Raw genomic sequence first — 49203 nt, 5'->3', positions numbered from 1 at the left:
TTCCTGCACGACCGTTTTTGTTTTTTATTTAAGAATTTTAAATTGATGGTTAATTGTAAACGGAGCAATTCGAATGATTCTGTAGAAACGATAGTAGTCGCTTTTGTGAGGGGATTCCAACACTATATAAACTAATTCAAGGAATCCCCGAGCAATGGCGATCGAAAGAACATTCGAATGCGTAGTTTTCTTTTAACCAAATCGAACTTAAAATTCTACTCTTCGTCGTCGTCAACCAACTTTCGCCGTAACCGCCCAGGTCGGATGAACAGAACCTGCACATACGCGATCACTAGCGCAGTGAAAGCCGGAACAACGAGGCCTTGAATCAGAAGCATAATGGCCGCTGGCAGCCAAGTGAGGAAGGCGACAACCGCCATCGCCCAGCGATCAACAAGCAGGAGGCTGCTTGTTCTCTCCGTCTCAGGCAGCGGATAAACATGGCGCCACACGGAGTAACGATGAGCATGCCGGAGGCCTGCAAGCTGTACGGCGATTAACTGCAGCAGTACGAGATACACCGCCGCAGCGCCCCATCCAGACAGCCAGCCGTCTTCAGCGAACCAATACAAAATTAATGCAAATAATACAACCAGCCGCAGCATGATGCCGCCAATCTCTGTTCGGACGAGTGATGCCGTGTACAAATATACATAAGTAAAACGATGCCGATTCGGAATAAACCGCAGGATCCACGCTAGATAAGCTCTGGAGGCTGAACGAGAAGGCATTGTAGGTACATCAATAAATAAGCCAAAGAACAAATAGTAGCTTCTTCTCGTTCGGGCTTCTTCTTCAATCAGCCTTTCCCATGGGTAAGAGTGCTTGTCCGGCAGCCTGTACAACACTACGAACAAAGCAATAAGCAGCAGCAAAAACAACGCCGCCTGCCATGGCAGACATGTCAGCAATACAGCCAGCGTGAGAGCATTTGCTGCCCAGCGAAGGAACCGGAGCAGCCGTCGAACACCTGACCAGGCCAGCTTTCTTTCCTGCCATCCTCCCCATAGGTTTAACGCCCGGATAACGGCCACAAACAGGAGTAAGACCCAGAAGCCCGCTTCACTATCCCCCTGCCGATAAATCGGCCAATAGAGCAGCAGAACAGCTGCACCCAGCAAGGAAGTTAGGATTGCCGAACGGCGGAAGGATCTCCGCATATAGCTTCCCATTTCTGCCTCCCGAGGCATATGAAAGACAAGATCGGGAGAAGTTAACCAAGTTCGGAGCGGACTCCAGCTTAAGACGGGAAACATCGCAAGGATCCCGACAAGTGTAATTGGAAAATGCTCCGGTAAATCGTGAATCAGCTTTATGTAACCAAACGCCGAAGACAACACGATAAACGACATAAATAACGGGAAGCCGCTTTGCGCCATATAGCCGAAGTAAGGAGTTACTTCTTTGCGGAATTCACCCGACCTCTTCAGCCATAACTTCTCTATTAGTGCCCCGCTCATTGCTCAGTAACCAGCTTGTAAAAGGCATCCTCCAGCGCGCCGCCCCGCGCTTCAACACCTGCAGCCTGGCATACTTCATCAAGCGTGCCATATGCAGCAACTCGGCCTTGATGCATGATAATGAAACGATCACAATAGGCCTCCACCGTTGCTAAGATATGAGAGCTCATCAAGATTGCCGAGCCTCTTTTCTTCACCTCAACCAGCCTCTCCAGCAAAGATCGGATACCAAGCGGGTCGAGTCCAAGAAACGGTTCATCAATCATATACAGCGGCGGCTCAGCAAGCAGTGCATTCATAATCATTACCTTCTGCTTCATCCCTTTAGATAAATGGGAAGCAAAAGCGGCACGTTTGGCCATCATCTGAAATTCGTTTAGAAGTTGATCCTGACGCACATCGAATTGAGGTTCCGCTACATTATAGGCCATGCCTGTTAAGCGCAAATGCTCTTCGACCGTCAGCTCATCAAATAATACTGGCGTTTCAGGCACATAGGCAAAAGCAGACCGGTACCGCTCTGCATTCTCCTCCAGCGTCACACCATCGACTTTCACAATTCCCTGATGCGGCTTCATTAAACCAAGGACATGCTTGATTGTTGTGCTTTTCCCTGCACCATTTAATCCGATCAAACCAACCATTTCCCCTGCCCGGACCTCAAAATTCACATCATGAAGAACAGGTCTTCGCGGACTGTAACCGCCAGTCAAGCCTGTAACTTGCAGAATAGGTTCGCTCATGTTAACCATCACCTTCAATTACAATAGATAAATTGCTTTTTATCTATCAAGCATACCGAATTACAGCGTTAATATCAAAAAAAACAGGCATTCCTTTCCACAAGGGAAAAGAATGCCCGTTTTATTTCAACTTATATAATCGTAATTCCTGCAATAACGCCATCTTTGCCTGTTATTTTAATGTCATGACCTGTTACAAGATCATCACGATCGCCTGCAATCAGTACATTGTCCGCAACATTATAGATCGTTACGATTGTTTGATTTCCGTCTTGCTTCGTAATGGAAATCGTGGACAGCTTGCCATTTGCATTATAAGTGATCGTATTGATTTTTCCTGTTACGTCAAACAGCTTAGATTCATCAACTACTTCTTTCGTTACTTCGATGAATACAATTTTATTCTGATAAGTGCGGACAAGAAGCTCGTCGCCGGCTTTCAGTGCGCTAACAGCTACTTTCTTGTCATCTCTGAAAATAAATACATTCGGATCCAGATTCAGTGTCAAATCTGTACCGTTTGTTTGAGCGATCGTAATTTGACCATTTGCTGCTGCTGCCTTCAGCTTACCTGTAATAGCTAGTCCATCATTATCCGGAATTTCGGAATCCGTACGGTCAAGCAGGGCTGCAAGCTCCGCTCTTGATACCGGTTGGTTCGGACGGAATGTTTTATCCGAGTAACCTGTAATAATACCTTTCTTGATAGCAAGTGCAACATAGCCAACAGATCCGGCAGGGATATTCTTCGCATCCTTAAAGTCCAGCTTCGTATTGCTGAGCGCTTTTGCTTCATCTTCCAATTTAAGCGCTTTAACGAGAATAGTTGCTGCCCACAGACGAGTTGCACTTTGCTGCGGTTTCACTTCGAAATCTGTTTCAGAGAACAGGTCATTTTCTACTGCGACAGCAACATAACCTACTGCCCAAGGATATTTCTTCTTAATTTGATCCGCGTCCTTGAAGTTCAGCTCCGTGTTCATTTCTGCTGTTGACTCGGCTTGTTCTCTAAGTCCCATCAGACGAACCGCAGCTACAATCGTTTCGATGCGGGAAATTTGCTGGTTCGGTTTAAACGTACCATCCTCATAACCAGTAAATACGCCTTTTGATGCCAGACGCATAATATATTCTGTCGCCCATTTCATATCTTCTTCATCGTTAAATTTCCATTTAACTTGAACTTCATGCTCTTCTTTGTTGTTATCACGGTCGTCGCCTTTTCCTCCGCCGTTACCGTTATGGCTGCCGTTTGCGAATGCTGACGATGCACCACCTGCAAGCATAAGCAATGCCATTGAGGATATTGCTGTTTTTTTCCATACCGTTCGTTTCGTCATAAAAAAGCCACTCTCCCTTAAACAATTTACGGAATTTTTTTTCCGTTTGTACCTTCGCCTATACGTTTCGTCGAGGGTTAATTGTTTTGGGAGGGTGGCTTATAAAATAATTTTCTAATTATTGGTTCTCTTTACTCTCACGTTTGGCTTTCAGCCATTTTGGAGCGCCCTTGTCTTTCTTGTCCCGAAGCCGTTCCTGCTTGCTTGGAGCTTGCTTTGCACGCGGCGCTGGCGCAGGTGCCGGTGTCTCGGTCTGTTTTGGTTTGGATTTCTTTTGTTCCTTCAAGAGCGACTCCCATTCCCTGCTGTTTTGCGGGGGAGCTGCTGCACGAGTGCTTACAGAAGCCTGCGGCTCAGCTTGTCTCCGTGGAGCTGGTCGTGTTGAGGCATCCGACTTGTCAGGGAGTTCACTAGGCAATACAAATTTCCCTTTATACATCGCCTTTTCCGGCAATTCGATATGCAGCGACTTACGGAATTTATCCATAATGAACCGCTCTTGCGGTGTAATGAGTGAAATTACCGTTCCTGTCCGGCCCATCCGGCCAGTACGGCCAGCACGGTGAACATAATGGTCCGCATCAATCGGTGGATCCAGATTAATTACGAGTGGAAGACCTTCAATATCAAGGCCCCTTGCTGCTACATCGGTTGCAATCAACAACTGACATCTGCCGTCTTTGAACCTTGTCAATGTCGCAGCACGACGCTGTTTATCCGCATCGCCATACAAAGTCTCAACCGTAAAGCCTTCATAGCTGAGCTTCGCTTCCCAGTTCGCAATATTTTCGGTCACGTTTAAGAATAACAGCGCAGATGCAGGCTTCAGCATACGTACGATTCTTCTTGCTACATCCGGTTTGTCCCGCTTATCACATACGACATAGAAGTTATCAATCGTCTCCGATACACGCTGCTCTGGCGCAATTTGAATACGAACAGGGTCCTTCATCCAGCGCTTCTCAAAACGTGACATCACATCGGGATAAGTCGCGGAGAAGAAGGCCATCTGGCGTTCTTGGCTCATCGCATACAGGATGGTCTCCACTTCGCGCGTAGATCCTAGCTCGAACACCTGATCCGCTTCATCAATGACGATATGACGGACCTCACTCAGCTTCAGCTTACGCAGCTTAAGCAGCTCATGGATTCGTCCTGGTGTACCTATTACAAGCTGCGGACGAAGTTTCAGCTTCTCGATCTGACGCTTCATCGCTGCGCCGCCGATTAACTGCTGAACACGCAAATCGAGCGGCTCCGCATAACTTTCGGCTACCCGTACGATTTGCATGGCTAGCTCTTGCGTCGGCGCTAAAATAATCGCTTGAATAGCGTTTGATGATGCGTTCAACTGCTGCAGCATCGGCAGCAAATAAGCAAGTGTCTTGCCTGAACCTGTTTGCGATCGTGCGGATACATCCCGCCCTTCCAGCAAAGTAGGTATCGCATCGGCTTGAATAGCCGATGGTACTTTTATACTATTTGCCTCAAGCTTCTCGCTTAACGCATTTGAAATTCCTAGTTCAATCCATGTTTTCTGACTCATATTGTTTCCTCTCTTATCGCACCGCTATTTTCGATTAAACCAACCGCCGAATATACGGTCGGCTATCCGCGGGAACAGCTGATATAGCTTAATACCGACAGCCGCTGTTTTTGGCAAATCTACCTCGGCTTTCCGGCGTTCCATCACTTTAATAATTTGATTAGCCACATAATCCGGCTTCATCATAAACCAGCTGACATTTTTCACATAAGTTCCTGACGGATCAGCTACGTCAAAGAACTCGGTCCGAATCGGGCCTGGATTTACTGCCGAGACCGTAACGCCCGTTCCGTTCATCTCCATGCGCAGAGAATTCGTAAAGCCCAGCACTGCATGCTTGGTCGCCGAATAACCCGTCGACTTCGAGGAACCGATCTTCCCGGCCATGGAAGCGATATTAACAATATGTCCGCTTCCCTGCTTCAGCATGTAAGGCAGCACCGCTTTCGTGCAGCGGACTACGCCCATATAGTTCGTATCCATCATCTGCTCGAAGCTCTCTACATCCGCTTCCACGAACGTCTCGAATTTTCCAAATCCCGCGTTATTCAATAAGACATCAATTCTGCCGTACTTCGCAACTATAGCATCAACCGTTTGCTCCACCTGCTTCATATCCGTTACATCCATTTGATACATGGGGCAAGCTGTTCCAATAGCAGCTGCATGCTTGCGAAGACGTTCCAGATTACGACCGGTCAAAATGGGGATTGCTCCAAGCTTGGCAAGTTGTTTGGCCGTGACGGCTCCAATTCCGCTGGAAGCCCCAGAAATAAGGACAATTTTCCCCTTAAGCACTTATCATCACCTGCATTCGCTTCTCTCAATCTCTATCTTTTCAGTGTACTTGATCAGCCCCCGATAAGCAAAAAAAAAGCTCCCGAAGGAGCTGCTTCTTATGCTACGATGCGACTAACACTTGAATATCAAATTCACCAATGCCGTCCATGATGAGTGGAACAGATAAAGCCTTACCAGACATTAAGCCTTGTACCGACTGAATAATTCTTGGTGGTGTGATATCGACAGTAACACCCTGATTGTACAGCATGGTGCTTGCGTTTCCGCTAATCATATTGCCAAGCTCAGATATCGCACTGCGGCCGATCTCGTCCAATTCAGAGATGATGAATCCACCCATCATGGCTGAGACCATCTTCAGAGCCACCTGCTCGCTTAACCCGAATACAATATCACCATTCATTTGTCCGTTAATCCCAATTTGAATCCAAATATGATTTTCTACCATTTCGATATTCTTCAGGCCTAACTTACCTGTGGAAGGCCGAATCTGGATCACCTGTTCAATGACGATCGTTGCGGCTTCAAGAAATGGATTAATGTATTCTGCCTTCATTAGCGGGACCGCTCCTTTTCGACAAAATTCGCGCGTGGTCTATTCTAATTTCCATTATACTGAAATATGTAGGACAAGTATACTAATATTGTTATTATTGAACCTTAAGACCTACGCAATTAGTCACTTTCTCATACTAATTTTGACAAAAAACGGAGGTTTTCGTGCATGCCGAACGTCTGGGCCCATCTTATTTTTGGTCAAAAAGTACTTGAAAGCCTTCAAGAAACCGACTTTGTACACTTGGAAAGGAATAATCGTCTATTTTATATGGGCTGCCAAGGTCCTGATTTTTTATTTTATCATCGTTTTCTTCCTTGGCAGGGCAAGTCAGCCATGATTCAGCTAGGCACGGAAATGCACAATAGGTGCTGCGGTCCCGTTATTATGAAGCTGCTTGATTCTATTCATGGGAAATTGGCTGATACCGAGAGCCCAGATCCTGCAGTTGTGTATTCACTTGGCTTCATTCTGCACCATGTCCTTGACCGGCATATGCATCCTTTCGTATTCAGCAAATCAGGCTTCCGCAAATGGGATCATCAGCGTTACGAGGTCATGATGGATACGTTGATTGCGAGGCAGCTATGGGGAGTTGAAACATGGAAGACGCCTGTCTGGAAAAAGATTGATATCGGAGGCCGGCTGCCTGATACAATCGTCCAGGCATTCCAGACCATTACAAGCGACTATTATAGCCAATTAGCACCGTTTATCCGTGCTCAGGATTGGAATAATGCCATTCGTGATATGACGCGTGCGCAACGTTTGTTCCATGATCCTACAGCCATTAAGCGTTCGATCACCTTTGGTCAAATTGAACCATTTGTTTTCCAGAAAGACGTACCCTACGATGTTCTTAATGAAGCGGAGCAGCCTTGGATCGATCCAACGGACAAGACGATCATCCATCAGGTAAGCGCTTGGACCTTATGGGATCGGGCTATGGAAGATGCGCTGACCGTTTTTCCAGCTGTCTTGGATTATTTAAGAAGTGGGGGTAGCCCTGACACCACCTCTCTTCGCAACACAGTAGTTGAGCATATAGGCAATATGTCATACGAAACCGGTTTGCCTTGCGATTCCGGTGTCACGATTCGATATGCGGAGCCAATCTGGCCTGATGGGATAAAGGAAGCACCCTGATTTAGACATGATCTGTCTGACAGGGCGCTTCGCTTCTAAATCTATTACATCGCTTGCTGCTTCGCCGATTTACGGTAGTGAAGACGAACAAGCCTCAACCTTTCATAAAGCACATCCATCTGTTTGTCCTTCACGCCATCCTCACCATATACACGTTGCAGAACAGGCTTCAAATAACGGTCACCAGCTTGGCGGAACGTTTCCCAGATTAATTGCTTCTCCGTATCCGGCATATCTGCAAGCTCTCTGGCTATAAGGGGTTCAAAATCATAACCTTCCGTCTCAAGCTGCTCGATCCGATCCATTATCTCACGGCGTGGCAGCTCCAGTTCCGACTGCAGCTGCTCCATCGAACCACCTTCAAAGACAAAGCTCAAGATCCGCTTCTTCTGCTGCTGACGGATCATATCATTCTTGTATCTGGCTTCCTTCTGCTTGTACATCCATTGAGTATAAGCCGTTGGGTCAAGCTTCTCAGCAACCCACTTGAGTGGGAAATCGGTTTCACGGCTGTGCAGCGCTGTAATCTCCAGCACTTCTTGTCCGTAAGAAGCATGCTTTTGCTCACCCCAGCCTGGAATTTGCAGCAACTCTTCCGCTGAATACGGAACAAAGCTGCTAATCATCCATAACATCCGGTTTGTTGCGATGAGATAGGCTGACCTTTTCTCTGTTAAAGCCTTTTTGCGCCGCCACTCACGTAGGGCTTCGAATAACTCCGCCTTTGTATGCAATTCGCCGTAACATTGCAGCATCGATAAGAAGCTTCCCGCTCCGCCCCGTTTCTCCTCCAGCATACCGTCTACCACGGGGGTATAGCCTTCGCCCATCTTTACCGCCACACCATGACGGAATCCGATCATCATCTCTTCCCATGAGGTACCTTCAAACCAGCTTACCGTCTCTTCCGAGCCTTCCGACCATAATACGGCCCAAATACCATCCCTCTCACAAATCGACAGCCTTGCACTCACAATGGCACCGTCATTCGAGGGTTTCTCAAATGTGTTCAAAAAAACGATTTGCACCCTGCCTTCACTCCTCTAATTTAAGTTTGGCTATTCACGCGAATGAACAAGAACGCAAAAAAAAGCACCCCTCCTGCAAAATTGCAAGAGAGGTGCTTCCTCACGGTCAGTTAATTCGATTAATTTCATGCTATCATAACCATCTCTTTCTTACAAGCGTTTTCTTAATGTATAATGTGTGGAAACGAGATGTGGAGGCTTTACAACATGCTGCTGCCTGATTATGATTTTATGTCCGATACAACGGAAGATACAGCTACTAGATTCGTCACCTTTATTACGCCAAGCTTGAAGCGGTTTGACCTGGCTATTATGTCTACTGCTAGATTTTATGGCAAGAAGCTTATCACCGACCTGCAAGCGGGACGAACTGCCATTATTGGACCGGATGACTTGGAGCAAGAAGGATATCTGGAATATACCTTTAAGCTGTCAGAGGAAGAGGCAGCCGAGCTCGCCCAGTTTTTATATTTTGTGGTCGGTACGGTGAATTTTACCGATTAATCAGGGGTACACTGAAGTGCGTAAGCTCAAACTTATGCCATTTCAGGAGGAGATTTCGGATGAATCAGTTTAGCAACGACGATCACAGCGAGTATTCAGATTTATCAACAGTGGAATCACAGCGAAATGATCTCTCGCATGAGGAGTTTCCAGACGGTTCCTACGGCTCCAGCATTACTGGACCAACCGGCAAAAGCAGACCTTGGCGTATCGATCAACGTTCGTCGAAGCCTTTCGGCTATGAGAACAGCTCCCTTCACGAAGACCTCGGCCGTGACTATCCAGGCGATGATGATTATGACGCACTCCCGGATGCAATGGATGAACCATAATAAGAAGCTTTAAACAAAGCCCCAGCCAAATGATTGGCTGGGGCTTTGTTTGTCCATTATGGTCTTTGAGGGAAAACACCTTGGAGTGAAATGATAAAATTGAGTGCTTGGTATGGCTGCATATTATTATGAGGCTGTGAGCCGCCAGCAACTCCAACGGCCATTGGATTCAATCTTACATCTGCTTTTTCTGAATAGTTTTGAACACCACCGCGCCCAGGGGCTCCTGCATTTGCCCAAATATCTCCTGAAGCCTCTAATTTATCAGATACGGTTTGTGCATTCGCAAGGTGATTATGAGCAGGAATCTCGTTAATGAGCAAAGTCTGATTCTGTTCGCCGCCTGTCTCACCTATGGATCTTGGTGTAAGCCCCGCTCCTTCTCCCCAATGCATTGGTGCTCTCCCCTGAAGATCTGGCAGTGCAAAAGTGTTCATGCCATCACCCCCGTAATTGACGCCAAGGAGAGAAAATAAAGCTGTATTTGAGCGAATAGACATAAGCTGTCCATTGCATAACGCCCAGCCATTTGGTGCATAGTTACCTGCAAATAATCGAATTTCTCCAATAAATGGATCCATATAACTCAGCCCTCTCTCCTAGTTTCTGGACGGATAAATCCCGTTTAGTGCAATACAGAAATTCAGTACCGTGTAAGGCTGCATATTGGAGTGTGGCTGGCTGCCGCCTGCAGGGGCAATTGCTTGAGGTGACATCACTGCATTGGGAGCTGGCGCAAATGGCTGTACACTTGGCGGTGTCCCCCATGTTTTCCCACCTGGTGCGGATGCTGTTGCATCTGAGCCTCCGACGGCTTGGTGCGTATGCTGAGGGATCTCATTAACCGTTAGAGTATGGGCTTCCTCGCCGCTTGTTTGTCCTAAAGTGACTGTATTCGATGGATGAACAGGAACCCGGCCCTGTAAATTTGGAAGAGCAAAATTATTAATACCATTACCGCCATATGTCACACCTAAAATAGAAAATAAAACCTGATTTGACTGTATCGGAAGGAGTTGTCCGTTACATTGCGCCCAACCCTTAGGAGCAAAGTTAAACGGGAACTGTCTGATCTCGCCAACAAATGGTTCTGCCATGATATTTCCTCCTCATCTTCTCCAAGTTTACTCTTGTGTCGGCCAAATGCCATTGAGTGCAATAATAAACGATAAGGCGGTATACGGCATCATATTGTTATGAGGCTGACTGCCGCCAGTTACTCCGATAGCTGCAGGATTTAATTGTGCATTTGGATCAGCGTCTGAATATTGATTTTTGGAGCTGGTTGCCCAAAATGCATTCTCGGGACTGCTGGAGGTTCCCTCAAGGCTCGAGCTATTTGGGATATGGGTATGTGCAGGCATTTGATTGTACGTTAATGTAACCGACTCATCACCTGCTTTTTGCCCCAGCACATATGTCATTCCGGATGCGGAGCTTCTACCCGCATGTACCGGTAATCTACCTTGAAGATCCGGTAGAGCGAAGGTTGATTGTCCGTCACCTCCATATGTTGTTCCGATCAAGGTGAACAAAACATCATACTCACTAATCGACAACAGCTGCCCGTTGCAGAACGCCCAGCCTACCGGTGCAAAAGTACCGCCAAACATGCGAATTTCCCCAACATATTGATCACTCATATTATTTTCTCCTCCCTCATATCTGGCTCCCAGGACATAGAGATGTAAGGGAAAGCTTCTCCAATGGCCTTGAAGCCAAGCCTTTCATACAGCAGCTTAGCCGGATTATTCCCTAGTACGCTCAGCTTCACCGGAATACCTGCCTGAGTCGCCTCTTGCTGCAAGCCCGTCATAGCTCCCGTTCCTAAACCCCTATTGCGGTAAGCCGTCAGCAAGGAAATATCAATCAGATGAATAGAATGGCTCCTAGACACGATCATCCGGCCAATCTTCTTCCCCTCATGCATAATCACCTGTGTTACGGCATTCGGGAACTGTATAGCGTATGATCTCGTTTGAAGATCAAACTGCATACGCAAGAAAGCTTTTGTTTCCCCGGCCGGCCACCCCCAGGCATCCATTTCTTCACGTCTTGAGTCCAAGTAAATCTCAAACAAAAAGCTGTCATCCTCAGGAATAGCAAACTCTAATACCAGCATCGCACCCCCATATTAAGTTAGTAAAATTTAGCAAAAATATAGTGCAATTCTACTATAGATTTAAGATGCGGATATTGTCAATTAATGTATGAAATACTAGGTTAACAAAAAAGTCCACCCCTGCCCAGAAGAGGGAGGAGTGGACTTACAACGGATTGTTGATCAGTTATTTACTCTGGAATGTAAGTTTCACTTTCATTCGATTCACGCGAAGCATCATGTGTTCTGGAGGCTTCTTCAACCGCTCCAAATGCCCATGAAGATGCAGGTACGTCCTTCCAGGTTGGAGACGCAACACCAGTCAATGGCCCACGGTCAAGAATGCGGTTAATAATGACGACTGCTTCTGCACGTGTAAGTGCCTGATCAGGACCGAACGAACCGTCAGTATACCCGGTCATAAAGCCCATTTCAGCAACAGCTGCGATTTGGGCAGTAGCCCAATGCCCGTTCGAATCGGTGAAGATATGATTCGCTGCTGCCGTGTCCAGCTTGAGCCATTTCACTAGAATGGAAGCCATCTCAGCTCGTGTAATAGAAGTATTAGGTTTAAAACTGTGATCTGGGTACCCATTTAGAATTCCCGCTCCCTGCCCCCACTTAATTGCAGCTGCCGCCCAATAGCCGTTCGAAACATCGGTAAAGGCAAATGGTGCAGTACTAGTCTGTATCGATCCAGACAATAGACGGTACAGCATCGTGCTCATTTCTGCTCGGGTTACTGCTTGATTAGGGCGGAAAGTTCCATCTAAGTAACCGGTAATATACGCATCATGATGGACGCTTCCTCCCTCTGCGGAAATGATGGTAAAGGTACTAAATTTGTTTACTTCAATCTTAATGCCGGTTGGATACCCTTTGTCATCGTAAACGATCTGACCACGCTGGAATACCTTCTCACCATCAGAATGCTCGATATATACCCCAAGGGTGGCTAGGAACAGCTTTCTTTGTGCTGGATCGCTTGGAATAACGTTAGGATCAAGAGGGAATGTCACTTGAACCGCAACTTTTGGCAGGTTCGTTTCAATTGTCATTGGCATGCCAATGACAATTACATTGCCTGACTTAACGATTTTACGTACAGCCTCAGCATTAATCGTTCTTTCTTTCACGACATCTTGGTCATCCTTCTTCCGGATCGGCACAATGTCGAAGAAAAACTCCTGACTGCCCTTCATCGCACTCAGAGCATTGGTGGACAGATAAAGCGTTGCGTTTTCCGTACGAATCTCGACATTAAGAGAGCTGTCTAGCAAATACTTAACGGCATTGACGGAAAGCTTAACTTTAACCAAATCTGCAGGATCGCCAGGAATATCATCTACGATAATTCTTATCGTTCCTTGATGAGCTCCAACTGCGCTTGCAACGGCCTGTTTGATTTTATCCTCGTTCATAATGACGGTATCCACTTTCTTGCCGCCAATGACTTCCCGCACAATATCAATTTGTACAATGACCTGAGGATGATCAGGATCTCCGACTTCTACTCTTACTTGGCGTACATTGCTGACACTGCTAGTCGGCTTATTGATCACTTTAACCGTACGAATAATTTCTACAGCCTGGTTGCCGGCCAGATCCACTGCGTTATAGTGCAAAATGTAAGTACCAATTGCAGCTGTATCTACTGTTCCAGTTACTGTTGCCAGATCTGCTGAAGGGTTAGAATCCTGCACTTTTGCATCTTGCTCAGTATAAGTATTGCCCAAGTAAACATTCACAGTATCATTACCATTCAGTACGATAACTGGAGCGGTCTTATCAATCTTCACATCCGCCGATACACTGTCGCTTGCATGATTAGCCGGATCGATAACTCTTGCGTAAAAGCTTGTCAGACCCTCTTGTGACACAACCACAGGAGCCGAATAACTGGTCCATGCTCCGCTGCTTCCCAGCTTGTACTCTATGCTGTTGTCCGGATCTGTGGTCACGGTTACCGTTACATCCTTGTTCGTCCAGCTTGTCTCACTAAGGGTAACTGAGAGGTTATTACTGATCTTGACGTTCTGAAGTGCTCCGATACTGTTAAGCGTCGTGCTGAAACCATTGCCAGCAGCATCAGTGATGACTGCTCCATTTAAGGCTAAGGCAGCCGAGTCCACGCTGATACCATCTGCATCCTGATCCTCCAGACGAACCGTATAACGGAACTTGAGCTCGCTTGACGTTACCGCCTCGAGGTATTCCGCTTGTACAACTGAAGAACCGATTTGCACTTGAATAGCAGGTGTTCCGCTTGTCGTATCAAGTAGGACCGGCTCACTGGTTTTTACGATAAAATCAAGATTCGCACCGGCATGATAAGTGCCATCAGCAGGAACGCTGACCAAGCTTACGACTGGTGCTGTTGTATCAACCAATACTGCGCTTGTATCCCCTGCGCCTGCCAGCGTAAGAATAGCGGAATTGCCAGCCTGATCAGCAATAGCAGCTCCGTTTAATGAGATGCTCGCAGCTAATTGAATGCCATTCGAATCTGTATCGCCGGCTTGTACCTCATACCGGAAAACAAGTGTATTTGTTCCCGAACCAGATACGTAATCGGCTTGAACCGTTTTCCCAGCAAGGGTCACGTCCAAACTCGGAGTTCCGCCCGTTACACTTACATTCTCACCGTAATGAACAGTAAATTGTAAGGTTGTCCCCGCTTTGTAAGCACCATTAGCTGGAACATCAACTTGACTAACCGTTGGCGATACCGCGTCTACCTTAATCGCAGAAGTGCTTCCTAAGCCGCTCAGTATGATTGCTGCGTTATTACCAGTCGCGTCCTTAAGAGCTCCGCCATTAAAAGCTAAAGTACCAACTTCGATACCATCCGAATCGTTGTCTCCATTTTGTACTGTATATCGGAACACAATTGTATCCGTCCCTGTACCGGAGACATAAGATGCGTTGACTGTTGAAGAGCCTATCGTCACCGATATAGAAGGTACACCCATTACCGTTATTGCTTCATCATAATGAAGGGTGACATTCAATTGCTGTCCTGCTGTATAAGTCGCGTTCACAGGTAAGTCCACACTTTCAATCGATGGAGCAATAGCATCAACCAGCACAGCACTTGTGCTGCCAACTGCAGCAAGAGTTAGATCAGCTGCATTGCCGGCAACATCTTGAAGGTTGCCGCCGTTAAGAGAAATCGCACTTCCAACTACAATCCCGTCCGTATCCAATTGGCCGCTCAGGATCGTATAACGGAATACTAATGTGTCTGTTCCCGATCCCGATACGTAGCCCGCCTGAACCGTTGTAGATCCAATCGTAACCGGAATGGACGGTGTTCCGGTCAAAGTGACCTTCTCATTAAAATGGACGGTAAAGTTAATAATCGAGCCTTCGTTATAGGACCCGTTAGATGGTACATCCACACTACTGACTGTTGGAGTTGTCGTATCGACCAGAACAGCACTTGTGCTGCCTGTGCCAACAAGAGATACCGCAGCAGCATTGTTTGCCGTATCCTGAAGCACTGCGCCATTCAAACTCAGCGAGCTGCCGACTTGAATGCCGTCAATATCATTGTCTCCAGCCTGCACTTCATAGCGGAAAAGAAGTGCATTCCTGCCCGAGCCAGATACATAAACAGCCTGATCTGTTGTGGTGCCAACAGTAATCGGAAGTGTTGGCGTTCCACCCGTTACCGTTATTTTTTCGCTGTAATGAACCGTAAACTCTAAATCATCTCCCGCTTTGTAAGTACCATTAGCAGGTACATCCACACTGCTAACAGTAGGAGCAGTCGTATCTACAAGAACAGCACTTGTGCTGCCTGCTGCAGTTAGTGAGAGGCTTGCGGCATTACCTGCCGCGTCATTTAAAGTACCACTATTTAAGCTAATAGAACCAAGTTCAATGCCATCCGTGTCGGTATCTCCTGCTTGAACCGTATAGCTGAATGTCAGATCATTCGTACCGGAACCGGATACATATACGGCATGTACCGTTGAAGAACCAATCGTGATTGCTGCATACGGAGATCCGGTTACAGCTACTTTTTCATTGTAGTGGATCGTGATCGCGAGTGCTGTACCTGCTTTATATATCCCATCTGCAGGAACATCAACACTTACAACCGAAGGGACCACGGCATCCACCAGCACCGCGTTAGTTGTACCAATACCTGTTAAGGACAAGCCCGCTGTATTGCCCGCCGCATCTTTCAGCGTACCGCCATTCAGTTCCAACGTGTTACCCGCTTCAATACCGTCCGAATCTTCTTGTCCGTTAAGAACCGTATAACGGAATACAAGAGCACTCGTTCCAGAGCCGGATACATAGGTTGCTTGCACCGTAGCTGAACCAATCGTGAGAGACAAGGAAGGCGTGCCCGTAACCGTTACGCTCTCATTATAATGAATGGTAAAACCAAGTGCCGATCCCATTTTGTAGCTTCCATCTGCCGGTACGTCTACAGTAGTCACTGCTGGGGCAGCTGTATCTACAAGAACGGCTGTAGTGCTTCCAACGCCAGCCAGCGTCAGCTTTGCTGCATTCCCGGATTCATCAAGAAGTGTGCTGCCATTCAATACAATTGCATTGCCTATAGCAATACCGTTGTTGTCATTGTCGCCAGCTTGAACGACATAACGGAATTCAAGCGTATCCGTTCCAGAGCCTGATAAATACGCCGCCTGTACCGTTGACGAACCAATTGTCACAGGTATGGAAGGTGTTCCACCGGCTATGACAACCTTTTTGCTATAATGAACCGTAAAATCCAATGGAGCCGCCGCTCCATAGGTTTGGTTTGCAGGTGCTGTTACGCTGCTCACTGAAGGAGCTAAAGTATCTACCAGCACTGATGCCGTGCTGCCAACACTATTTAAACTTAGATTGGCATTATTGCTTGCTGTATCTTTTATCGTTCCACCATTCAACGCGAGGCTTGCGGCAACTGTAATACCATCTGTATCAACGTCTCCTACCTGAATCATGTAGCTGAATAGGAGCGATTTTGTTCCCGAACCCGATACATAGGCTGCATGTACAGGTGTACTGCCTATCGTAATCTGTAAATAAGGTGTTCCGCCGGTAGTATTCACCGTTACATTCTCATTGTAATGAACAGTGAACGCCAAGTTCTCTCCTACCAAATAAGTGCCAGCTGTTGGCACGTCCACATTATTAATAGCAGGTGCTACAGCATCCACCAGTACAGCTGACGTACTTCCGATTCCTGCAAGCGTTAGACCTGCATTATTGAGTGCTCCATCTCGAATTGTTCCGCCATTCAGCGTCAGGCTTGAACCAACAGCGATCCCATCTGTATCGCTGTTACCTGCTTGTATGCTATAGCGAAACACGAGATTTTGTGTTCCTGAGCCTGATACATAGCTGGCCTGCACCAGTGTACTGCCGATTGTTACCGGTAGATGAGGTGTACCTGTTACGGTTACATTTTCGCTATAGTGTACCGTAAAATTAAGCTGATCTGCTGATTTGTAGGTACTGTCTGCAGGTACATCCACGGTACTGACTGTAGGCGCTATGGCATCCACCAGCACACCGGTTGTGCTAGCCGTATTGTTAAGCATTAGAGCCGCAGCATTGCCTGCAGTATCCGTCATCGTAGAACCGTTAAGACTAAGTGCACCCACCGTAATACCGTCTAAATCTCTCTGTCCATCTTGCAACGTGTAACTGAAAGCAAGAGAATTGGTTCCCGTACCGCCCGTATAAGTAGCTTGTACGGTTGTAACACCAATGACTAGCGAAATGCTTGGCGTGCCGCCCGAAACAGTTACAGGCTCGTTAAAATTAACCGCAAACGTCAAACTTTGTCCGCTACCATAAGTCTTATTAGTGGGTACGGTTACGGATGAAACCGTTGGAGCAACAGCGTCCACTTTTACATTGGTTAAAGCTCCAACAGAATTTAGTGTTAAAATACTGTCTTCACTACTTGTATTTCTAATCGTACCGCCGTTTAAAGTAATTGCACCGCCTAAAGCAACGCCATCTGTATCAAGTTGGCCGCTTGATACCGTGTAACGGAAAAGGAGTGCTTTAGATCCTGATCCCGATAGGAACGCAGCTTGTACGGGAGTTGAACCAATGGTGAGAGGCAAGGAAGGGGCACCTGTTACCGTAACATTGCGGTCAAAGTTCACCGTAAAGTCCAGATTTTGTCCGGCTTTATATGTAGCATTACTCGGAACTGATACCGAAGCTACCTTGGGGTTTGTAGCCGTAGTCACGTTTAAGGTTGGTGCATAATTCCCTGTTACTACGGAATTATTAGAAGCAATTACAATTTCATTATCTCCGACATTTTCATTGCCCTCCAATACGAGGGTCGCTTTTTTATCACCAGAAGTCAACTGACTGTTAATGTAGCTTGTAATGTCTATAGTAACATCTGTATCTTTTATCATATTGTCCAGTGCACTATATGTTCGAGAAAAAATAAGGCCAGTAGTGTTTGGAATGATAGTTGAATTTTCATTTACGTTAGTACTTGAAATGGTATCTTCCGCACCATAAACTTTGATGGCAATAGAACCGCCAATCGGATATTCCGTATCCAAAACCCGCAACTTTATACTGGCATTTGAAACGGTATCAGAGCTAGGGATAGAACTTAAATCAAATTGAAGGACAGTTTTCGCATTACCAAATTCAGCATCTGATCCAAACCAATTTCCAGAATCGTAACTTACATCACCTGTTGCATAACTCCCAGAAGGATCCACAAAATAATCAAAACTTACCGGAATAGATGGTAACGTTGCTGCATATCCCGTTTGTGCAGGCAGCAGCCTGAACACAATTAAGACCAACAGCACGGACATAACCGCCATTCCTATTTTTCGTAAAACACCTTTCATAATTCGCCTCCTGTAACTGTTTGTAATGACCTTTTCCCCGTACTGTTCGTCTTCCCCCTATTGATCGCAACTCTGCCGGATTTCACGCCAAAATCCTTCTTAAAACGCCTGCCCTTTATTAAGGGAAAGCTGACTCAAGAAGTTGCTTATTTTTAGCCATTGTAGGTCTCGGCTACTATTTCGACATTTCCTTCCAGTTTCCTCTCTCAACGGCAAAAACTTAGTATTTTTTGGTAAAAATAAAAAGCAGCTGCGAATGGCAGCTGCCTTGGGATTAAACGATCAATTTTAGTAATGAGGCCAGTCGATATTTTTCAAACACGACTTCTGCTTCAGTCGGAACACTCCATAAGCATTCCTCCAGGCTGCAAGCAACCGGAACTTCAATATTGATACGCGCAAGCGTACGGGACAGATGAAGCATTTCCAAATCGGCTTCGATCTTCGCTTTAATGCTTTTGGAGATACCATCTAAATTGCTAAGGATGCCATCGATCGATTCAAACTCTTGAAGAAGCTTCAAGGCTGTCTTTTCGCCGATCCCATTAACACCTGGATAGTTATCACTTGTGTCGCCAGTCAGGCCTTTCATCTCAACCACTTGGAAAGGATGGATACCTTTATCTTCTTTGAGGAAATCTAGATCGTAGACCGCATAATTGCCTCTGCCTTTTTTCATAATGACAACATGGATACGTTCTTCTACCAGCTGCAACATATCTTGATCACCTGTAAGGATGTAAACATGCGCCATTTGGCTTAGCTGTTTCGATACTGTACCGATGCAGTCATCTGCTTCGTAGCCTTCCAGTCCGATATTCGGAATGTTGAGCGCGGCAACGATATCTTTGACGAGCGAAAATTGTGGGATCAAATCTTCCGGAGCTTCCGGCCGATTTGCTTTATAATTAGTGTACATCTCGGTGCGGAATGTCTTGCTGCCCATATCCCAACAGCAAGCCACATGGGTCGGCTGGAACTGGTTCACAGCATCAAATAAGTATTGCAAAAAGCCATAAATCGCGTTCGTTGGCGTTCCATCAGCCAGCCGTCTAGCACTGTATTGCTGCGCGAAATAAGCTCTGAACAGCAAAGCCATCCCGTCCACAATCAGTATTTTATTTTCATTCATATAAGAAGCCATCCTCTACACATAATATAACTTTATTGTACAGTAGTTTTGGTGTTCATTGTAATGCAAAAGCTGGCATTATCGCTTAGTGGTTGCGGTCGCTCGCTGTGGTCACTGCGCAAGTGAATCTACTTTGAGAGAGTCGCTGTTTTCACTGCATAAGGGAATATTCTTTCGATCGCTGTTGTGTCCGGATTCTTTGAACAATCGGATCGTGGTCCGAATCCGGACACAAAGGCGAACGCTCCGCTTCTTCAAGAACATTCCCTTACTCCGCTCATGGCTCCCTCCTCAAGAGAACATTCACTCGCTCCGTTCTCCACTCCCACGCCACTAATGTCGCTGCCTTGCATTAAGATAAACCCAAACCCTGTCCTGGCATAGGGCCGTATACCATCACTCAATTCCCGAGTGATGACTAACTATTAAAGATCCATCACTCATATTCCAAGTGATGACATATAAAGAAAACTCCATCACTCGGGAATTGAGTGATGAGCCACTGTCCCTATAAGAATTGCTGCGCGAAGCGAAGCAAGCCAATACTCTGGAGAAGCCCTGCGTTCGCTTTTGTTCCCGAATTTCATCCGCTAAAGCGGATTATAATGAAGAAATTCGGGAACAATGGCGATCGGAAGAGTATTGGCTTGCGCAGTGAATGTGCCTAGCAACCAAGAAATTCTCCTATGCGTCTAGCAGCCACAAGCAACCTTGCTTCGTCTTCGACCAAAGCAATTCGCACAAAACCTTCGCCTTCGCTCCCAAACGCCTCGCCTGGAATAACGACTACGCCTGTTTGCGCCAGAAGCTCTTGAGCAAAAGCACGTGAAGTCCATGCCTCACCGCTGCTGCGTTTCGGAAGCTTCGCCCAAATGAACATTGTCGCTTTTGGCTTCTCGACAATCCAGCCGGCTGCTGCTAATGCCTCGATAAAAGAATCCCGCCGCTTCTCATATAATACGCCGGCTTTAGGCGGCGCAGAAGCAGACATGGCTTCCTGCAAAGCGATGACGCCCGCTTCCTGCACAGCGCCAAATACGCCATAATCGATATTTTCTTTCAACTCACGCAGCGCTCCAACTGCTTCTCGGTTGCCTGCGAGAAAGCCGATCCGACAGCCAGCCATATTGAAGCTTTTGGACAAGGAGTGGAATTCCACTGCCCCTTCAAGAGCACCTGGTACGACAAGGATACTTGGCGGCTCATGTCCGTCGAAGGCCATCTCCGAATACGCGGCATCATGCACGACCAGTACGCCGTATTCTTTGGCCTTCGCCAGTAAACGTTCGAAGAACGCCAAATCGACAACTGCCGATACCGGATTACCCGGATAGTTCAGTAAAATAAATTTTGCACGCTGCCACACATCATCCGGTACTGAATCCAGATCCGGAAGGAACTGATTTTCTTCCTTAAGCGGCAGCAAATACGGCTCTACACCAGCTAATGCTAATGCAGCCGTATAGATGGGATAACCAGGGTTAGGGACAATTACAACATCTCCCGGATTACATAGTGACATCGCTAGATGAGATAATCCGTCCTGCGATCCCATCAAGGAAACAAGCTCGTGATCAGGATCAAGCTTTACTCCAAAACGATAATCCATCCACGCAGCTGCCTGACCACGGAAAGCCGCACTGCCGTGCGTTCCTGGATAGGAATACGCATCTGTACGGAGTGCCGCTTCGCTAAGCGCTTTTCTTACCGCCTCCGTAGGCGGTTTATCCGGGCTGCCGATGCCAAGATTAATAATATCCCTGCCATTGCTGGCCGCTTGCTTTCTCCACTCTGCGACCTCGGCAAAGATAGACGAACCAAGCTGTGACAAACGATCAGAACGCCACGATTTTTTCATGCGCTCACCCATTCCATACTTGCTCGTATTGTTCTTCCTTATAGCCAACCGTCACTTTTTTGCCGTCTGTCACGATTGGCCGCTTAATCAGCATACCGCTTGAAGCTAGCAGCTCCAGCTGCTCTTCTTCACTCATCGCGCCAAGCTTGTCCTTCAGCCCAAGTGATTTGTACACATCACCCGATGTGTTGAAGAACTTTTTCAGCTCAAGTCCGCTGTTCTTCACCAGCACTTTTAATTCAGCAGCCGTTGGCGTTTCCTCTACGATATGTTTCAGTTCAAGCTCATTACCTTTCGCCTGCAGCGATTTAACTGCTGTACGGCATGTACCACATTTCGGATATTGATAAATAGTCAACTTGCTCATCTGTATTCATTCTACCTCCTATATACTGCTTACAAGCTTTTCAAGCTTCATTAAGAACCTGTTCTAACGCAACAAACTCCGGCGGCAAATCTGCCGTCCACTCCATCCATTGCTTCGTCATCGGATGAGTCAGTCCCAGTGTCTCCGCATGGAGTGCTTGCCGGCCAGCCGTGTTCTCCCAGAGCTGATTCCCACTAGTCTTTGGTCCGTACATTTGATCGCCAATAAGCGGACACCCGATATGCTTCATATGAACTCGGATCTGATGTGTCCGTCCTGTCTCAAGCTTAAGGCGTACCTTCGCCGCCGCATCTTCGCCAAACACCAACGCCGTCTTATAATGCGTTACAGAAGGATATCCTTCCGGCGTTACAATACGGACATGCGGCTCATCCGGATCCCTGTCGATTGGAGCATCAACCGTACCATCTGCCGGATCTGGACTTCCATACACATACGCGCAGTATAGTTTCATAATTGTTCCCGCTTGAAGCTGTTCTGACAGTTGCTGATGGATGTATGGATTTTTCGCAATCGCTACAAGACCTGATGTATCTTCATCAAGCCGGTGCACCGGCCGAAACCTTACCTTCTCGCCGCGAGCCTGCCAATGCTGTACGATCCCATTTGCAAGTGTACCGGTGTAATGCCCGTGTGTGGGATGAACCACAATACCCGCCGGCTTATTAACGATTAATAAATATTCATCCTCGAACACAATACGCAGCGGCATCTCCTGCGGCATAATATCATCCGAGGTTTCCTCTTCCATTCGAATCGCAACAAGGTCTCTTGCTGCGACCTTCGCTGTTGTATAGGCCCGCACTCCATTTATGGTAATGCCAAACTCAGTGAGCTTAAGCTTCGAGAGAAGCGTACGTGACACGCCAAGCTTACGCTCAAGCACTGTCCGTACATCCTTCCCTGCCATCGCCTCTCCGACCTCTACGACCAGCGGTTTATAGTAGCCTGCAATATCTTCTATCATCATTTCGACGACTTGCGGAACACATTCGCACTCCGTACATATTCCGTATCCGGTACGCCAAGCTTCGCATTAGCAGCTCTAGCTGCAGCGAAGAAGAAATCCGATAACCGGTTCAAATATTTCTGCACTTCCGGATTAGCAGGATGCTCGGCTGCAAGCGTCACAACACGACGTTCGGCACGGCGGCATACGGTCCGGCATACATGCAGCAAGGCCGACACAGGGCTTCCTCCCGGCAAAATAAATTTCGTAATTTCCGGAGCTTCCTCTGTATATTGATCAATCGTCAATTCCAGTCTTGCCGCAGGTTCATCCGTCATTTTGAGCGGTGCTCCCGGGCTCGCATACGCCAAATCCGACCCGCAGTCGAACAGCTCCTGCATAATATCAACGAGCAGCTCAGCCATGTCTTTTAGTTCAGCGTGCTTTGCTGCTTCCGCTGCTGCCTGCCCAACGAATGCATTCAGCTCATCGATTGTACCGTAAGCTTCTACCCGGATATCATCCTTGCTTACGCGCCCGCCAATAAGGGAGGTCTGTCCTTTATCTCCTGTACGTGTATATATTTTCATAGCTGATCAGCCCTTTCATCTAAGGGGAATTTCCCTACACTATACCATAAATTAACTTGCCTTCGAAGCTTTGAAGCCATAAAAAAACAGGCAAGGGCCGCGCCCTGCCTGCTTATCGATGTTCACGTATCAGCCCTGCTTAAGCTTATGAACAAAATGCCCGATTCGGTCAAGCGCCTCAGTCAATTGAGCAACGGAAGTCGCATAAGAACAACGCAAATGTCCTTCTCCGCCGAGTCCAAACACATCCCCTGGAACGGCAGCAACATTGCCCTCCTCCAGCAGACGCTGAGCGAATTGCTCGGAGGTAAGTCCTGTCGACGTAATTGACGGGAAGGCATAGAACGCACCTTCAGGCTCATGACATTCAAGACCAATCTGCCGGAAGCCTTTGACAACCAGACGTCTCCGCTGGTTATAAGCTTCCATCATCCGATCCTTTTCTTCCAGCCCATGCGGCGTTAACGCTTCAAGAGCCGCATACTGTGCCATAATAGGAGCACACATAACCGTATATTGATGAATCTTCAGCATCGCGCCAATTAGATCCTGATGGCCACAAGCGTAGCCCATGCGCCAGCCAGTCATCGCGAAAGCTTTGGAGAAGCCGCTCACAAGCAGCGTCCGGTCTTTCATGCCTGGCATTGCAGAAAAGCTCACATGCTTTGTGCCATAAGTAAGCTCGGCATAAATCTCATCCGAGATCACAATCAGGTCATTTTCCTCAACAACCTTAGCAATCGGCAGCCAATCTTCATACGTCATAATGCCGCCGGTTGGATTACTTGGATAACATAAAATAAGGACTTTTGATTTTGGCGTAATCACCGCTTGCAGCGACTCAGCCTTCAGCTTGAAATTATCTTTAGCGAACGTCTCAATACCCACTGCTTTGCCGCCGCTTAATGTCGTAATCGGAGAATAAGAAATATAGCATGGCTCAGGAATCAGAATCTCATCACCAGGACTAATCAATGCCCGAAGCGCTAGATCAATCGCTTCACTGCCTCCGACCGTTACCAAAATCTCACTTGCTGGATTATAGGATACAGCAAAAGAATCACTTAAATATTGCCCAATCGCTTCACGCAATTCTGGCATACCTGCATTGGATGTATATTGAGTCTTACCCTTCTCCAGTGCATACACAGCTGCATCACGCACATGCCATGGCGTTACGAAATCCGGCTCGCCGACGCCAAGCGTAATCACATCTTTACGAGTACTTACCAAATCAAAAAAGCGCCGGATACCTGACGGTTTAATACTCCGCGCAAGAGGCGACAAATATTCTGCCATTGATTGGCGATGATTGGATGTAACCTCGTCTTTAATCATAGCCATCATCCTTTTACGGCGAAATCATCAATCGATGGTCGCCTTCATGCTCCTCGAAGATAATTCCGTCCTGTTTGTATTTTTTCAAAATAAAGTTTGTTTTCGTCGACAGCACTTTGTCGATTGGAGATAATTTATTGGAAACAAAAGAGGCGACCTCTTTCAAGTTTTTGCCTTCGATTTCTACAAGCAAATCATAAGCTCCGGACATCAGGTAGACTGACTTCACTTCCGGATATAAGTAAATGCGCTCGGCAATGCCTTCAAAGCCGCGCCCGCGCTCAGGTGTAATTTGAACCTCGATTAATGCCGTAACCTTCTCGTCATCAACCTTGCTCCAGTTCACCACTGTCGCATATTTAACGATGATATGTTCTTCTTCCATGGATGCAATCGCTTGCTTGACGCTCTCCACAGGCTCATTCAGCATGGCGGCAATCAGCTCCGCATCACGGCGCGCGTCTTCCTTCAGCAGCTCCAGCACTTTCAGCTGTAGTTCGTTCATCGTCAAACTCCTTCCAAAACTGCGGTTATTAAAATATTTTACAACGAATTAATGGTTCCTGCAAAGAAAAAAACGAAAGACCCCGAAGGGTCTTTAGCTGTAGAAAGGCTGATGGGACTGTTGCTGCGGCTGTTGAAATTGCCCGTATTGCGGGAACGATGGCTGTGCTGCGCCCATACGCTGCTGTAAATATTGTGATGTTTTTTGCTGCGTTTGTTGATATTCTTTCGTCTGCTTGTCGATTTCTTGGCGAAGAGCAGGCGATGCTGTGTTGTACATATTCGCCGATTGCATCGTTGTGAAAAGATTTCCTTGCAACTTCAAAGTACTGTTCAGCAATTGAGTAAACATTTGACGCACTTCCGGGCAACTTGATTCCGTTGCTGCCGTTGCATATTCACGAACGACACGCTTCAGATCGGATAATACCGTGTACGCTAAATCCTCATCTGGTAAATGATGTTGTTGATACATGTTTTAGATTCCTCCTATCTTATTACTGCTGCGGTTGTGTAGGCGCCATGTGCTGGTGCTGCTGCAGTGCCTGCATCAGCATTTGATAATGATGCTGATGCGTCTGTAATTCGCTGGCACCTGCTTGTCTTAACTGTGGGTTCATAGCAAGCGATGCAAGCAGGGCATTTTGTTTAATTAACAAATCTTCATTGGATAGCGAATCCGCGATATATTCCAATTCCTTCGCGGTTAGAGCTTGAAGCATATGTCTCGTCTCCTTCATGCCAATTTTATGGAAGCATACGTATTATGGGCGGAAATTCCATGGATTATGTACGCAATTGGAGTTCTGTTTTCGAGCGAAGCTCCGATTCCTTCTTAATCCGGCATTCCACCTCGATGGTCAAATCATTTGGGCTAGGCTTCCATTCCTCTTGAACGAGACGCTTCCACGCTTTATTGTGATGACGGTAAAGCTCATGCTCCAAATCATAAAGATCAGCATTCATGGCTAACCCCTTCAAATAGGTGTCTTCCATCTGAGCCTTTACAACCTGCTCCACATGAGATTTAAGCTCCTGATCTGAAAAATCACTCGATGCTTCAATTAAGTGTCCCGTCAGATTGGTCTTTAATACAAATTGGGGCTTATTGTTTTCCCATTTAACCTTAACCTTTGATTTGGCCGTATCAATGACAACAGAAGCTCTTCGAGCATCAACCCGAATCGGTACGAGCGACCGTTTGAAACCTTCACTCGTCCAGATTAATCCCTTGGACTTCTCTCGTGTTACGAAGCCTTCAGGTTTCTTTTCATTAAATAAAAACGCTCCGTTGATGGTTAGGAAATTCAGCCTCTTTTTATTGTTCTCCCAGTCATCCGGCAGGAGAGAAAGGGAAGGCAGCTTGACCGTCATAGCAGGCTCAAGTGCTTCGCGTACTAAAGACTGAAGCGTCATTGGCACAACATAACTATTCTGATTATTTTCGATATGTGGTGCATACAGCGGAGTCGTTAATGGTGTTTTGTTGAATAACATATCCATCGTAAATAAATCATTAATGTCTGTTTTGGTTCCAAATACAAGCGAATTAAATCTTGTAGAACTCAACCGGTTAAGGCTGTCGATAATTTGCTCTATTTCGCTGAAAGCACGCTCGTGAATTACGACCGACTTCAAATGATTAAGAGACAGCTTGTATTGGGATGAATCCATCAGGTTGAATATGGCAGCTAGATTAGTATCCCCTTCATGTTTCCCCACCCATATCGGGCTGCCAGGAGGCGGCGCCCCCTCCTGCTTGGCAATAACGCCAAATGAAATCATCTGGGCATACACGACAAAATGTTCATCTACATAGTCAACACCAATGGCAGAAATGTAAGTGACATCCTGCAGATTAACTTCATCCCAGCAGCCTCCGGTTATTAGCATCGTACTCAACACAATGCTGACTTTAAGCGTCTTCACAACCTTTTGTATCCTAGCATAAACGGTCATGGTTTCTCACCTTTAGCTCTGGATTTCCAAGGCTTCTGAAGTAGTCCCGTTATGAGCTCCCTCCATTTGATTGGGGCAAGCGGCTGCATATAGTTCTGATTAAACGTCTCGAGCGAACACATATAGATCAGTATCATAAACACAGCGACGAAGAAACCAAATATCCCGAATAGCGAAGAAAGAATTAACACGAAAAACCGTAAAATGCTCACTGTACCACTTAACGTTTGATTTACCAGCGTAAAGGTTGAGACGGCTGCAACAGCCGCTGCTACGAGCATAGTCGGAGAGGTTATGCCTGCCCGGATGGCGGCATCCCCTATAATAAGACCACCTACGACGGACACCGTCTGGCCGACTGGCCTCGGCAGCCTGACACCTGCCTCCCGGAATAACTCGAACATCCCCATCATTAGAAACATTTCCATCGTTGCAGACATTGGGAGTCCGATCCGGGAGTTCGTTACCGTTGCCAGCAGTGTGAACGGAATTTGATCCGTGTTATAGGCCGATAATGCGACCCAAAAGCCTGGAAGACAAATAGCAAGAACAAAACCCAGAATGCGGAGCATCCGTTCAAGCGACACATAATAATAGGGCAGGTGAGCATCCTCTGGCGATTTAATCAACAGCGTCAGATTGCCAGGAAGAATAATGACAGATGGATTACCATCTACCAATAGACATACTCTGCCTTGCATAAGTGCTTGAACAACATAGTCAGGACGACCAATATAATCAACCAGCGGGAACAGGCTGTTCGGCCTGTCCGATACGAGTTCTTCCAGCTCGGATGAGCTGTACAGCGCTTCGATATGAATAGCGTGAAGCCTCTTCCTGGCTTCTTTAACCAGAGAGGTCTTGGCTTTGCTTTTCATGAACATCATGGAAACTTCTGTCTGTGATTCGGTCCCGATTTTCAAATACTCCACATAGAGGTCGGGGGTCCTTAGCCTCCTGCGAATCAGCGCAATATTCGTAGCTATTCCTTCAACAAACCCATCCCGCGGTCCTTTAACAGACAGCTCCATTGTAGATTCTTCCGGCTGGCGGCCCGGGATGCCGGCGATATCAAAGGAATAGACGGATCGCGTAATTTCATCGATGGCGATAACACTTCCCGAATAGAGGTTAGAGAAGAAATGCGCAGTCTCCTTTTCATTATCGAGTGACAGGCGTGCGCCAAACGAAAAGCCCTCTTTGTGCGATTGGTTATTTTCCATTGTAACCCGAGCATGTTCTTCGCCATCATGCTCGGGCTGACCAGTATTTCTATTTAAATTTTCAGCAAGCTTGTCCAGCTGTGGCAATAAAGCAATAAATACGGTCTGCATATCTACCATGCCACTGCACATGAGAATGCGGAATACTCGCTTCGGATCTTCGCCGACCTCAATCGTTTGGTTGACGACATCGCCGGAACCAGCCAGCTCATCATAAATCATATCCAGACGATCACATTTGCGATCTTGCTCATTCAATTCGCGACTCATAGCTGTAACCCCCTTAAGCTTTTGGATCTGCTGTTTTCCTCACTTTTCGGAACGAAAGCACCCACAGCAGCAGCAAAAGGATGCCAAATATGATCCAGGCAACCGAGAAATAAGCATGCATCAGAATCATATACCACTTCATTTTCATAAGGACGATAAAACTTGCAACCGCCAGGATAAGAACCGTGATAAGCATGCTTATCCACTTGTGCTTCAGCTTCTTGAACGGGCCATAGATCTGAATCAGATAAAGAGGCAGCGAGATCCGGACTAGAGCACCTGAGAGCCATTGAAAAACCGCAAAAAAATCAACATGCTCGAAATATTTGCCGATCTTCACGAGCCTCCACTGGGAATAAGCCGGGTAACGCATGAGGCTGGCTTCGTTTGGCCCAAACAAAGTGATCGCTCCCATTGTAGGACCAATCGTAAGCAACATAAGCATGACCGTCAGAAGAATAAGATGCCATTTTTTAAAGCTCTTCGTCATCTCATGCTGAATGAGCAGCAAGAATGACAGCTCCATAAAGGCACTTAGTGAATGCAGAGCTCCATTTATTATTGGAGAGAACCCCATTTCAAACATCGGAAGCAAATACCGGTAGTCCTTGACAGGCATATTAGCCGACATTACAAAATCCCCTAATCCAACAACGATGGGGAGTAAAATACAAGAAACATAAGTAATGGTGCGCAGTCCATTCATTGCTGCAAACATACAAATAAAGCAAAAGACAAAAAGGACTACAATTTGAGGGGTCTCCGGCAAGTAAGTATTTGACGTCCAGGAAACAACATCCACTAATGTACCAAAGGCAACAAACAGCAAAGCAAGATTAATAATGGCAAGAATCAGCCATACAAAAAAGGCCGGAACATGTTGTTTAAGCCACTCATCAAAGCGTACCCTGTTCATCTTGAACATAACCCGCTGCAGAGGAAAAGCGGCAATCGGAAGAGCAATAATAAGCGCGACCGGAATGCACAGCCAAGCGTCTCTCTTGGCTTCAGCGAGAAGCATCGGAACAACAATGACATGATTAACAAGGCCAACACTTAGCAGAGTCATCATAACGATTGGCCATAACCCGATAGGTTTGGAAGCAAGCTGCACAGACATTCACATCCTTCGCTTCCAGCATTCCCCTAAGCAAGGAAAGTGATGCATATTTTTCTCCATTTAAATAAGCCCTTAGATTGGCAAATCGCCATCAAAAAGGGCTTCATTTGTTAAGGCAGATGAATCGTTTTTACATGGTCGTAATGGATAAATACAGATGATCCGCTCGCATCCGCAAGTTCGAGCAAATTGAGATCAACATTTTTGAGAACACCTGTCTTTCTTGGGTTCTCCCCCAGATCGAGTACAACAAATTGCCCCATATGTTTGCGAAGCTGCTGATCGAAAGTCCTGGCAAGGGTTAATGGAGTTGGCTTAAGTGGGAATTGTTCCGCAGACAAAGAATATGGCGTTACATTCGCATTATACGGGACCAAATACTTGAGATGACGCATTGAGATCATGACGGAATGATAAATTGGAGAATAGAAGACGAAAAAATCATTCATGACAGCTGTTACATATCCATGGATAGATTGATTGCCCGTAATATAAATTTCAGAGAACATTCCCTTGGAATTCAATAAGATTTTACGGAAGGAAATAGAATCATTATAGGGTTCAAAGGGTAGCTCTGGTGTGCTGCTGTAGTTCGCTTCCTCGTCATATACCATTCTCATTTGCTGCATATGAATAAGCGGAATATAGAAAAACTGAACGCCATTATAGAGTACTAGAATATCGGGTCCAAAATCTATGATTTTCCCTCTTATCCCCGCCTTCCCGGAAATAACGAGTTCAACCTGTGAGTCTAAGAGAGGATGACGGTTCTTCAATTGCTCGACCTCCTTTTCAAAAGCAAACCTGAAGGTGATGCCAGGCACAGGTATTCATGCCTGGCACCATCAACCGATTAGCCTTTTTTCGAGCGATTGCCGCCTCCAGATTTTTTATTCGATTTATTGCCAGTGGATTGTGTTTGAGCTGCTGTTCTATTGCCTGTTTTGTTGCCGGATTGACCTTGTGCTTGTGCACCTGATTTGTTGCCCGATTTGTTGCCCGATTTGTTGCCCGATTTGTTTCCGGATTGTCCTTGATTGCCGGATTTGTTGTTGTTGTTTTTGTTACCGCCGGATTGATTGTTGTTGTTGTTTCCTCCGGATTTGTTGCCATTTGATTTGTTGAAGCTAAGTTTTTTGATTGTTTTGATATGATCAATGAGGATATATACCACTTCATTTTTTACAACCAATAATGCTGTATTGCCTTGTACTTCAGCAAGGAAGCCTTCCACTTTCTCCGGTCCGCCCCAGTTAATTTGCACGAATTCTTTTTGTAAGGCTTTGACTACGCCTTTAAAGTTATCGGCCTTGATGAAATCAGTGTTATGACTACCGCCGCTTCTGCCGCCTGCGCTTTTGCCACCATCTGCAAGCCCAGTTACGCTTTTGACATGGCTAAGGTCAACGTATACGACTCCTTCTTTTGTCGAAAGCACCAGGTAATCGCTTTTTACGGCTAGCAGTCTTCCGATCAAAGATTCTGGACCGCCACGGTTAATTTTCACCAACTCGCCTACCAGGTTTCTGATTTGAGTGTCGCCGCCGTTTGTTGGTGTTGTTGTTCCCGGGCTGACATGGCTTTTGTGACTTTTGTGACTCTTGTGGCATTGTTGTCCTTGCCAGTGATTGCAATCATACATGTGCTAAATCCCTCCGATGATTCTCGCATTAATAGATTTACAACCGTACCATCCAATTGACCTTTTGCCACTAATAGGCTGATCTTGCTGTTGTTTGCTTTCTAGTCATCTACCATTGGTGTCGGTTTGTAATATATTTATATGTAACCCGTATATGAGAGGTACTAGATTAGTAACCATTTATCTGGACAAAAGGTACAAATAATCAAAATAATGACGTAAATGGTGTCACTTGCCCCGATACCCGAATAGGGTAAATAAGCACAAAAGCCTATCAGCCACGATAGGCTTTGACTTCGGTCTAAGGGGTGAAGCCCGTGGCAACGCTGCCTATTCGTAAAATCGAGATTGACGAGGATGATCTAAAGGAGCTAAAAAATAACCCTTGGAGTAAATCCTTCAAGCCGATTCATATCGAATTAGATGGGAAACTTTATACAGCGACATTCGGCATTCGAGGCGGTCATACGCGTAATTACAACAAGAAATCCTTCGAGGTCAGATTAGATGGAGGAAAAACACTGCACTGGAATGCAGAGTTTGATGATCCTTCCATGATCCGCAATGCGTTATCTTTTACATTCTTTAATACCATTGGCGTGCCCTCTCCGGAAACAACGCATATATCCGTCGAAATTAACGGTTATCCGCAAGGGGTATACTTAGAAATCGAGGCGGTTGATCAGCGATTTTTCAAAAAAAGAGGAATAGGCTATAACTCCATTATTTATGCCGTCAATGACAGTGCGGATTTCAGCCTTATCGATCAGAACTCTAATCAGAAGAAGAACTCCTTATTTGAAGGGTATGAAATCGTTAAGGGAGAAACAAATACCAAATATCGTCTGGTCCGATTCATTCGCAATATTAATACTATGACAAGCAAACAACTAAACGTATACACCGCCAAACGGCTGGATATTAACCAGTATTTATTGTGGCTGGCAGGAGCTGTTCTTACCGGCAACTATGATGGGTTCGATCAGAACTATGCCTTATACGAACATAAGAACAGCCGCAAATACCGTATTATTCCTTGGGATTACGAAGGAACCTGGGGAAGGAACTGCTACGGAAGGCCTTGCGGCAGTGATTTGGTACGTTTACAGGGCTACAATCAATTAACCGGCAAGCTGTTTACCTTTGCCTCCTGCCGGCAGAAATATCGTGCGATCCTGCTGAACTTATTAAGAACAGCCTTTACTGTCGAACGGATCGATCCCATCATTAACCGAATGTACAAGGAGATTACACCTGCGATTCGGGAAGATTTTACGAGGAAAAGCAGCTTTGATACGTATCTCGATGAGCCTTCCTTTATTCTTGATTATGTACGCGAACGGCGAGGTTTAATAAAAGAAGCCCTTAAAGCTTGGAAATAAGCTTTAAGGGCCTCGTTTCTTCTTAGAATATATCCATACTCAAATAACGTTCACCTGTATCGGGAGCAATACACAATACTCGCTTGCCCGGACCAAGTCTCTTCGCAACCTGCATGGCCGCCCATACGGAAGCACCGGATGACGGTCCAAGTAAGAGTCCTTCCAGACGAGCCAGGCTTCGCATGGTTTGAAGCGCATCCTCATCGGATACCTGAATAATTTCATCATACACATTCGTATTTAGAATCGCCGGTACAAATCCAGGACTCGTTCCAACTAGTTTATGAGGCCCCGGCTTACCACCTGACAAGACAGGTGAACCGGCAGGCTCAACAACCGCGATATGTAAATTAGGAAGGGCCGCTTTAAGCGTCTCGCCAGTTCCTGTAACAGTACCCCCAGTTCCAGCCGTAGCAATAAAGGCATCCAGCTGTTCTTCGGTTTGCCGTAAAATCTCTACTGCTGTAGTTGTACGATGGATATCCGGGTTAGCATGGTTCTCGAATTGATTCGGGATAAAGCTGCCGGGAATTTGTGCTTGCAGCTCTAATGCTTTACGGATAGCACCAGGCATTCTCTCGGCAGCAGGCGTCAATACAACGTCTGCCCCATAAGCCTGAAGCAGCTTGATTCGTTCTGCCGACATATTGTCCGGCATGATAAGAATCAATTTATAGCCCTTAGCAGCCGCGTTCATCGCAAGCCCAATACCAGTATTACCGCTGGTCGGCTCGATGATGGTGCTGCCTGGCTTAATCTGTCCGCCTTGTTCAGCTGCATGGATAAGTGCTGATGCAGCGCGATCCTTCACGCTGCCACTTGGATTAAACCGCTCAAGCTTGACGCATACGTCTGCGCTTCCCGCTTCTACAAGCCGATTGAGCTTAATGACAGGCGTATCGCCGATGAGGTCGGTGATGGAATGAACAATTCGTGGCATAAGTTCTCCTTTAGTTCAAATCGTGAGGCGAGCTACACAAAACTATTAGGATTCGATCGCTGTTGTCCCGAATTTCTTCAATTCTAACCGCATTGCGGTTGAAATTCGGGACAAAGGCGAACACTTCGTTTCTCATTCCTAATAGTTTCGCTTTGCGCGCTTCGATTTGAATAGCGTTCAAAAATTATTAACGAAATTTATTGTTGGCAGATAAGAAGGGACGGATGAAGAACCATCCGGCGATGGGAACGATACCAACACAGAACATAAGGGTAACGATTGCCGCTGGTGTCTGCGTCTGGGATAAGACGATCAGATAAGCGGCTAGGCCGATGACACGGCCGATAATTAAGCCGGCTTCGCGGAGGACGATCAGCTCCTCGCGGTTCTTGGCGCTTTCCTCGGAATCGCCGATCAGGTCGAAGACCCGTGATGTCATCGGAATAATGTACAGCGGTATAAACAACGAGGTGCCGATACCAAAGATAAGCAGAGTACTATAGTTCACTTTCATGAACAACGGGAGAACGATCAGTCCAATCATAATCGTACCAATCAGCATCGCGATTTTTCGATTGCTTGCTTTGAGGCGTTTTCCTACAAACCAGAAGCTAATCAATGCAACCAGAGAGGTAACAAGCGAGAAATTACCCAGCTTGCCTTCGTTTTTAGTCGCAATGTAAATAACCAGCCCGATAAGGAACATAAATACACCCTCGCGAACACCCTGCGTCACTATAGCTCCGAACATTCTTCGCCATGGATTACCTTTCTCTTTCAATTGATCAATGCCGAGCGTCCATTTGTACTTCTCGCCTTGTACTCCTCGATCGGTAAGCCAGAAGCTTCCAACCACGCTTAATCCGAAGACAACAAGCGATATGGTGAAAATAAGCTTATAGCCGCTCTCACCTTGAAGAGACGTAATTAAGTATCCAGACACCCATGGGGCGATAATACCGGACAAAGCGCCGAGTATACCGGCAATTCCGTTGAAACGGTCCCTATTATCCGGCTCCGTAATTTCGAAATAAACTACATTATAAGCCATCCAATAAAAACCAAGAGCCATACCGCTTAACATGCCAAGCGGAACACTGTAAACTTTGGCCTGCTGACCTAACAGGAGTACTGTAAAATAAAACGCCCCCGACAGCACGATGCCAAGACGGAGGCTGTACATCTTATGATGTTCCTTCACCCATTTGCCCGCCAGCCAAAAGACGATACCACTTGTCACATATTGTCCAAGCGTATACCAACCGATCAGCATAAAGGACTGGCTTGCTTTCCAGAGATAGACCGGTATGAACGTTCCAGACAGCGCACTTGCGATGCCAAACAAGCCTTGAACAGCAAGCAGCAAAATCGCCTGCGACCCCAGTGCCCCGCCTTGGCGTGAACCTGTGACGCTTCGGCCTACGCCGCTCAGACGCCCGCCGGTCTTAACGCCATGATGACTCTGCTTCAATCCGATTCCTCCTAAAAAGAATTGCCACACGCTAGGCCTTATCTAGGCTGTTTGTGGTCATTCTTTGTTCGTAAGGATCACCTAACAATGGTTATCCACTGTTAGATTTCCCAAAAGAGCAGGGGTCATGCCGTCCTCTCTTTACCAGATCAAGCTAATTATTCCTTAGGCGCAAGCAAAGCAAGCATCTGATCGCGAGCTTCAGGGCTGAGAATCAATGAAACTTGGAAGCAAGACGGACAAATATAGGTTACCGTCTCAACCGGCGAATGAACAACAGCTCTTCCTGTCACGGTGTGAACAGTCGGCTGCAGCGAAATGCTTTGCTTGCCAGCCTCCAGCATATACTCGCGGCATGTCGGACATTCTGGTGCTTCATCCTGACTGTCCGTAATTTGACGGATTGTCTCTTCCGCAGCAAGCCACGAGAGATTCACTTGACGGAAGCCCCCATTGGAATCATCTTCTTTATCACCGGAATCAGCTTGCTCCTGTACTTCTTCTTCGTCTTCCCAGCTTTCTTCATTGTCGTCATCAGGACGATCAATTCCAAATTGCATCGTGCGGTAGCCGCTAAGCTCGTTCTCGCAGTGTGGGCAATGTTTCTCCGGCCCAATCTCCTCGTCCCAGACGATTTCTGTATAACACCACGGACAAATGTTTTGCTCTTCCATTCCTTAATAACCTCCACAGCTTAATTGTTCATCATATAAATAACACCAAGACCAAAAAATATAATAGCAATCGCGAGTAAAATCCCCCACAAGTATTTCATGCTTGCCCTCCTACTTCGAAAGCGTAAGTGCATATGCCACTTACAAAATAACCGTTGCTCCAATAACATAGGACAAAGAAATCGAAATAACCATTGCGATAAATCCTACAGCCCGGTTATCCTTCGCTATTTCGTCATCTATACGAAATACCGGTGTTAGAAATTCAAATAAAAAATAAGCAGCAAGTAAGATAATAAAGCCGAATAAGCCCCAGATCAGACTTTCATACACCGAAACATTAGCTTCTATTGAAAATCTGAATATATTGCATATCCCAAATATTTTCCCGCTTGTAGCCATTGCGACCGACATATTGCCGTTCTTGATTTCCTTCCAGCAGTTATAACGGGTCACCAGCTCAAACACGGATAAAAAGACGATAAGCGACAACACGACCAGCGATACATAAACGAGTGATGCCGCATACGAATTGCTAAGCAAACGATCGACTTCCGTACCCATCCTTATCACTCCTATGGCTTGCTACCTTCCTGCAGGCGGATCGGCGAAGCTATTTCAGCTCCGCCACTGTTACTCCTGCGCCGCCTTCACCGTATTGTCCAAGCCGGTAACTCTTCACAAGGCTATGTCTGCGCAAATATTGCTGTACACCAGTGCGAAGCACACCAGTCCCGATTCCATGAATAATGTACACTTGGCCAAGACCGCCTAAATACGTTTCGTCCAGGAAACGGTCAACCTCGATAATCGCTTCTTCCAGATTTGCTCCACGAAGATCAAGCTCCATTCGCAGATTGTCGTCTTTGGAACGCTTGAGGCTTGCCGTTTGCTTCGGCTGTTGCTGCTTGTTAACCTGCGCTACTGTCTTGATCAATTCCAAATCATCAAGCGCAACCTTCATCTTCATAATGCCAAGCTGGACCGTAGCATCCGAGCCGCCGATCTCAACAACTGTGCCTTTCTGATTGAGACTGTAGACCATGACCTCGTCTCCCGCTCCAATCTTCGCGGGTTTCTTAGCTCCGCCGCCTGCAGGACGCTTCTTCTTCGACGTAAGCTCTGGCGCCGCTTCTTCCAGCTTCCGCTTCGCTTCGATCAGCTTATGCTCCTTGACAGATGCACCTTCTTCAAGCGCAAGCTTGCGCAGATCCGAAATGATCTGATCTGCTTCTCGTCTTGCCTTTGCGACAGCTTCATGTGCTTCCTCCTGAGCTTTTTGAAGCATCTTATCCCGCTGCTCCTCGAAGCGCTCGAGCTCTGCTTCATGACGTGCCCTTTGCGCTTCCATTTCCTTACGCATGGACTCCGCTGTATTACGGTCAGACTCAGCACTAAGACGATCCTCTTCAAGGGAGGCGATCATATTCTCAACACGCATGTCTTCTTCGCTGACTTCACCTCGTGCATGATCGATGATATCTCGGCTTAGACCAAGCCGTTCAGCAATTGCGAACGCATTACTTCGGCCCGGCACGCCAACAAGCAGACGGTAAGTAGGACTTAATGTAGCAACATCAAATTCCATGCTGGCGTTAATGACGCCTTTCCGGTTATAAGCATAAGCTTTTAATTCACTATAGTGGGTAGTCGCGATAATACGGCTGTCCAGCTTATGGATATGTTCCAAAATAGCAATCGCTAGTGCCGAGCCTTCGGCAGGGTCTGTACCTGCCCCAAGCTCATCAAGGAGTACGAGACTCTTCGACGTCATCGACTTCAGGATGCGAATAATATTGGTCAGATGGCTGGAGAATGTACTGAGACTTTGCTCGATACTTTGCTCATCACCAATATCGGCATAAATCGAGTCAAACACACATAGCTGACTGCCATCTTCCGCAGGAACAAACAAACCGGACATCGCCATCAGACTGAGCAGTCCAACTGTTTTCAGCGATACCGTTTTACCGCCTGTATTTGGACCAGTTACGATGATGGCTGTAAATTGATTGCCAAGCTCAACATCAAGCGGCACAACCTTCTCGGGTGCAATTAAAGGATGACGCCCACGCTTAATCTTTAGGAAGCCCCGGTCATTCATACGCGGCAGTGTGGCTTTCATCTCATGCGCAAGGCGGGCTTTCGCATAGGCGAAATCCAGCTTGCCAAGCAGTTCTTGGTTGTAGAGTAAATCCTCTACATGCTCTGCAGCTTTTGCAGTCAGCTTTTGCAAAATCTTCTCGATCTCGCGCAGCTCAGCCGCCTTCGTCTCACGCAGCTTGTTATTCATCGCTACGACCGTTTCCGGCTCAATAAAGAGCGTAGCCCCTGAGCCCGACTGATCATGGACGATACCGCCAAAATGCGATCGGTACTCCTGTTTGACCGGAATGACATAACGGTCATTCCGAAGCGTGATGATGGCATCCTGCAGCATCTTCTGTACCGAGGAGGAGCGAAGCATCGACTCAAGCTTCTCACGTATACGTGATTCCCCGCTGCGCAGCTCTCGGCGAATGGAAGCAAGCTCCGGGCTTGCGCTGTCCATAACCTCGCCTTGATCATCAATACAGTCGAAGATTGCGTCTTCCAGCGGTTTATGTTCGGCTAATTGATCAGCCAGTTGGAAGAGCAGCGGAATTGGATCATCCTCATGCAAGTTGTCGATATGTCTCTTCACCCGGCGCGCTCCTCTTGCTGTTGCTGCAATATCAAGCAGCTCAACAGGGTTCAGCGTTCCGCCGATCCGCGACCGGTGCAGGGAAGCGCTTATATCTACAACGCCGCCAAATGGTGCATTGCCTTTCAACCGATCTGCCTTGAAGGACTCATCGGTTGCTTGCAGCATGAGCTTCACGTCCTCCAAATCGGAGACGGGAGCAAGGCGTTCTGCTTCACTTTTCCCAAGCGAAGTCGAGGCATGCTGTACCAATTTATTAGTTATTTTATGAAATTCCAAAGTGGATAAAATTTTGCTGTCCAAGTGAACACTCCTCTCGCCCTTTTATTATAGCTGAACAATGTAGCGGATGCACGATATCCCCATTTGTTTCATACATGTTTCCCCGAAATATGGTCATAATAAAAGTGGAAAAAGAAGCGCACCATACTTAGGCTAACCTAACTTGAGGAGGCTAACGATATGAGTTTTCTTGGTCATGTAGTCCGTTTTATCGTCTCAGCCATTGTTCTTATGGTTGTAGGCTGGATCGTTCCACAGTTTAGTGTCGGTGGATTCTGGAGTGCACTCCTGCTTGCGCTCGTTATTGCTGCGCTTGGCTGGATCATCGAAGGTATCTTTGGCAAGAAAGTTACACCTTTTGGACGCGGTATTGTTGGCTTTATCGCCAGCGCAGCCGTCATCTGGATTGCACAATTTATCGTCGGAGGGGTAGAAGTAACTTGGCTTGGAGCAATTCTCGCCGCTCTTGTCATAGGGATTATCGACCTCTTCATTCCAGTCAGCACACCATACGAAGCTGGCAGAAGCGATTATCGCGACCGCGATCAACACTAGTCCAAATGTCCATGAGCTCCCTTGCCCAGTCGGAAACGATGGGCAGGGGAGTTTTTTTGTCACGTAGCTGTCACTGCAAATCAAATGGGGATAAGTTACAATAGTACAAGAATGTATTTTTATCTATTTGCCAATGAAAGGGGTATTCTCAATGAAAAAATGGTTACTATTCGCATCAGTATTGTGCCTGGTGTTCGTTATTGCCGCTTGCGGATCCAATAACAATGGCAATTCAGAAGCAGCAAGCTCAACTCCTGCAGACGTCGTTATTAAAGCAAGCAGCTGGGAATTCGATCAGCCAGAATATCATATTAAGAAGGGCCAGACGCTGGAGCTGGAATTAATCGACGGCGTGCATGGCGTACAAGTTGACAAAACAGATCTAAAGCTGACGAACAATAAAGCAAAAACAGTTAACCTCGATGCTGGTGAATATGAAATCAACTGCAACATCCCTTGCGGTGGTGGACATTCAAAAATGTCAGCTAAGCTTATCGTTGAATAAGCAGTATGGAATTAATAAGCGAACCTCTTGGCAAATAAGCCGGAGGTTCTTCTTTTATTCGCGGTCATAGCGTGGCCATAAGCCACATAGGAATTATAATGATTCCTTTTCAAATAAGTAAGAAAGACTGATGGTCACGCCTCTTCCCCTATCACCTTCCGGTCTGATAAGATGATTCATAAATCCATCTTAGCCAGTGTTTATGAAAAATGAATATGCTTACGATCTATGAATAAGCATTTATAGCTCATACTTGGCTATTTTCATTTGAGGAGGGTATGATCATATGAGCTTATTAAACGGACGGATTGCCGTCATTAGCGGTGCAGGTTCTGGACTTGGCAGGGCAGCTTCCCTATCATTCGCTAAGGAAGGTGCTGAAGTTGCTTTATTAGGCCGCCGTGAGAACAAGTTGCAAGAAACTGCGGCGCTTATCAAACAAACCACGGGTCGAGAAGCACTTATCATCCCTACCGATATCACACAAGAAGATCAAATTCAGACCGCAGTCCAGCAGATCGTTGACCAATGGGGCTCTATTCATGTCTTGTTAAATAATGCCGCCGTATTGGAGTCTGGCTCCGTTCTTGAGTTAACGTCTGAGGAATGGCATATGCAGGTTGCCACTAACTTAACTGGCCCTTTTCTACTGACCAAAGCTGTGCTTCCGGCTATGCGCAAAACCAAATATGGTCGTATCATTAATATAACTACAGGCTTGTCCTGGAACGGAGCCGGCGGCTATGCAGCCTATAGTGCAGCCAAGGCAGGGCTTGAGTCTCTGACGCGTACGCTTGCTGACGAGGAGCATGAGCATGGCATCCTCGTTAATTTATATAATCCCGGCACCCTGCGAACCGAAATGCATGCAACTGGCAAAGACCCGGCAATTGTCACACCTGACCTCATCCGTTTAGCCAGTCTGCCGGTTGGCGGCCCAACCGGTACGATCGTGAGTTACGGTTAATAGAGATTTTATAGAGGAAGCCGTTCCAAAGTTATAACTTTGGAACGGCTTTTTTATTACCCAGTCCACACATTCCACCACTGCAGTACGGATTTTCCGTCTTATTTGCCTCGTCGCACCAGGTAGATAACCCTTGTTATAAAAAGGCCTCTAAATTGCCCGACATCCCAAACGGACTATCTTTACCTCCAACTTTCACATAACCTTTTAGTTCGATATTCGGGTTGGTGAAGTCCAGCAGACTCTTATTGCCGAACACTTCAGTAATAGGAGCGCTCACCCGGTATACTACTTTCTCGCCACTTTTTAGAATAATAGGCTGAATATCATTTGTTATGCATTCGATTTTATAGGGATTTTCCATAGCACCATTAGATTGGAGAAAGGGGTAAGACAAGTAGAAATTAATATACCCGATCGTAGCCTTTCCCGTATTTGTTACTTCAATCTCATAGGTGCGTTTTTGTTCTGATGATGTACTTTTCAGCAGTTTAAAGTGAATGTCTTGATCATGAAATGCTGTACCCTCTCCTCTGTTTGTTGAACAACTGGAAAGGACAAACGACATCGCGAGTATAAGTATCGTTAGCTTCTTCATATTTCCTCCTAGATCTCAGATCACATCGTTCAGCCACGGCGAAAAGAGAGCCATCCGAAATAACTCAGATGACTCTCTTTTGTATCTTATTTAGCTATGCTCGATTAATTCGATCCACTCATTATACTCGGTTTGAAGCTTGCGGTATTCAATCTCCAGCTTCTGATGCTTATGAGTAAGCGATTGGAGTTCCTCACGAAGAGCATCCGTTTCACCGGAAGTTTCCTCATGCTCTGTTGCCAGCGACTGTGTACGCTCTTCAAGCATCACCCTCAATTCAGCAGCTGCCGCAGCTTCTGTGCGTGCCGCTTCAAGCTGAGCATAGAGTGACTTCTCTGCGGCTTCACGGGCACGTTCAGCTTCTGACAACCGCTCAGCTTCTTGCCTTGCTTGACGGGCTAACTTTTGTTCCTTCTCCAGTTGCTCAGTTAACGCTTGAGCTCTTGACGATGCTGCTTCCAGGTGCTGCACAGTGATACGCTCACGAGCTGCCGTATACTCGAGCTGTTCCAAGAGCTGGTTCTCACGTTCCGTAGAGCTTGCGAGCTGCTCTTCCATTTCCAGTCCACGAAGCTCAACATCTTCCATGGCTGCTTGAAGCTCTTCAATTCGAGCACGCAGATTGCGCTGTTGTTCTTCCTGCTTCGCCATAAGATCGGAATAACGTTCCTGTGCTTCAGCTTGACGCTCTTCGTAACGTTGTTCCAAATGTAGTCTTTGCTGTTCGAATTGACGGGAATGGTTATGCTCCCGCTCGTCGAGCTCTACCTTAAGCTCTTGCAGTTGACGTTCGAGCAGTTCCATCTGCTCCATATACTGAAGCTCCAGCAGCTCTGTTTGATCAGCAAATTGCTTCTGCAGCGTACGAATTTGCTCTTGATGACGTTGTTCCAGATCAGCGAGTTTTTCTTCCTGTTGTTGAGCCATTGCTTGGCCTTGCTGTTCAAGCTGGCTTTCCAGTTCCTTCTGAGTCAGTTGGTAAGCTTCCAACAGATGCTGAAGCTCTGCATATTGCTTTTCATAACGTTCTTTCAATTCAAATTGCTGCTCAGCATGGCGTAGTTCAATCTGCTCCTGCTGCCCTTCATACTTGCGCTGCAGCTTATATTTATCTTCTTCGTATTGAAGCTCCAGTTCAATTTCCTTCTCTTCAAAAATAGCTTTTGCCTCAGACAACTGACGTGCTTGCTCCTCCAGCCGGCTTTCCGCTTCGCTATACCGATCAGCATGAATCTGCTCGATCGCTGAACGTTCCGCAGCAAATTGACGCCGCTGTTTCTCCAGTTCATCTTGAAGATACACATATTGCTCCTGCAATTGCTGCAGCTTCTCCGTTTGTTCCGCTGCAAGAGCCTCAATAGCTGTCTGAAGTTCTTGCTGTTTGCCCGCCTGCAGTTCCATTTGCGCGATTGTTTCAAGCGATTGTATAAATTGCTGTGATTGCTCTTCCAATTGCTCCTGCGTCTCGGCGAACTGCTGACCAAGCTCATGCACTTCCTGTTCCAGAACTCGAATGGAAGCACGTAAAGCTTCCTCCTGCTCCAGCGCTTGCATCAAATGATCATCGGCTGCTTGTAGACGCAGTTCATGAGACTGCTTATCTTGGCTCCAGGCTTGCTCAAGCTCGGCTGCTTTCGTCAGCAGTCTTGTACGCTCTTCAATCCAGTTATTACGGCGGCGTTCAAAATCAGCTTTTAATGTTTGCTCAAGCTGAGCGATTTGCTCTTGCCATTGTTGTTCTTTCGACTGGATTAATTCGAGTGCTCTCGCACGTTCCATCTCGAGTTCTTCCGCTGCAATAACTTGAGCTAATGTCAGCTCATCTGCTGCTTCTACTACTTTGTCTCGTTCACGTGCAATCTCCTGCGCAGCTTTTGCTTCTTGCTCTGCCAACGCTGCGGCGGCTCTTGAATGCTCCAGTTCCAACTGCTCTGCTAGTACATTTGCGGCTTTCGCGCGCTCACGCTCCAGCTCCTCTGCGGCCAACGCTTGTGCCAGAGCCAGCTCCTCGGCTGCTTCCGCTGCTTTTGCACGCTCGCGTTCCAGCTCCTGCGCTGCTGCTGCTTGCTGCTCCGCTAACGCTCTCGCCGCATTTTCGCGCTCACGCTCCAGCTCCTCTGCAGCCAGCGCTTGTACCAGCGCCAGCTCATCAGCTGCTTCCGCTGCTCTTGCACGCTCGCGTTCCAGCTCCTGCGCTGCTGCTGCTTGCTGCTCCGCTAACGCTTTCGCTGCTCTTGCTCGCTCAAGCTCCACATGCTCTACCAACGCTCTTGCCGCTTGCTCACGCTCACGTTCCAGCTCTTCTGCAGCCAGCGCTTGTGCCAGAGCCAGCTCCTCGGCCGCTTCCGCCGCTCTCGCCCGCTCGCGTTCCAGTACCTGTGCCGCTTGCTCTTGCTGCTCGGCTAATGCTCTCGCTGCTTTCTCGCGCTCATGCTCCAGCTCTTCAGCAGCCAGCGCTTGCGCTAACGCCAGCTCCTCTGCTGCTTCTGCTGCTTTAGCACGCTCGCGTTCCAGCTCTTGCACCGCTTGTGCTTGCTGCTCGGCTAACATTCTCGCAGCTCTTTCACGCTCACGCTCCACATGCTCTACCAATGCTCTTGCCGCTTGCTGACGCTCACGTTCCAGCTCTTCTTCAGCGAGCACTTGCGCCAGCGCCAGCTCCTCGGCTACTTCCGCCGCTCTCACTCGCTCGCGTTCCAGCTCCATCGCTGCTTGCTCTTGCTGCTCCGCTAACGCTCTCGCTGCTTTCTCGCGCTCCTGCTCCAGCTCCTCAGCAGCCAGCACTTGCGCTAACGCCAGCTCGTCGGCCGCTTCAGCCGCTCTCGCTCGCTCGCGTTCAAGCTCTTGAGCCGCTTGCTCTTGCTGCTCGGCTAGAACCCTCGCTGCTCTTTCACGCTCACGCTCCACTTGTTCCGCTAACGCGAGTGCTGCCTGCTCACGCTCACGCTCCAGCTCTTCTGCAGCGAGCGCTTGCCCCAGCGCCAACTCGTCTGCTGCTTCCGCTGCTCTCGCTCGCGCGCGTTCCAGCTCCTGCGCTGCTTGCTCTTGCTGCTGGGCTAACGCTCTTGCCGCTTTCTCGCGCTCTTGCTCAAGCTGCTCCGCTAACGCTTCCGCTGCTTTCACACGCTCGCGTTCCAACTCCTCAGCAGCCAGCGCTTGTGCCAGCGCCAGCTCGTCTAATGCTTCTGCCGCTTTCGCACGCTCACGCTCCAGCTCCTCAGCTGCCAGCGCTTGCGCTAACGCCAGCTCCTCGGCCGCTTTCGCTGCTCTTGCTCGCTCGCGTTCCAGCTCCTGCGCCGCATGCTCTTGCTGCTCCGCTAACGTTCTCGCTGCTCTTTCGCGCTCACTCTCCACTTGCTCCGCCAACACTTCAGCTGCTTTCACACGCTCGCGTTCCAGCTCCTCAGCAGCCAGCGCTTGTACCAGAGCCAGCTCGTCTAACGCTTCCGCCGCTTTCGCACGTTCACGCTCCAGCTCCTCCGCGGCAAGCGCTTGTGCCAGCGCCAGTTCGTCTGCTGCTTCTGCAGCTCTCACTCGCTCGCGTTCCAGCTCCTGCGCTGCTTGCTTTTGCTGCTCCGCTAACGCTCTTGCCGCTTTCTCGCGCTCCTGTTCGAGCTGCTCTGCTAACGATTTCGCCGCTTTTTCGCGCTCACGTTCCACATGCTCAACCAACGCTCTCGCAGCCTGCGTACGCTCACGGTCCAGCTCTTCTGCAGCCAGCTCTTGTGCTAACGCCAGCTCGTCAGCTGCTTCCGAAGCTCTCACTCGCTCGCGCTCCAGCTCCTGAGCCGCTGCTGCCTGCTGCTCCGCAAGCACTTTCGCAGCTTTCTCCCGCTCTTGTTCTATTTGAACCGCGGCTTCTGCACGCTCACGCTCCAGCTCAGCTTCAGCCTTCGCTTGTGAAATCTCCAATTCCCGCTCCAGCTCAGCTGCTGCAAAAGCTTGTACACGCTCGATCTCTTCGGTTGCCTCCGCTTGAGCAAGGGCAAGCAGCTCAGCTGCTTCCTCCAGCTTTGCTGTCAATTCCTCAGCAGCAGCCGCTTTCGCAGCGGCAATCTCGGTTTCATATTCGCCGCGAAGCTCCTCCAGCTCAGTCTTCGACTTGCGCTGAACGGCAGTAAGCTCCTCACGCAGTGACACCTCAAGTCTACTTGCCTGCTCAAGCAAATCTACCAGTACAAGACGCTTTGCTTCGGCATCATGCAAAGTATCATTTTCGCGGCGCAGACGGAATACTTCCTCTGTCATCTGCACGGCTGCCAGAACAGCCAGTTTAGGCATATCAAGACGAGGAGAGCCGATCGCGAGCTTTTTCATTGCATCGTCAATCGTGCTGGCTACCCTTTTAATATAATCAGCATTATTGTGGCCCTTAAGCTTATATTGATGTCCGTATATATCAACGGTTACAACGGTTTGATCAGTATCCATACTGGGTAACCTCCTATTTATCTGCCTCACATTTTAAGGTGCTTCATCAAATTCAATCAATTTGCCTTCATCTATGTAACAAGAAACGACAGCTAAAGTTTCATTTATGTGAAAAAACTCATTTTGAGAAGCCTTTCATGGGCAAAAAACACAAAAAAAGCCGCATCGAAAGTTCACAAGGAACTATTTCGATGCGACTTAAAAGGTTTCCTGCCTACTTCCTTAATTCTGCAGCAAAAGATTGTTCAAGTTCTGCAACAACTTTACCGTGCAGTTCTGTCACTTCTTCGTCGGTCAGCGTACGGTCTGCATGACGGTAAACGAGCGACAAAGCAACGCTCTTCTTACCTGCGCCAAGCTTCTCACCCGTGAACACGTCGAACACTCGAACAGACTCGAGCAATTCACCGGCAACAGCCCAAGCTGTTGCTGTAAGCTTCGCAGCCGGAACGGCAGCATCAAGCACAACCGCAATATCACGCTGCATAGCCGGGTAACGAGGAAGCGCCTTGTATGCAATGCTGGAATCTGCCAGCTCATACAATTTGCCCAGCTCAATCTCAACCACATACGTGTCTGCAAGATCGCTTTCATGCTGCAGTGTAGGGTGCAGTTGACCAACATAACCGATTGTTTCCGGTCCATGTGCTGTATCCACGATTACCGCTGCTGTTCTTCCAGGATGGAAGTTCACAGGCTGCGCCGATTCATAACGTACTTTAGCCGTCAGGCCAAGGACATCAATAACGGTCTCTAGGACGCCTTTGGCATCATAAAAATCAACCGGAGCCGATTTGCGGTTCCACTGTGCATCAACACGGTTACCAGTAAGAAGAACCGCAAGGCGATGCTTCTCATGCGGAAGACGAGTAAGTACCTCTTCCTCCGTGTGGAATACACTGCCGATTTCGAAAATAGCAGAGGATTCATTTTTACGGTTACGATTATAAGTCGCCGTCTCAAGCAGCTGTGCGAGAAGTGTTGTACGAAGAACGCTGCGGTCCTCGCTCATCGGCATCGCCAGTTTCACCGGCTTTAATCCCGCGCCAGACAGGTCAGGGAATATTTCCGTACGAGCAGGGCCTGTGAATGAATAGCTCATCACTTCATGCAGACCTGCATCCGTCAGTCTTCTGCGAAGCTCGCGGCGAATCGCTTGTGGCTTCGTCAACGCTCCAGGCGTCACATCACCGTGAATAGGTGTTGTTGGAATATTGTCATAGCCGTACAAACGGGCTACTTCTTCAATCAAATCTACATCACGTGTAATATCGCCGCGACGGGTTGGTACCGTTACGGAGAATCGATCATCCGCATCGGACAGACGGAAGCCAAAATGAAGGCGGCCAAAGATCGTCTCCACTTCCAGCCTCGACAGTTCTGTTCCGAGATAGCCATTGATCTTCGCAAGTGTCACGTCAACAACAGCCGGCTTCGCCTCAGCGGTAACCACTTCAACAATTCCTTCTGCAACCAGTCCATCAGAAAGCTCAGCAATAAGTGCTGCAGCGCGGTTCAGAGCTGGAATAACGCGGCCAGGATCTACTTCTTTCTCGAAGCGGATGCTTGATTCCGAACGGAGACCAAGCTGACGGGAGGTTTTGCGAACCGTACCACCGTCAAATCTCGCCGACTCAAGCAGGATGTTAACGGTTTTCTCGTTCACTTCCGAGTTCGCCCCACCCATAACACCAGCCAGAGCAACAGGCTTCTCACCGTCTGTAATCACAAGCATATGCGGCTCAAGTGTACGCTCTTGATCATCAAGTGTAACAAGCTTCTCGCCTGGCTTCGCCAAACGTACATCGATACGGCCTGTCGTAATGGAATCCGCGTCAAAAGCGTGAAGCGGCTGGCCATATTCGAGCATAACGAAATTTGTTACGTCAACAACGTTGCTGATCGGGCGGATACCCGCTGCAATCAGGCGGTTTTGCAGCCATTGTGGAGATGGACCAATTTTCACACTTTTAATGTATCGCGCGCTGTAATGCGAGCATTGCTCAGGTGCGCTTACCGATACCGAGATATGGCTGTCTGCACGATCAGCCGCGTGATTCACAACAGCCTCAGGCAGACGAACTTCACGGCCTGTCAGGGCCCCAATCTCATAAGCAACGCCAAGCATGCTGAGGCAGTCGGAACGGTTAGGCGTCAGATCCAGCTCAAGCACTTCATCATTGATGCCAAGAATATCGCCGATTGGCATACCAATTGGTGTCGATTCAGGAAGCACCAGAATCCCTTCCTGCTGCTCTTTCGGCAGCAGCTTGTCATTGATGCCAAGCTCCTTCGCCGAGCAGATCATCCCTTGCGATTCTACACCACGCAGCTTCGCACGTTTGATCGCAAAGTCGCCAGGAAGCTTCGCGCCAATCATGGCAACCGGAACCTTTTGTCCAGCATCAACGTTTTTCGCTCCGCATACGATTTGAAGCTCTTCGCCTGTGCCGACATCAATCTTACATACGCTCAGCTTATCCGCATCCGGATGCTTCTCGCGGGATTTCACGTAGCCGACAACAACGCCGGTTACCCCTTTGTTCAGAGATTCCACGCCGTCGATCTCGATACCGCCGCGGGTCATTTTTTCTGCTAATTCTTCGGCTGTGTAGCCGCTTAGATCCGTATATTCATTCAACCATTGGTAAGATACTTTCATCGCTTATTTCCCCTCCCCTTACATTCTCGCGAATTGGCTTAAGAACCGTTGATCATTGGTATAGAAATGACGGATGTCGTCGATGCCGTATTTCAAAAGAGCAATACGCTCTACACCCATACCAAATGCAAAACCGCTCACTTCCGCTGGATCGTAGCCGCCCATCTCGAGAACACGCGGATGAACCATGCCGCAGCCAAGAATTTCAAGCCAGCCTGTTTGCTTACACATCCGGCAGCCATGACCGCCGCATTGTACGCAGGTTACGTCTACTTCCGCACTTGGCTCCGTGAACGGGAAGAAGCTTGGACGAAGACGAATTTGTGCCTGCTCACCATACATTTGTTGTACAAATTGAAGCAGCGTGCCTTTCAGATCGCTCATACGGATGTTAGGACCAACCACAAGTCCTTCAATTTGATTGAATTGGAACGAGTGAGTCGCATCGTCATCATCGCGTCGGTATACTTTACCTGGGCAAATGACTTTAATAGGCTTGCCGTTCATTTGCTGCATCGTCCGCACTTGTACCGGGGATGTATGTGTACGCATCAGGATATCTTCCGTAATATAAAACGAATCCTGCATATCGCGGGCCGGGTGGTTTTTTGGCAGATTAAGCGCTTCGAAGTTGAAATAATCGGTTTCTACTTCCGGACCTTC

42 protein-coding genes (1 of these 42 cut by a window edge) are annotated in these 49203 nt (G+C 47.5%); 7 read left to right on the top strand and 35 right to left on the bottom strand.

The genetic code is table 11. The features are described 5' to 3' along the window. Positions 1-215: 215 nt before the first annotated feature. From FHS17_RS27965 to FHS17_RS27940, 6 genes are all read right to left on the bottom strand, one after another. Positions 216-1460, bottom strand: a complete 1245-nt coding sequence (locus FHS17_RS27965; RefSeq protein ID WP_167282362.1) for an ABC transporter permease — start codon at positions 1458-1460, stop codon at positions 216-218. After that, positions 1457-2203, bottom strand: coding sequence for an ABC transporter ATP-binding protein (locus FHS17_RS27960; protein WP_167282360.1), 747 nt, complete (start codon positions 2201-2203; stop codon positions 1457-1459). Before FHS17_RS27960 ends, FHS17_RS27965 begins: the two co-directional genes overlap by 4 nt. Positions 2204-2334: 131 nt before the next feature. Continuing rightward, the gene (locus FHS17_RS27955) at positions 2335-3543 is read right to left on the bottom strand and encodes an S-layer homology domain-containing protein (RefSeq protein ID WP_167282358.1); all 1209 of its coding nucleotides are present in this window, start codon (positions 3541-3543) and stop codon (positions 2335-2337) included. Between the two features lie 118 nt (positions 3544-3661). Further along, complete coding sequence (locus FHS17_RS27950; protein ID WP_167282355.1) at positions 3662-5089, bottom strand: DEAD/DEAH box helicase; 1428 nt, start codon at positions 5087-5089, stop codon at positions 3662-3664. Between the two features lie 24 nt (positions 5090-5113). Then, entirely contained in the window at positions 5114-5887 is a 774-nt protein-coding gene (locus FHS17_RS27945) for an SDR family NAD(P)-dependent oxidoreductase (RefSeq protein ID WP_167282354.1), read from the bottom strand. Between the two features lie 103 nt (positions 5888-5990). After that, entirely contained in the window at positions 5991-6446 is a 456-nt protein-coding gene (locus tag FHS17_RS27940; protein WP_167282352.1) for a chemotaxis protein CheX, read from the bottom strand. 168 nt (positions 6447-6614) lie between these two features. Here FHS17_RS27940 and FHS17_RS27935 point away from each other — a divergent pair, with 168 nt between their 5' ends. Further along, positions 6615-7592, top strand: a complete 978-nt coding sequence (locus tag FHS17_RS27935; protein ID WP_167282350.1) for a zinc dependent phospholipase C family protein — start codon at positions 6615-6617, stop codon at positions 7590-7592. Between the two features lie 44 nt (positions 7593-7636). Here FHS17_RS27935 and FHS17_RS27930 read toward each other — a convergent pair whose 3' ends face one another. Continuing rightward, positions 7637-8620 (bottom strand): HRDC domain-containing protein, encoded by a 984-nt coding sequence (locus FHS17_RS27930; protein WP_167282348.1) that lies wholly within the window; start codon positions 8618-8620, stop codon positions 7637-7639. Positions 8621-8827: 207 nt separating this feature from the next. Between FHS17_RS27930 and FHS17_RS27925 the strand changes: the two genes are divergently transcribed. Both FHS17_RS27925 and FHS17_RS27920 read left to right on the top strand, forming a co-directional pair. After that, positions 8828-9124: a DUF3055 domain-containing protein gene (locus FHS17_RS27925; protein WP_208420603.1), complete on the top strand. Its 297-nt coding sequence runs from the start codon at positions 8828-8830 to the stop codon at positions 9122-9124. 59 nt (positions 9125-9183) lie between these two features. Next, positions 9184-9456: a hypothetical protein gene (locus FHS17_RS27920; protein WP_167282346.1), complete on the top strand. Its 273-nt coding sequence runs from the start codon at positions 9184-9186 to the stop codon at positions 9454-9456. A 56-nt stretch (positions 9457-9512) separates the two neighbouring features. Here the strand turns inward: FHS17_RS27920 and FHS17_RS27915 are convergent, their stop codons facing one another. From FHS17_RS27915 to FHS17_RS27825, 19 genes are all read right to left on the bottom strand, one after another. After that, positions 9513-10037, bottom strand: a complete 525-nt coding sequence (locus tag FHS17_RS27915; RefSeq protein ID WP_167282344.1) for a phage tail protein — start codon at positions 10035-10037, stop codon at positions 9513-9515. A gap of 18 nt (positions 10038-10055) precedes the next feature. Beyond that, a complete protein-coding gene (locus tag FHS17_RS27910; protein WP_167282342.1) occupies positions 10056-10553 on the bottom strand; it encodes a phage tail protein in 498 nt (165 codons plus the stop codon). A 27-nt stretch (positions 10554-10580) separates the two neighbouring features. Then, the gene (locus tag FHS17_RS27905; RefSeq protein ID WP_167282340.1) at positions 10581-11099 is read right to left on the bottom strand and encodes a phage tail protein; all 519 of its coding nucleotides are present in this window, start codon (positions 11097-11099) and stop codon (positions 10581-10583) included. Then, entirely contained in the window at positions 11096-11578 is a 483-nt protein-coding gene (locus FHS17_RS27900; RefSeq protein WP_167282338.1) for a GNAT family N-acetyltransferase, read from the bottom strand. Before FHS17_RS27900 ends, FHS17_RS27905 begins: the two co-directional genes overlap by 4 nt. A 170-nt stretch (positions 11579-11748) precedes the next feature. Beyond that, complete coding sequence (locus FHS17_RS27895; protein ID WP_167282336.1) at positions 11749-18417, bottom strand: S-layer homology domain-containing protein; 6669 nt, start codon at positions 18415-18417, stop codon at positions 11749-11751. 274 nt (positions 18418-18691) lie between these two features. After that, complete coding sequence (locus tag FHS17_RS27890; protein WP_167282334.1) at positions 18692-19549, bottom strand: 5'-3' exonuclease; 858 nt, start codon at positions 19547-19549, stop codon at positions 18692-18694. 664 nt (positions 19550-20213) lie between these two features. Further along, positions 20214-21407, bottom strand: coding sequence for an aminotransferase class I/II-fold pyridoxal phosphate-dependent enzyme (locus FHS17_RS27885; protein ID WP_167282333.1), 1194 nt, complete (start codon positions 21405-21407; stop codon positions 20214-20216). Positions 21408-21411: 4 nt separating this feature from the next. Continuing rightward, the gene (locus FHS17_RS27880; RefSeq protein WP_167282331.1) at positions 21412-21774 is read right to left on the bottom strand and encodes an arsenate reductase family protein; all 363 of its coding nucleotides are present in this window, start codon (positions 21772-21774) and stop codon (positions 21412-21414) included. Positions 21775-21814: 40 nt separating this feature from the next. After that, a complete protein-coding gene (locus tag FHS17_RS27875) occupies positions 21815-22765 on the bottom strand; it encodes an RluA family pseudouridine synthase (protein ID WP_167282329.1) in 951 nt (316 codons plus the stop codon). Then, a complete protein-coding gene (locus FHS17_RS27870) occupies positions 22762-23334 on the bottom strand; it encodes a cob(I)yrinic acid a,c-diamide adenosyltransferase (protein ID WP_167282327.1) in 573 nt (190 codons plus the stop codon). Before FHS17_RS27870 ends, FHS17_RS27875 begins: the two co-directional genes overlap by 4 nt. A 129-nt stretch (positions 23335-23463) precedes the next feature. Beyond that, entirely contained in the window at positions 23464-24672 is a 1209-nt protein-coding gene (locus FHS17_RS27865) for an aminotransferase class I/II-fold pyridoxal phosphate-dependent enzyme (RefSeq protein WP_167282325.1), read from the bottom strand. Positions 24673-24685: 13 nt separating this feature from the next. After that, positions 24686-25177 carry an Lrp/AsnC family transcriptional regulator gene (locus tag FHS17_RS27860; protein WP_167282323.1) on the bottom strand — a complete coding sequence of 164 codons (492 nt, stop codon included), beginning with the start codon at positions 25175-25177 and terminating at the stop codon, positions 24686-24688. A gap of 93 nt (positions 25178-25270) precedes the next feature. Continuing rightward, positions 25271-25651: a spore coat protein gene (locus tag FHS17_RS27855; RefSeq protein WP_167282321.1), complete on the bottom strand. Its 381-nt coding sequence runs from the start codon at positions 25649-25651 to the stop codon at positions 25271-25273. A 22-nt stretch (positions 25652-25673) separates the two neighbouring features. Then, a complete protein-coding gene (locus tag FHS17_RS27850) occupies positions 25674-25898 on the bottom strand; it encodes a hypothetical protein (protein ID WP_243865575.1) in 225 nt (74 codons plus the stop codon). A gap of 64 nt (positions 25899-25962) precedes the next feature. Then, the gene (locus tag FHS17_RS27845; RefSeq protein ID WP_167282317.1) at positions 25963-27105 is read right to left on the bottom strand and encodes a Ger(x)C family spore germination protein; all 1143 of its coding nucleotides are present in this window, start codon (positions 27103-27105) and stop codon (positions 25963-25965) included. 26 nt (positions 27106-27131) lie between these two features. Then, positions 27132-28628 carry a spore germination protein gene (locus tag FHS17_RS27840; RefSeq protein WP_167282315.1) on the bottom strand — a complete coding sequence of 499 codons (1497 nt, stop codon included), beginning with the start codon at positions 28626-28628 and terminating at the stop codon, positions 27132-27134. A gap of 13 nt (positions 28629-28641) precedes the next feature. Further along, a complete protein-coding gene (locus tag FHS17_RS27835; protein ID WP_167282313.1) occupies positions 28642-29748 on the bottom strand; it encodes an endospore germination permease in 1107 nt (368 codons plus the stop codon). A gap of 110 nt (positions 29749-29858) precedes the next feature. Continuing rightward, positions 29859-30524, bottom strand: coding sequence for a DUF2642 domain-containing protein (locus tag FHS17_RS27830; protein ID WP_167282311.1), 666 nt, complete (start codon positions 30522-30524; stop codon positions 29859-29861). 77 nt (positions 30525-30601) lie between these two features. After that, positions 30602-31390, bottom strand: coding sequence for a hypothetical protein (locus FHS17_RS27825; protein ID WP_167282309.1), 789 nt, complete (start codon positions 31388-31390; stop codon positions 30602-30604). 317 nt (positions 31391-31707) lie between these two features. On the opposite strand from FHS17_RS27825, the gene FHS17_RS27820 reads away from it, so the two are divergent. After that, positions 31708-32772 (top strand): CotH kinase family protein, encoded by a 1065-nt coding sequence (locus FHS17_RS27820; RefSeq protein ID WP_167282307.1) that lies wholly within the window; start codon positions 31708-31710, stop codon positions 32770-32772. 22 nt (positions 32773-32794) lie between these two features. Here FHS17_RS27820 and cysK read toward each other — a convergent pair whose 3' ends face one another. The 5 genes from cysK to FHS17_RS27795 all read right to left on the bottom strand — a co-directional run bounded on the left by cysK (position 32795) and on the right by FHS17_RS27795 (position 38843). Further along, positions 32795-33712 carry a cysteine synthase A gene (cysK, locus tag FHS17_RS27815; RefSeq protein ID WP_167282305.1) on the bottom strand — a complete coding sequence of 306 codons (918 nt, stop codon included), beginning with the start codon at positions 33710-33712 and terminating at the stop codon, positions 32795-32797. Positions 33713-33899: 187 nt separating this feature from the next. After that, positions 33900-35183, bottom strand: a complete 1284-nt coding sequence (locus FHS17_RS27810; RefSeq protein WP_208420602.1) for an MFS transporter — start codon at positions 35181-35183, stop codon at positions 33900-33902. 158 nt (positions 35184-35341) lie between these two features. Further along, complete coding sequence (locus FHS17_RS27805) at positions 35342-35857, bottom strand: hypothetical protein (RefSeq protein ID WP_167282303.1); 516 nt, start codon at positions 35855-35857, stop codon at positions 35342-35344. A 141-nt stretch (positions 35858-35998) separates the two neighbouring features. Beyond that, positions 35999-36421 (bottom strand): DUF350 domain-containing protein, encoded by a 423-nt coding sequence (locus FHS17_RS27800; RefSeq protein ID WP_167282301.1) that lies wholly within the window; start codon positions 36419-36421, stop codon positions 35999-36001. Positions 36422-36470: 49 nt separating this feature from the next. After that, positions 36471-38843, bottom strand: coding sequence for an endonuclease MutS2 (locus FHS17_RS27795; protein WP_167282299.1), 2373 nt, complete (start codon positions 38841-38843; stop codon positions 36471-36473). A gap of 159 nt (positions 38844-39002) precedes the next feature. On the opposite strand from FHS17_RS27795, the gene FHS17_RS27790 reads away from it, so the two are divergent. The 3 genes from FHS17_RS27790 (at position 39003) to FHS17_RS27780 (ending at position 40849) form a co-directional block, all read left to right on the top strand. After that, a complete protein-coding gene (locus tag FHS17_RS27790) occupies positions 39003-39377 on the top strand; it encodes a phage holin family protein (protein WP_167282297.1) in 375 nt (124 codons plus the stop codon). A 151-nt stretch (positions 39378-39528) separates the two neighbouring features. After that, positions 39529-39882, top strand: coding sequence for a cupredoxin domain-containing protein (locus tag FHS17_RS27785; RefSeq protein WP_167282295.1), 354 nt, complete (start codon positions 39529-39531; stop codon positions 39880-39882). Between the two features lie 286 nt (positions 39883-40168). Then, positions 40169-40849: an SDR family NAD(P)-dependent oxidoreductase gene (locus FHS17_RS27780; protein ID WP_167282293.1), complete on the top strand. Its 681-nt coding sequence runs from the start codon at positions 40169-40171 to the stop codon at positions 40847-40849. A 136-nt stretch (positions 40850-40985) separates the two neighbouring features. Here the strand turns inward: FHS17_RS27780 and FHS17_RS27775 are convergent, their stop codons facing one another. The 4 genes from FHS17_RS27775 to pheS all read right to left on the bottom strand — a co-directional run. Next, complete coding sequence (locus FHS17_RS27775; protein WP_167282291.1) at positions 40986-41447, bottom strand: hypothetical protein; 462 nt, start codon at positions 41445-41447, stop codon at positions 40986-40988. 90 nt (positions 41448-41537) lie between these two features. Continuing rightward, positions 41538-45878: a hypothetical protein gene (locus FHS17_RS27770; RefSeq protein WP_167282289.1), complete on the bottom strand. Its 4341-nt coding sequence runs from the start codon at positions 45876-45878 to the stop codon at positions 41538-41540. A 214-nt stretch (positions 45879-46092) separates the two neighbouring features. Then, positions 46093-48540 carry a phenylalanine--tRNA ligase subunit beta gene (gene pheT / locus FHS17_RS27765; protein ID WP_167282287.1) on the bottom strand — a complete coding sequence of 816 codons (2448 nt, stop codon included), beginning with the start codon at positions 48538-48540 and terminating at the stop codon, positions 46093-46095. Between the two features lie 18 nt (positions 48541-48558). Then, positions 48559-49203: the 3' portion of a phenylalanine--tRNA ligase subunit alpha gene (gene pheS, locus FHS17_RS27760; protein ID WP_167282285.1), read on the bottom strand. It continues 387 nt past the right edge of the window; the window shows 645 of its 1032 coding nt (coding positions 388-1032); its start codon lies off the right edge, out of view — the gene reads right to left on this strand; it ends in the stop codon at positions 48559-48561.

The sequence above is a fragment of the Paenibacillus lupini genome (assembly GCF_011761355.1).
Classification (GTDB): Bacteria; Bacillota; Bacilli; order Paenibacillales; family Paenibacillaceae; genus Pristimantibacillus; species Pristimantibacillus lupini.
This window is presented reverse-complemented; position numbering and strand designations above follow the sequence as displayed.

Bases quoted from the DNA above. Each gene is read 5' to 3' on its own strand.
- FHS17_RS27825 (WP_167282309.1), bottom strand. From the start codon at position 31,390: ATGTATGATTGCAATCACTGGCAAGGACAACAATGCCACAAGAGTCAC.
- FHS17_RS27935 (WP_167282350.1), top strand. From the start codon at position 6,615: ATGCCGAACGTCTGGGCCCATCTTATTTTTGGTCAAAAAGTACTTGAA.
- FHS17_RS27950 (WP_167282355.1), bottom strand. From the start codon at position 5,089: ATGAGTCAGAAAACATGGATTGAACTAGGAATTTCAAATGCGTTAAGC.
- FHS17_RS27855 (WP_167282321.1), bottom strand. From the start codon at position 25,651: ATGTATCAACAACATCATTTACCAGATGAGGATTTAGCGTACACGGTA.
- FHS17_RS27805 (WP_167282303.1), bottom strand. From the start codon at position 35,857: ATGGAAGAGCAAAACATTTGTCCGTGGTGTTATACAGAAATCGTCTGG.
- cysK (WP_167282305.1), bottom strand. From the start codon at position 33,712: ATGCCACGAATTGTTCATTCCATCACCGACCTCATCGGCGATACGCCT.
- FHS17_RS27880 (WP_167282331.1), bottom strand. From the start codon at position 21,774: ATGAGCAAGTTGACTATTTATCAATATCCGAAATGTGGTACATGCCGT.
- FHS17_RS27775 (WP_167282291.1), bottom strand. From the start codon at position 41,447: ATGAAGAAGCTAACGATACTTATACTCGCGATGTCGTTTGTCCTTTCC.
- FHS17_RS27840 (WP_167282315.1), bottom strand. From the start codon at position 28,628: ATGAGTCGCGAATTGAATGAGCAAGATCGCAAATGTGATCGTCTGGAT.
- FHS17_RS27960 (WP_167282360.1), bottom strand. From the start codon at position 2,203: ATGAGCGAACCTATTCTGCAAGTTACAGGCTTGACTGGCGGTTACAGT.
- FHS17_RS27780 (WP_167282293.1), top strand. From the start codon at position 40,169: ATGAGCTTATTAAACGGACGGATTGCCGTCATTAGCGGTGCAGGTTCT.
- FHS17_RS27925 (WP_208420603.1), top strand. From the start codon at position 8,828: ATGCTGCTGCCTGATTATGATTTTATGTCCGATACAACGGAAGATACA.
- pheT (WP_167282287.1), bottom strand. From the start codon at position 48,540: ATGAAAGTATCTTACCAATGGTTGAATGAATATACGGATCTAAGCGGC.
- FHS17_RS27770 (WP_167282289.1), bottom strand. From the start codon at position 45,878: ATGGATACTGATCAAACCGTTGTAACCGTTGATATATACGGACATCAA.
- FHS17_RS27965 (WP_167282362.1), bottom strand. From the start codon at position 1,460: ATGAGCGGGGCACTAATAGAGAAGTTATGGCTGAAGAGGTCGGGTGAA.
- FHS17_RS27915 (WP_167282344.1), bottom strand. From the start codon at position 10,037: ATGGATCCATTTATTGGAGAAATTCGATTATTTGCAGGTAACTATGCA.
- FHS17_RS27955 (WP_167282358.1), bottom strand. From the start codon at position 3,543: ATGACGAAACGAACGGTATGGAAAAAAACAGCAATATCCTCAATGGCA.
- FHS17_RS27800 (WP_167282301.1), bottom strand. From the start codon at position 36,421: ATGGGTACGGAAGTCGATCGTTTGCTTAGCAATTCGTATGCGGCATCA.
- FHS17_RS27940 (WP_167282352.1), bottom strand. From the start codon at position 6,446: ATGAAGGCAGAATACATTAATCCATTTCTTGAAGCCGCAACGATCGTC.
- FHS17_RS27785 (WP_167282295.1), top strand. From the start codon at position 39,529: ATGAAAAAATGGTTACTATTCGCATCAGTATTGTGCCTGGTGTTCGTT.
- FHS17_RS27870 (WP_167282327.1), bottom strand. From the start codon at position 23,334: ATGAAAATATATACACGTACAGGAGATAAAGGACAGACCTCCCTTATT.
- FHS17_RS27910 (WP_167282342.1), bottom strand. From the start codon at position 10,553: ATGGCAGAACCATTTGTTGGCGAGATCAGACAGTTCCCGTTTAACTTT.
- FHS17_RS27875 (WP_167282329.1), bottom strand. From the start codon at position 22,765: ATGATGATAGAAGATATTGCAGGCTACTATAAACCGCTGGTCGTAGAG.
- FHS17_RS27920 (WP_167282346.1), top strand. From the start codon at position 9,184: ATGAATCAGTTTAGCAACGACGATCACAGCGAGTATTCAGATTTATCA.
- FHS17_RS27895 (WP_167282336.1), bottom strand. From the start codon at position 18,417: ATGAAAGGTGTTTTACGAAAAATAGGAATGGCGGTTATGTCCGTGCTG.
- FHS17_RS27905 (WP_167282340.1), bottom strand. From the start codon at position 11,099: ATGAGTGATCAATATGTTGGGGAAATTCGCATGTTTGGCGGTACTTTT.
- FHS17_RS27890 (WP_167282334.1), bottom strand. From the start codon at position 19,549: ATGAATGAAAATAAAATACTGATTGTGGACGGGATGGCTTTGCTGTTC.
- FHS17_RS27865 (WP_167282325.1), bottom strand. From the start codon at position 24,672: ATGATTAAAGACGAGGTTACATCCAATCATCGCCAATCAATGGCAGAA.
- FHS17_RS27835 (WP_167282313.1), bottom strand. From the start codon at position 29,748: ATGTCTGTGCAGCTTGCTTCCAAACCTATCGGGTTATGGCCAATCGTT.
- FHS17_RS27790 (WP_167282297.1), top strand. From the start codon at position 39,003: ATGAGTTTTCTTGGTCATGTAGTCCGTTTTATCGTCTCAGCCATTGTT.
- FHS17_RS27860 (WP_167282323.1), bottom strand. From the start codon at position 25,177: ATGAACGAACTACAGCTGAAAGTGCTGGAGCTGCTGAAGGAAGACGCG.
- FHS17_RS27900 (WP_167282338.1), bottom strand. From the start codon at position 11,578: ATGCTGGTATTAGAGTTTGCTATTCCTGAGGATGACAGCTTTTTGTTT.
- FHS17_RS27850 (WP_243865575.1), bottom strand. From the start codon at position 25,898: ATGCTTCAAGCTCTAACCGCGAAGGAATTGGAATATATCGCGGATTCG.
- FHS17_RS27885 (WP_167282333.1), bottom strand. From the start codon at position 21,407: ATGAAAAAATCGTGGCGTTCTGATCGTTTGTCACAGCTTGGTTCGTCT.